General features: G+C 63.7%; 56 protein-coding genes and 2 pseudogenes (1 of these 58 running past the window's edge). 35 read left to right on the top strand and 23 right to left on the bottom strand.

Annotation, left to right across the window (positions count from 1 at the left end; genetic code table 11):
* From K288_RS0129595 to K288_RS0129520, 16 genes are all read left to right on the top strand, one after another.
* On the top strand, window positions 1-401 hold the 3' portion of the coding sequence (locus tag K288_RS0129595) for a carbon monoxide dehydrogenase subunit G (RefSeq protein WP_027582821.1). Its footprint begins 46 nt before the window's first position; the window shows 401 of its 447 coding nt (coding positions 47-447); its start codon lies beyond the left edge, outside the window; the stop codon is at window positions 399-401.
* A gap of 290 nt (window positions 402-691) precedes the next feature.
* Entirely contained in the window at window positions 692-1177 is a 486-nt protein-coding gene (locus tag K288_RS0129590) for a (2Fe-2S)-binding protein (protein ID WP_027582820.1), read from the top strand.
* A 51-nt stretch (window positions 1178-1228) separates the two neighbouring features.
* Window positions 1229-2035: a xanthine dehydrogenase family protein subunit M gene (locus tag K288_RS0129585; RefSeq protein ID WP_027582819.1), complete on the top strand. Its 807-nt coding sequence runs from the start codon at window positions 1229-1231 to the stop codon at window positions 2033-2035.
* Window positions 2036-2072: 37 nt separating this feature from the next.
* Entirely contained in the window at window positions 2073-2981 is a 909-nt protein-coding gene (locus tag K288_RS0129580; protein WP_027582818.1) for a MoxR family ATPase, read from the top strand.
* A gap of 122 nt (window positions 2982-3103) precedes the next feature.
* Window positions 3104-4306, top strand: coding sequence for a VWA domain-containing protein (locus tag K288_RS0129575; protein ID WP_027582817.1), 1203 nt, complete (start codon window positions 3104-3106; stop codon window positions 4304-4306).
* 13 nt (window positions 4307-4319) lie between these two features.
* The gene (locus K288_RS0129570) at window positions 4320-4643 is read left to right on the top strand and encodes an XdhC family protein (protein WP_027582816.1); all 324 of its coding nucleotides are present in this window, start codon (window positions 4320-4322) and stop codon (window positions 4641-4643) included.
* Between the two features lie 2 nt (window positions 4644-4645).
* Window positions 4646-5347 carry an XdhC family protein gene (locus K288_RS0129565; protein ID WP_027582815.1) on the top strand — a complete coding sequence of 234 codons (702 nt, stop codon included), beginning with the start codon at window positions 4646-4648 and terminating at the stop codon, window positions 5345-5347.
* Window positions 5344-6948, top strand: a complete 1605-nt coding sequence (locus tag K288_RS0129560) for a molybdopterin-binding/glycosyltransferase family 2 protein (RefSeq protein WP_027582814.1) — start codon at window positions 5344-5346, stop codon at window positions 6946-6948. The genes K288_RS0129565 and K288_RS0129560 overlap by 4 nt, the downstream gene beginning before the upstream one ends.
* Before the next feature lie 199 nt (window positions 6949-7147).
* Window positions 7148-7540, top strand: a complete 393-nt coding sequence (locus K288_RS0129555; RefSeq protein WP_027582813.1) for a DUF4189 domain-containing protein — start codon at window positions 7148-7150, stop codon at window positions 7538-7540.
* A gap of 227 nt (window positions 7541-7767) precedes the next feature.
* Window positions 7768-8793, top strand: a complete 1026-nt coding sequence (gene adhP, locus K288_RS0129550) for an alcohol dehydrogenase AdhP (RefSeq protein ID WP_027582812.1) — start codon at window positions 7768-7770, stop codon at window positions 8791-8793.
* A 137-nt stretch (window positions 8794-8930) separates the two neighbouring features.
* Window positions 8931-9644: a TetR/AcrR family transcriptional regulator gene (locus K288_RS0129545; protein WP_043161068.1), complete on the top strand. Its 714-nt coding sequence runs from the start codon at window positions 8931-8933 to the stop codon at window positions 9642-9644.
* The gene (locus K288_RS0129540; protein ID WP_027582810.1) at window positions 9641-10426 is read left to right on the top strand and encodes an efflux RND transporter periplasmic adaptor subunit; all 786 of its coding nucleotides are present in this window, start codon (window positions 9641-9643) and stop codon (window positions 10424-10426) included. Before K288_RS0129545 ends, K288_RS0129540 begins: the two co-directional genes overlap by 4 nt.
* A complete protein-coding gene (locus K288_RS0129535) occupies window positions 10423-11367 on the top strand; it encodes an ABC transporter ATP-binding protein (RefSeq protein WP_027582809.1) in 945 nt (314 codons plus the stop codon). Before K288_RS0129540 ends, K288_RS0129535 begins: the two co-directional genes overlap by 4 nt.
* A gap of 12 nt (window positions 11368-11379) precedes the next feature.
* On the top strand, window positions 11380-12546 hold the full coding sequence (locus K288_RS0129530; protein ID WP_027582808.1) for an ABC transporter permease: 1167 nt from the start codon (window positions 11380-11382) through the stop codon (window positions 12544-12546).
* Window positions 12547-12582: 36 nt separating this feature from the next.
* Complete coding sequence (locus K288_RS0129525) at window positions 12583-13884, top strand: adenylate/guanylate cyclase domain-containing protein (protein WP_027582807.1); 1302 nt, start codon at window positions 12583-12585, stop codon at window positions 13882-13884.
* A 9-nt stretch (window positions 13885-13893) separates the two neighbouring features.
* Window positions 13894-14811, top strand: a complete 918-nt coding sequence (locus K288_RS0129520) for a PhzF family phenazine biosynthesis protein (RefSeq protein ID WP_027582806.1) — start codon at window positions 13894-13896, stop codon at window positions 14809-14811.
* A gap of 89 nt (window positions 14812-14900) precedes the next feature.
* Here K288_RS0129520 and K288_RS0129515 read toward each other — a convergent pair whose 3' ends face one another.
* Together K288_RS0129515 and K288_RS0129510 are read right to left on the bottom strand one after the other, a co-directional pair.
* Window positions 14901-15362 (bottom strand): DUF488 domain-containing protein, encoded by a 462-nt coding sequence (locus tag K288_RS0129515; RefSeq protein ID WP_027582805.1) that lies wholly within the window; start codon window positions 15360-15362, stop codon window positions 14901-14903.
* Between the two features lie 12 nt (window positions 15363-15374).
* Window positions 15375-16190 carry a DUF72 domain-containing protein gene (locus tag K288_RS0129510; RefSeq protein ID WP_027582804.1) on the bottom strand — a complete coding sequence of 272 codons (816 nt, stop codon included), beginning with the start codon at window positions 16188-16190 and terminating at the stop codon, window positions 15375-15377.
* Between the two features lie 137 nt (window positions 16191-16327).
* On the opposite strand from K288_RS0129510, the gene K288_RS0129505 reads away from it, so the two are divergent.
* The 11 genes and pseudogenes from K288_RS0129505 to K288_RS0129455 all read left to right on the top strand — a co-directional run bounded on the left by K288_RS0129505 (window position 16328) and on the right by K288_RS0129455 (window position 26812).
* Complete coding sequence (locus K288_RS0129505; protein WP_027582803.1) at window positions 16328-16687, top strand: hypothetical protein; 360 nt, start codon at window positions 16328-16330, stop codon at window positions 16685-16687.
* A 94-nt stretch (window positions 16688-16781) separates the two neighbouring features.
* Window positions 16782-16979, top strand: coding sequence for a hypothetical protein (locus tag K288_RS0129500; RefSeq protein ID WP_027582802.1), 198 nt, complete (start codon window positions 16782-16784; stop codon window positions 16977-16979).
* A 252-nt stretch (window positions 16980-17231) separates the two neighbouring features.
* Window positions 17232-18365 (top strand): glycosyltransferase family 2 protein, encoded by a 1134-nt coding sequence (locus K288_RS0129495; protein ID WP_027582801.1) that lies wholly within the window; start codon window positions 17232-17234, stop codon window positions 18363-18365.
* 7 nt (window positions 18366-18372) lie between these two features.
* Window positions 18373-19875, top strand: coding sequence for a glycosyltransferase family 39 protein (locus K288_RS0129490; protein ID WP_027582800.1), 1503 nt, complete (start codon window positions 18373-18375; stop codon window positions 19873-19875).
* Window positions 19876-20076: 201 nt separating this feature from the next.
* Window positions 20077-20772 (top strand): DUF899 family protein, encoded by a 696-nt coding sequence (locus K288_RS0129485; RefSeq protein ID WP_027582799.1) that lies wholly within the window; start codon window positions 20077-20079, stop codon window positions 20770-20772.
* 261 nt (window positions 20773-21033) lie between these two features.
* Complete coding sequence (locus tag K288_RS0129480) at window positions 21034-22197, top strand: DUF2778 domain-containing protein (RefSeq protein ID WP_084799777.1); 1164 nt, start codon at window positions 21034-21036, stop codon at window positions 22195-22197.
* A 143-nt stretch (window positions 22198-22340) separates the two neighbouring features.
* Entirely contained in the window at window positions 22341-23084 is a 744-nt protein-coding gene (lepB, locus tag K288_RS46910) for a signal peptidase I (protein WP_084799778.1), read from the top strand.
* 1 nt (window position 23085) lies between these two features.
* Window positions 23086-23395 (top strand): annotated as a pseudogene (locus K288_RS50935) (hypothetical protein); the annotation flags it as partial.
* A gap of 508 nt (window positions 23396-23903) precedes the next feature.
* The gene (locus tag K288_RS0129465) at window positions 23904-25628 is read left to right on the top strand and encodes a PQQ-dependent dehydrogenase, methanol/ethanol family (RefSeq protein WP_051334804.1); all 1725 of its coding nucleotides are present in this window, start codon (window positions 23904-23906) and stop codon (window positions 25626-25628) included.
* Window positions 25629-25655: 27 nt separating this feature from the next.
* A complete protein-coding gene (locus tag K288_RS0129460) occupies window positions 25656-26039 on the top strand; it encodes a cytochrome c (RefSeq protein WP_051334803.1) in 384 nt (127 codons plus the stop codon).
* A gap of 8 nt (window positions 26040-26047) precedes the next feature.
* A complete protein-coding gene (locus tag K288_RS0129455; RefSeq protein ID WP_244443297.1) occupies window positions 26048-26812 on the top strand; it encodes a transporter substrate-binding domain-containing protein in 765 nt (254 codons plus the stop codon).
* A gap of 143 nt (window positions 26813-26955) precedes the next feature.
* On the opposite strand, the gene K288_RS0129450 is transcribed toward K288_RS0129455, so the two are convergent.
* The 6 genes from K288_RS0129450 to groES all read right to left on the bottom strand — a co-directional run bounded on the left by K288_RS0129450 (window position 26956) and on the right by groES (window position 32996).
* The gene (locus K288_RS0129450) at window positions 26956-28047 is read right to left on the bottom strand and encodes a TRAP transporter substrate-binding protein (protein ID WP_027582794.1); all 1092 of its coding nucleotides are present in this window, start codon (window positions 28045-28047) and stop codon (window positions 26956-26958) included.
* 28 nt (window positions 28048-28075) lie between these two features.
* Window positions 28076-28228 (bottom strand): hypothetical protein, encoded by a 153-nt coding sequence (locus K288_RS0129445; protein ID WP_244443296.1) that lies wholly within the window; start codon window positions 28226-28228, stop codon window positions 28076-28078.
* 71 nt (window positions 28229-28299) lie between these two features.
* Window positions 28300-29445, bottom strand: a complete 1146-nt coding sequence (locus tag K288_RS0129440) for a fructose 1,6-bisphosphatase (RefSeq protein WP_027582792.1) — start codon at window positions 29443-29445, stop codon at window positions 28300-28302.
* Between the two features lie 177 nt (window positions 29446-29622).
* Entirely contained in the window at window positions 29623-30810 is a 1188-nt protein-coding gene (locus tag K288_RS0129435) for a 6-phosphofructokinase (protein ID WP_027582791.1), read from the bottom strand.
* 185 nt (window positions 30811-30995) lie between these two features.
* Window positions 30996-32636, bottom strand: a complete 1641-nt coding sequence (gene groL, locus K288_RS0129430; RefSeq protein WP_027582790.1) for a chaperonin GroEL — start codon at window positions 32634-32636, stop codon at window positions 30996-30998.
* 42 nt (window positions 32637-32678) lie between these two features.
* On the bottom strand, window positions 32679-32996 hold the full coding sequence (gene groES / locus K288_RS0129425) for a co-chaperone GroES (protein ID WP_027582789.1): 318 nt from the start codon (window positions 32994-32996) through the stop codon (window positions 32679-32681).
* 386 nt (window positions 32997-33382) lie between these two features.
* Here groES and K288_RS0129420 point away from each other — a divergent pair, with 386 nt between their 5' ends.
* On the top strand, window positions 33383-33673 hold the full coding sequence (locus K288_RS0129420) for an usg protein (protein ID WP_027582788.1): 291 nt from the start codon (window positions 33383-33385) through the stop codon (window positions 33671-33673).
* Between the two features lie 102 nt (window positions 33674-33775).
* Window positions 33776-34306, top strand: a complete 531-nt coding sequence (locus K288_RS0129415; protein ID WP_027582787.1) for a cupin domain-containing protein — start codon at window positions 33776-33778, stop codon at window positions 34304-34306.
* Between the two features lie 106 nt (window positions 34307-34412).
* Here the strand turns inward: K288_RS0129415 and K288_RS0129410 are convergent, their stop codons facing one another.
* The 12 genes from K288_RS0129410 to K288_RS0129350 all read right to left on the bottom strand — a co-directional run bounded on the left by K288_RS0129410 (window position 34413) and on the right by K288_RS0129350 (window position 49171).
* Window positions 34413-35672 carry a nucleoside transporter C-terminal domain-containing protein gene (locus tag K288_RS0129410; RefSeq protein WP_027582786.1) on the bottom strand — a complete coding sequence of 420 codons (1260 nt, stop codon included), beginning with the start codon at window positions 35670-35672 and terminating at the stop codon, window positions 34413-34415.
* A 249-nt stretch (window positions 35673-35921) separates the two neighbouring features.
* Window positions 35922-36680: an SDR family oxidoreductase gene (locus K288_RS0129405; RefSeq protein ID WP_027582785.1), complete on the bottom strand. Its 759-nt coding sequence runs from the start codon at window positions 36678-36680 to the stop codon at window positions 35922-35924.
* 11 nt (window positions 36681-36691) lie between these two features.
* The gene (locus tag K288_RS0129400) at window positions 36692-37453 is read right to left on the bottom strand and encodes a proteasome-type protease (RefSeq protein ID WP_027582784.1); all 762 of its coding nucleotides are present in this window, start codon (window positions 37451-37453) and stop codon (window positions 36692-36694) included.
* A 174-nt stretch (window positions 37454-37627) separates the two neighbouring features.
* Window positions 37628-38053, bottom strand: a complete 426-nt coding sequence (locus K288_RS0129395) for a carboxymuconolactone decarboxylase family protein (RefSeq protein ID WP_027582783.1) — start codon at window positions 38051-38053, stop codon at window positions 37628-37630.
* 190 nt (window positions 38054-38243) lie between these two features.
* Window positions 38244-39092 carry an alpha/beta hydrolase gene (locus K288_RS0129390; protein ID WP_084799776.1) on the bottom strand — a complete coding sequence of 283 codons (849 nt, stop codon included), beginning with the start codon at window positions 39090-39092 and terminating at the stop codon, window positions 38244-38246.
* Between the two features lie 73 nt (window positions 39093-39165).
* Entirely contained in the window at window positions 39166-40380 is a 1215-nt protein-coding gene (locus K288_RS0129385; protein ID WP_027582781.1) for an acyl-CoA dehydrogenase family protein, read from the bottom strand.
* Between the two features lie 178 nt (window positions 40381-40558).
* Entirely contained in the window at window positions 40559-41767 is a 1209-nt protein-coding gene (locus K288_RS0129380) for an acyl-CoA dehydrogenase family protein (RefSeq protein ID WP_043161063.1), read from the bottom strand.
* 165 nt (window positions 41768-41932) lie between these two features.
* Entirely contained in the window at window positions 41933-43096 is a 1164-nt protein-coding gene (locus tag K288_RS46905; RefSeq protein ID WP_043161058.1) for a PepSY-associated TM helix domain-containing protein, read from the bottom strand.
* A 4-nt stretch (window positions 43097-43100) separates the two neighbouring features.
* Complete coding sequence (locus tag K288_RS0129370) at window positions 43101-45404, bottom strand: TonB-dependent siderophore receptor (protein WP_160169018.1); 2304 nt, start codon at window positions 45402-45404, stop codon at window positions 43101-43103.
* Between the two features lie 516 nt (window positions 45405-45920).
* Window positions 45921-46760 (bottom strand): transglutaminase family protein, encoded by an 840-nt coding sequence (locus tag K288_RS0129360; RefSeq protein ID WP_027582778.1) that lies wholly within the window; start codon window positions 46758-46760, stop codon window positions 45921-45923.
* 30 nt (window positions 46761-46790) lie between these two features.
* A complete protein-coding gene (locus tag K288_RS0129355; protein WP_027582777.1) occupies window positions 46791-47735 on the bottom strand; it encodes an alpha-E domain-containing protein in 945 nt (314 codons plus the stop codon).
* Between the two features lie 14 nt (window positions 47736-47749).
* Complete coding sequence (locus K288_RS0129350) at window positions 47750-49171, bottom strand: circularly permuted type 2 ATP-grasp protein (RefSeq protein ID WP_027582776.1); 1422 nt, start codon at window positions 49169-49171, stop codon at window positions 47750-47752.
* Window positions 49172-49397: 226 nt separating this feature from the next.
* Between K288_RS0129350 and K288_RS0129345 the strand changes: the two genes are divergently transcribed.
* The 3 genes from K288_RS0129345 (at window position 49398) to K288_RS0129335 (ending at window position 51422) form a co-directional block, all read left to right on the top strand.
* The gene (locus K288_RS0129345; protein WP_027582775.1) at window positions 49398-50135 is read left to right on the top strand and encodes a molybdopterin-binding protein; all 738 of its coding nucleotides are present in this window, start codon (window positions 49398-49400) and stop codon (window positions 50133-50135) included.
* Between the two features lie 42 nt (window positions 50136-50177).
* Window positions 50178-50699, top strand: a complete 522-nt coding sequence (gene gpt, locus K288_RS0129340) for a xanthine phosphoribosyltransferase (RefSeq protein ID WP_027582774.1) — start codon at window positions 50178-50180, stop codon at window positions 50697-50699.
* Window positions 50700-50804: 105 nt separating this feature from the next.
* Window positions 50805-51422 carry a hypothetical protein gene (locus K288_RS0129335; protein ID WP_027582773.1) on the top strand — a complete coding sequence of 206 codons (618 nt, stop codon included), beginning with the start codon at window positions 50805-50807 and terminating at the stop codon, window positions 51420-51422.
* Between the two features lie 2 nt (window positions 51423-51424).
* On the opposite strand, the gene K288_RS0129330 is transcribed toward K288_RS0129335, so the two are convergent.
* Together K288_RS0129330 and K288_RS0129325 are read right to left on the bottom strand one after the other, a co-directional pair.
* Window positions 51425-51664, bottom strand: coding sequence for a hypothetical protein (locus K288_RS0129330; RefSeq protein ID WP_043161056.1), 240 nt, complete (start codon window positions 51662-51664; stop codon window positions 51425-51427).
* Window positions 51664-52686 (bottom strand): methionine synthase, encoded by a 1023-nt coding sequence (locus K288_RS0129325; protein ID WP_027582771.1) that lies wholly within the window; start codon window positions 52684-52686, stop codon window positions 51664-51666. Before K288_RS0129325 ends, K288_RS0129330 begins: the two co-directional genes overlap by 1 nt.
* A 100-nt stretch (window positions 52687-52786) precedes the next feature.
* Here K288_RS0129325 and K288_RS0129320 point away from each other — a divergent pair, with 100 nt between their 5' ends.
* From K288_RS0129320 to K288_RS0129310, 3 genes are all read left to right on the top strand, one after another.
* Window positions 52787-53488, top strand: a complete 702-nt coding sequence (locus K288_RS0129320) for a glutathione S-transferase N-terminal domain-containing protein (protein WP_027582770.1) — start codon at window positions 52787-52789, stop codon at window positions 53486-53488.
* A 147-nt stretch (window positions 53489-53635) separates the two neighbouring features.
* Complete coding sequence (locus K288_RS0129315) at window positions 53636-54247, top strand: 2-hydroxychromene-2-carboxylate isomerase (RefSeq protein ID WP_027582769.1); 612 nt, start codon at window positions 53636-53638, stop codon at window positions 54245-54247.
* A complete protein-coding gene (locus K288_RS0129310; RefSeq protein ID WP_027582768.1) occupies window positions 54247-55221 on the top strand; it encodes an NADPH:quinone oxidoreductase family protein in 975 nt (324 codons plus the stop codon). The genes K288_RS0129315 and K288_RS0129310 overlap by 1 nt, the downstream gene beginning before the upstream one ends.
* 152 nt (window positions 55222-55373) lie before the next feature.
* On the opposite strand, the pseudogene K288_RS50930 reads toward K288_RS0129310, so the two are convergent.
* A pseudogene (locus K288_RS50930) lies at window positions 55374-55565 on the bottom strand (IS701 family transposase); the annotation flags it as partial.

Below are 55565 nucleotides of genomic sequence, written 5' to 3'. Positions count from 1 at the left end.
AGGCCGTGTGGGCCAAGCTCAACGATCCCGAGGTGCTGAAGGTCTGCATCCCCGGCTGCGAGGAATTGGAGAAGACCGAGGACAACGGCTTTCGCGCCGTTGCCAAGATGAAGGTCGGCCCCGTCTCGGCGCGCTTCAAGGGCAAGGTGATGCTATCGGATCTCGATCCGCCCAACGGCTACAAGATCTCGGGCGAAGGCGAGGGCGGAGTTGCCGGTTTTGCCAAGGGCGGTGCGACGGTCGCACTTGCCGACAAGGATGGCGGCACACTCCTGAGTTATAATGTCGAAGCGCAGATCGGCGGCAAGCTCGCCCAGCTCGGTCAGCGCCTGATCAACGGCACGGCCAAGAAGCTGGCCGATGAATTCTTCGCGAATTTCGCCAAGGCCGTACAAGGCTGACACTAAGAGCATATTCGGTTCTGACCGAATCAGAACCGAAGCTCTAGATTCTTGTTTTGACGCGTTTTCTTCACGCGAACCGGTATCCACTTCGCTCGAAAACGCTTCAAGAATGCTCACTGCAGAATAAAGACTAGTGGCGCTGCACAACGGCGTCAGAACGGTGCGACGTCATCCGGCCATGCGAGGGGCGAGGTTGCCCATTGCGGTGATGGCCCATATTATGGCTTTGGAATGGTTTTAAACGCCTGTTCTGTCGATATGCGGCAGAGCAGATCAAGAGAGTGCTGATGGCCAAGATTTCCCTGATCGTGAACGGCAATCCCGTCACCGGTAACGTCGACCCCCGTACCCTTCTCGTCCAATTCCTGCGTGAAAACCTGCGGTTGACTGGGACCCATGTCGGTTGCGACACCTCGCAATGCGGCGCCTGCGTCGTGCATCTCGACGGCAAGGCCGTGAAGTCGTGCACCACGCTCGCGGTGATGGCCGATGGCCATGAGGTCAAGACTATCGAAGGACTGGCGCCGGATGGCGGGCCGCTGCATCCGATGCAGGAAGCATTCCGCGAGAATCATGGCCTGCAGTGCGGCTTCTGTACGCCCGGCATGATCATGACCGCGCTCGACCTGGTGCATCGCAAGGGCAACGACCTCTCCGACGAGGTCATCCGCGAAGAGCTCGAAGGCAATCTGTGCCGCTGCACCGGCTATCAGAACATCGTCGCCTCGATCGCTGCCGGCGCCAAGGCGATGGCGAAGTCCGATCTCGCTTGAACCTGAGCGCATTGCATCGCTATCGCGGTTTGAAAATTCCGGGACATTCCAATGTATGAATTCAAGTATCATCGTCCGGCGACTGTGCGACAGGCCGCCAATCTGCTCGTGAAGAACGAGGATGCCAAGCTGATCGCCGGCGGTCACACGCTGGTGCCAGTGATGAAGCAGCGGCTCGCGAGCCCGCCGCATCTGGTCGACCTCTCCCATATCGAAGGTCTCGACACCATCGAGATGAAGGGCCGCGCGCTCGTGATCGGCGCGACTGCCAAGCATGCCGACGTCGCCAATTCCGCCATCGTCGGCGAGGCGATCCCGGCGCTCGCCGATCTCGCCAGCCAGATCGGTGATCCGGCCGTGCGCCACCGCGGCACCATCGGCGGCTCGCTTGCGAACAACGACCCGACCGCCGACTATCCGGCCGCCGTGCTGGCGATGGGTGCGACCATCGTCACCAACAAGCGGCGGCTCAAGGCGGAGGAGTTCTTCCAGGGCCTGTTCTCGACCGCGCTCGAGGGTGACGAGATCATCACCAAGGTGCAGTTTCCGGTTCCGAAGAAGGCGGCTTACGTCAAGTTCCGCAACCAGGCCTCGCGCTATGCGCTGGTCGGCGTGTTCGTGGCACGGCGGCCGTCGGACGTCCGCGTCGCCGTCACCGGCGCCGGCTCGGACGGCGTGTTCCGCGTCACCGCTTTCGAGGAGGCCCTGCAGAAGCGCTTCTCGCCGAAGGTGCTGGAGGGAATCAACGTGCCGTCGGAAGGGTTGAATAGCGACCTGCATGGCAGCGCCGAATATCGCGCGCATTTGATCGGGGTGCTGGCGCGCCGGGCGGTCGAAGCTGCTAACGCTAAAGCGTGATAGTGCAGGCTCCTTTGGCTCCAACACCGGCTTTCCCATGACGGCATCGGCGCTACCGAAATCCGTCGATGCGCTGCTCGAGCTCCTGACCTCGCGCGGCTATCTCGCAGAGCGGTCGCTAGCGACCGTGACCTATCTTGCGCTGCGCATGGGCCGGCCGTTGTTCCTGGAAGGCGAGGCCGGCGTCGGCAAGACCGAGATCGCCAAGGTGCTGTCGGCCGCGCTCGGGCGGAAGCTGATCCGCCTGCAATGCTATGAGGGCCTCGACGTCGCCTCCGCGGTCTACGAGTGGAATAGCGCCTCGCAGATGATCGCGATCCGCCTGGCTGAAGCGTCCGGTGACACCGACCGCGACCAGCTCGGAAGCGACATTTTCGCCGAGCGTTTCCTGATCAAGCGGCCGCTGCTGCAGGCGCTGGAGCCTGACGTCGCAGGCCCGCCGGTGCTCCTGATCGACGAGCTGGACCGCGCGGACGAGGCGTTCGAGGCCTATCTTCTGGAGATCCTGTCGGACTTCCAAGTGACGATCCCCGAGCTCGGCACCGTGAAGGCGCCGGCGCCGCCGATCGTGATCATCACCTCCAACCGCACCCGCGAGATCCACGACGCGCTGAAGCGGCGCTGTCTCTATCACTGGGTCGACTATCCCACGGCCGAGCGCGAGCTCGCGATCGTCAAGTCGCGTGTGCCGAACATTTCGGCCAAGCTGTCGCAGCAGGTGGTGCGCTTCGTGCAGGCGTTGCGCAACCAGGATTTCTACAAGTCGCCCGGCGTCGCCGAGACCATCGACTGGGCCACCGCGCTAAGCGAGCTCGACGCCCGCTCGCTGACCCCGCAAGTGGTCGGCGACACCCTCGGTGCGCTCCTGAAGTACCAGGATGACATCGCGCGCATGCAGGGCGATACGCTGCAAAAGGTTTTGAAGGAAGCGACGAGCGAGACCTGATCGCTTGCGCGTCCGCTCCCGTCGTTCCGGGGCGCGCAAAGAGCGAACCCGGAACCTCGCGCCGCAATTTCCAGATTCCGGGTTCACGCTTCGCGTGCCCCGGAATGACGAGGCGAGGATAGATGCCCATCAACCACCTTGCGCCGCCGACCGGGCACATGGCCGACAATGTCGTCGGCTTTGCCCGCGCGTTGCGGGCGGCGGGGCTGCCGGTCGGTCCGGGCTCGGTGATCGATGCGCTCAATGCGCTGCAACTGATCGAAGTCGGCAACCGCGCCGATTTCTACGCCACGCTGGAAGCGATCTTCGTCAAGCGCCATGAGCATGCGCTGATCTTTGCCCAGGCCTTCGACCTGTTCTTCCGCGCCGCCGAGGAGTGGAAGAGCATGCTGGACTCGGTGCCGCTGCCCGACCACGCCAAGAAGAAGCCGCCGCCGGCCTCGCGGCGCGTGCAGGAGGCGCTGTCGCAGCCTGCAAGCCGGGAGGATCGGCCGCAGGAGCAGGCGCAGGAACTCAAGCTCTCGGTCTCCGACCGCGAGATCTTGCAGAAGAAGGACTTTGCCCAGATGAGCGCGGCCGAGATCGCCGAGGTCACCCGCGCCATCGCTAAAATGAGGCTGCCGCAGGCCGAACTGGAGACGCGCCGCTACCGGCCGGACGCCCGTGGCCTCCGGCTCGACATGCGGCGCACCGTGCGCAATTCCTTGCGTACCGGGGGAGAAATCGTCGACATCCGCAAGCTCGGCCGCATCGACAAGCCGGCGCCGATCGTGGCGTTGCTCGATATCTCCGGTTCGATGAGCGAATACACCCGCCTGTTCCTGCACTTCCTCCATGCCATCACCGACGCCCGCAAGCGCGTCTCGGTGTTCCTGTTCGGCACCCGCCTGACCAATGTGACGCGGGCGCTGCGGCAGCGCGATCCCGACGAGGCGCTGGCAAGCTGTTCCTCGAGCGTCGAGGACTGGGCCGGCGGCACCCGGATCGCCACCTCGCTGCATACCTTCAACAAGCTGTGGGCCCGGCGCGTGCTGGGGCAGGGCGCGATCGTGCTGTTGATCTCCGACGGGCTGGAGCGCGAGGCGGACGCCAAGCTTGCCTTCGAGATGGACCGGCTGCATCGTTCCTGTCGCCGCCTGATCTGGCTCAACCCACTACTGCGCTACAGCGCCTTCGAGCCCAAGGCGCAGGGCATCAAAATGATGCTGCCGCACGTTGACGAATTCCGCCCGGTGCATAACTTGAGTTCCATCCAGGGGCTGATCGAGGCGCTTTCGGCCCCGCCACCGCCTCATCATCGCAGCCTGATCCGCTCCGTAGCTTGAAGAGGGTTTTCAAATGCTCAATCGCGACGAAGACATCCTGAAGGCGGCTGAGGACTGGCAGAAGGCCGGCCACGGGGTGGCGCTGGCCACCGTGGTGGAAACCTGGGGCTCGGCGCCGCGTCCGGCCGGTTCGAGCCTCGTCATCAACGACGAGGGCACGTTCCTGGGCTCGGTCTCCGGCGGCTGCGTCGAGGGCGCGGTGGTGACCGAGGCGCTCGACGTGATCTCGAGCGGTCAGCCCAGGATGCTCGAATTCGGTGTGGCTGACGAGACCGCCTGGAATGTCGGCCTCTCCTGCGGCGGCACCATTCGCGTCTTCGTCGAGAAGGTTGGCTAGCCGTGAAGCTCGAAACGCTGAAAGAGCTGAATGCCGAGCGCGCCGCGCGGCGCCCGGTGATCGTCGTCACCGACACCGCCCATGGTGAGCAGCGCCTGGTGAAGGCAAAGGACTTTGCCGCCGATCCGCTCAATGCCGAGCTTTCCAGGGCATTGCGCATGGGCAAGAGCACCAACGTCGAGGTCGGCGGCAACAAGCTGTTCCTCAACGTCTATGCGCCGACCGCAAAGCTCGTGATCATCGGCGCCGTCCATATCAGCCAGGCGCTGGCGCCGCTGGCGCGGTCGCTGGACTATGACGTCACCGTCGTCGATCCGCGCACGGCATTTGCGAGCGCCGAACGCTTTCCAGACGTGCCGCTGGTCGCGGAATGGCCTGACGTCGCGCTGCCGCCGCTCAACGTCGATCACTACACCGCCTTCGTCGCGGTGACCCACGATCCCAAGATCGACGATCCCGCGTTGCTGCACGCTTTCGAGCGCGACTGCTTCTATATCGGGGCGCTCGGCTCGCGGAAGACACATGCCAAGCGCGGCGAACGGTTGCGCGCGCAAGGGGCGAAGGAGAGCGACATCGCGCGCATCCATGCGCCGATCGGGCTCGACATCGGTGCGGTATCGCCGTCGGAGATCGCGGTCGCCATCATGGCGGAGATCACCGCGACGCTGCGGCTACCGCCCAAAGAGAAAGAAGTTGCAGCATGAAGTTCGGGCCTGCCAGTCCGCGTGACGCGATTGGCGGCGTCACCGTTCACACGCTGCGGCAGGGATCGCTGGTGCTGAAAAAGGGCACCACGATCGGCCCTGCCGAAGTGGAAGCCTTGAACAAGGCCGGGGTGAAGGAAGTCGTCGTCGTGCGGCTGGAGGAGGGCGACGTCTCCGAGGACGCCGCCGCGGCCAGCATCGCGCAGGCCATTGCCGGCGATGGTGTCAATGTCGAGCGCGCCTTTACCGGACGCGCCAATCTGTTCGCGGGACGCGCCGGCGTGCTGGTGGTCGATCGCGCCGCGGTCGATCGCATCAACGGTGTCGATGAGGCGATCACGCTCGCCACGCTGACCGCGTTCAAGCCGGTGGTCGAAGGCGAGATGATCGCCACCGTCAAGCTCATTCCTTTTGGCGTCGAATCGCGCTTGCGCGATGCGGCACTCGCGGTGGCGGCCCGCGAGACGCTGCGGGTTGCGCCTTATGTCGTCAAGAAGGTCGGCGTGGTCTCCACGATGCTGCCCGGCCTGTCCCCGAAAGTGATCGAGAAGACGTTGCGCGTGACCGCCGAGCGGCTTGCGCCCGCCGGCGCCGGCATCATCGCCGAGCGCCGCGTGCCTCACGAAGAGAAGGTGCTCGCCGCCTCGATCAAGGAATTGCTCGAGCTTGGCGCCGAGCTCGTGATCGTGTTCGGCGCCTCCGCGATCGCCGACCGGCGCGACGTGATCCCTGCGGCGATCACCGGGATCGGCGGCGCGGTCGAGCATTTCGGCATGCCGGTCGATCCAGGCAACCTGCTCCTGATCGGCAGTGCGGGGAAGGTGCCGGTGCTGGGTGCGCCCGGCTGCGCGCGCTCGCCGGTCGAGAACGGATTTGACTGGGTGCTGATGCGCCTGCTTGCAGGAATCAAGGTCACGCGGGCCGAGCTCACCGGCATGGGTGTCGGCGGTCTCTTGATGGAAATCGTGACGCGGCCGCAGCCACGCACGGGCTCCGACACCGAAGGCAATCGCAAGGTCGCAGCCATCGTGCTCGCCGCCGGCCGCTCGACGCGGATGGGCGGCCCCAACAAGCTGCTCGCCGAGATCAGCGGCAAGAAGCTGGTCAGGATCGCGACCGAGCAAGCGCTGGCGTCGAAGGCCTCGGAGGTGATCGTCGTCACCGGCCATCAGGCCGAGCTGGTCGAGCAGGCGCTGCAGGGGCTGAAGGTGAAATTCGTGCGCAATCCGGATTTCGCCGGGGGGCTCGCAAGTTCGGTGAAGGCCGGTATCTCCGCAGTGTCCGACAATGTCGACGGCGCGGTGGTCTGTCTCGGCGACATGCCGCTGATCGACGCGTCCTTGATCGACCGGCTCATTGACACCTTTGCACCCGATCGCGGCCACCTCATCGCGGTGCCCGTCAGCGAGGGGCGGCGCGGCAATCCCGTGCTGTGGTCGCGGCGCTTCTTCAAGGAATTGATGACGCTCGATGGCGACATCGGCGCCCGCCATTTGATCGCCAAGCACGCCGAAGCCGTGGCCGAAGTCCCCGTCGACGGCGAGAGCGCCTTCCTCGACATCGACACCCCGCAAGCGCTCGAAGCCGCGCGCGGAGGATAAGCGCCGCATCGTAGCTGCGTAGGGTGGGCAAAGGCGCGCTAGCGCCGTGCCCACCACCGCACACTGTGCTCTTGATGGTGGGCACGCTTCGCTTTGCCCACCCTACGCATCTGCGAGCATCTTATTTTCATCAACCTCCCGTTCACCAAGTGGAAACGTCCGGCGGCTAGAGTTCCGCCGACTTTTGGGGGTGGGGAAAGTGATCGGCTCGACGAGGCGCGCGCAACGCCGCGCGTTGTTCATTCTTGCGTTGACGTTGCTGTTGGCAGCTACGCGATTCATCACCGAGAGCTGGGCGGCAGGTGCCTTCGCAGTCGGCAAATGCGGCGCCTATGGCCAGGCCTATGACTATCCCGCCGAAGCAGAAGCCCGCGCCGCAGCGCTGAAGCAGTGCAAGGGCGAATGCACTACCGTCACGATGAAGCGTGCCTGCGCGGCGCTGTCCATCGACATGATGAATCCCTGCGGCGCCCACGGCTATGCGGTGGAGCCGAAGATCTCGCGCTCGCTGAACGCCGCCACGCGCAAGTGCTATGAGTATGGCGGCAAGGAATGCGTGATCCGCGCCTGGGCCTGCGACGCCAGGGGATGATGCGGCGGTTGTAGCGTCGTAGCCCGGGTGGAGCGAAGCGTAACCCGGGGACGCTCGCGAAACTCGCACAGAACCCGGGTTACGCTTCGCTCCACCCGGGCTACGGACTACGAGTGGTGATTGTCGTCGGATCGTCACAGACGCACATTCGGTCCGCCCTTTGACACTGATCAAAAGGCGAGAGGTTGTGATCGCTAGTCTGCGCTCCAAAGCGAGGGAGTAGACCGATGCCGACCATGAAAGCCGCCGTCGTGCGAAATTTCGGCAAGCCGCTCGAGATCGAGAATGTGCCGGTGCCGAAACCGGGGCCGGGCGAAGTTCTGGTCAAGGTGAAAGCCTGCGGCGTGTGTCACACCGATCTGCACGCCGCGTCCGGCGACTGGCCGGTGAAGCCGGTTCCGCCCTTCATTCCCGGCCATGAGGCCGCGGGCGTTGTCGCTGCGCTCGGTCCGGGCGTGACCAATCTCAGGGTTGGTGACGCCGTGGGCGTCGCCTGGCTGCACGACGCTTGCATGCGTTGCGAATATTGCGAGACCGGCTGGGAAACCCTGTGCGAGCACCAGCACAACACCGGCTACAGCGTGAACGGCGGCTTCGCCGAATATCTCATCGCGTCGGCCGCCTTTGTCGCGCGATTGCCCGCCAATATTGATTTCGCAAAGGTGGCGCCGATCCTTTGCGCGGGCGTCACGACCTACAAGGGACTGAAGGAGACCGAGGCGCGGCCCGGCGAGTGGGTCGTCATCTCCGGCGTTGGCGGCCTCGGCCATGTCGCCATCCAATATGCGAAGGCGATGGGGCTCAAGGTTGCCGCGGTTGATATCGCCGAGGACAAGCTCGAGCTTGCGCGGACCACCGGCGCCGATCTCGCCGTCAACGCGCTGTCCGACAGGGCGGTGGAGAAAGTGCTGGCATCGACCGGGGGCGGCGCGCACGGCGTGCTGGTGACGGCCGTGTCGACGGCCGCGTTCGCCCAGGCGCTGAAGATGGTCCGCCGCAAGGGGACCGTCAGCCTTGTCGGCCTTCCACCCGGCCAATTCCCGACGCCGATCTTCGATGTCGTATTGAAACGCATCACGGTGCGCGGCTCGATCGTCGGCACCCGCCGCGATCTCGACGAAGCCATCGCCTTCGCAGCCGATGGCAAGGTGCATGCCGAGATCACCAAGGCGCCGCTGGAGAAGATCAACGACATCTTCGACCGGATGAAGTCCGCAAAGATCGACGGCCGCATGGTGTTGGATTTCGCCTGACGCCGTAGCCCGGGTGGAGCGTCAGCGTAACCCGGGACCGGCCCCGCCGCGGTGCAGACTTCCCGGGTTACGCGTTCGCTCCACCCGGGCTACAAACACGACTTGACAATGACTGACCAGTCAGTCATGATTGAATCATGAAACAACGCACCAAACCATCCGTTCCGTCCAAGGGCCGCCGGCCCGCCAGCAGGGCGGCGCGAGCCAAGGTCTCAAAAGTGGTCTCGCCGACGAACGCAGGCAACGGGCCGAACCGCGCCGAGCGTGCCGCGGAGCGGCGGGCCGCAATCGTGGAGGCGGCGATGCAAGAGTTCGTCGCGCGCGGCTTTGCCGCGACCCGGCTCGACGACATCGCCAAGCGCGCCGGCGTCGCCAAGGGCACGATCTACCTGCATTTCAAGGACAAGGAATCGATGTTCGAGGAATTGATCCGGACCGCGCTGGTGCCGCTGATCGACCGCATGGCATCGCCGGCGCCGTTGAACGGATCGGTGCGCGAGGCGGTGGAAGGCTTTGCGCAAATGTTTATCCGGGAGGTCGCTTCGACGCCGCGCGGCGACATCGTGCGCCTGATCATGGCCGAAGGGCCGCGCTTCCCCGAGATCGCCGATTTCTATTTCCGTGAAGTGGTCTCACGCGGGGTCGCTGGCATGCGCGCCCTGATCGAGCTTGGGATCACGCGCGGTGAGATCCACAACAAGGAACTGGCGCGCTACCCGCAGATCATGGTGGCGCCGGCTCTGATTGCGGTGATCTGGCAGAGCCTGTTCAGCCGGCATTCGCCACTGGATGCGATCGAGATGTTTCGCGTTCATCTGGATCTGATCTTCGGCGAGCGGAGGACGACATGACTTCGTCGCGCCTGATAAAGATTCTGGCGATGGTGGCGCTGGCGGCGGCACTCGCCGGCTGCCAGGAGCGCCGCGATCCCGGCTTCCAGGGCTGGGTGGAGGCCGACATGATCTTTGTCAGTCCGGACGAAGCCGGCCGCGTGGTCAAGCTCAACGTGCGCGAGGGCGAGGAGGTGAAGGTCGGCGACCTCTTGTACTCCGTCGACGACGACCTGCAGCAGGCCGATCTCAACCAGAACAAGGCCACGCTTGCCAATGCACAGCAGACCTATGACCGCGCCGCTTCCTTGAGAGGGACGGGCGCAGGCACGCAGGCCAATCTTGACGCCGCCGTCTCGGCGCTGCGCGTGGCCGAGGCAAAGGTCAACACGTCGGAGACGCAGTTGGCGCGGCGCAAGGGCTTTGCCCCGGTCGCCGGCACCATCCAGCAGATCTACTTCCGCGAGGGCGAGATGGTGGCGGCGCAGCGGCCGGTGCTCTCGATCATGCCGCCCGGCAACATGAAGCTGCGCTTCTTCGTGCCCGAGGCCGAACTGCCGAAGCTTTCGATCGGCGACCAGGTGCGCGTTGTCTGCGACAATTGCGCCGCCGATCTCACCGCCAAGATCTATTTCATCGCGACCACGGCGGAATACACCCCGCCCGTGATCTACAGCCTCGATGAGCGCAACAAGCTGGTCTATCTGATCCAGGCGCGGCCGAGCCGGCCCGATGCCTTGCGCGTCGGACAGCCGATCAGCGTCTATCTCAATCCGAAGACGCCGGTGGCGGATCGGCGATGAGCGTGGTCGCCAACCATACGCCCGACATCGCCATCGATGTCCATGGCCTCTCCAAATCCTTCGGCGGCCGCGAGGTCGTGCATGATCTGTCGATGCAGGTCAGGCGCGGCACGATCTACGGCTTCCTGGGGCCGAACGGCAGCGGCAAGACCACGACCATCCGCATGCTCTGCGGCCTGCTCACGCCCGACAGCGGCGACGGCACCTGCCTCGGCTACGATATTCGCCGCGATGCCGACCGCATCAAGCGCTTGGTCGGCTACATGACCCAGCGCTTCAGCCTGTACCAGGACCTTTCAGTGCGCGAGAACCTGGAATTCGTCGCGCGGCTCTACGGCCTGCCTGACGCACGTGGTGCGGCGCGCGAGATGATAGAACGGATCGGGCTGAAGGGCCGGGAGGAGCAGCTTGCCGGCAATCTCTCCGGCGGCTGGAAGCAGCGGCTTGCGCTCGGCGCCTGCACATTGCCGAATCCGAAACTTCTGCTGCTCGACGAGCCGACAGCCGGCGTCGACCCCAAGGCGCGGCGCGATTTCTGGAACGAGATCCACGCGCTCGCCGCCGACGGCCTGACCGTGCTGGTCTCAACTCATTACATGGACGAGGCCGAGCGCTGCCATGAGATCGCTTACATCGCTTATGGCCATCTCCTGGCGCATGGGACGGTGGAAGAGGTGATCGCGGGCTCGGCGCTCTCGACCTATACGGTGACCGGCGACGATCTCAACGTCCTCACCGCCGAGCTCACCGGCAAGGGCGGTATCGACATGGTGGCGCCGTTCGGCACCAGCCTGCATGTGTCCGGCCGCGACAAGGCGGCGCTGGACGCGACCGTCGCGTCCTATCGCAACGATCCGCGCTGGCAATGGCAGGACAGCGAGCCCTCGCTCGAAGACGTCTTCATCGATCTCATGGGGCGCGCCAGGGACAATTTCCAATAAGGATGATTTCCAATGAGCGCGATCGAGGCTATCCATCCTGCTGTCGAGACCAGGGAGCCGGCCTTCGGCTTCTGGCGGCGCAGCTATGCGATGCTGGTGAAGGAGTTCATCCAGCTTCGCCGCGATCGCGTCTCTTTCGCCATGATCGTGATGATCCCGGTGATGCAGCTTTTGCTGTTCGGCTACGCTATCAACACCACGCCGCGCCATCTGCCGACGGCGGTGCTGATCCAGGAGGACAGCGATCTCGGGCGCTCGATCCTGAAGGCGATGGAGAACACCGCCTATTTCCGCTTCACCCGCGAAGTACACGATGTCGCCGAGTTCGACAACCTCCTGAAATCCGGCAAGGTGCTGTTCGGCGTCGAGATCCCGCGCGGCTTCGAGCGCGCGGTGCGCCGTGGCGACAAGCCGGCGCTGCTGGTTGCTGCCGATGCGACCGATCCGATCGCTTCGAGCGCGGCGCTCGGCGCGCTCGGCGCACTGGTGCAGACCGCGCTGGAGCACGATCTGCACGTCGGCGATCCTCCCGACATGCCGTTCGAGATCAGGACGCATGCCCGCTACAATCCGGCCGCCGAGTCGCGGCTGAACATCGTGCCGGGGCTGGTCGGCACCATCCTGACCATGACGATGCTGATCTTCACGGCGCTGTCGGTGACGCGCGAAATCGAGCGCGGCACCATGGAGAGCCTGTTGTCGATGCCGATCAAGCCGGTGGAAGTGATGTTCGGCAAGATCATCCCTTATGTCATCGTCGGTTTCGTCCAGGCGTCGCTGATCGTCGGCATCGGCGTGCTGCTGTTCGGGGTGCCGATCCTCGGCAGCGTGTTGTTGCTGGCGGCGCTGACCACGCTGTTCATCACCACCAACCTGTCGATCGGCTACACGTTCTCGACCATCGTGCAGAACCAGCTGCAGGCGATGCAGCTCTCGATGATGTTCTTCCTGCCGAGCATCCTGCTCTCCGGCTTCATGTTTCCATTCGCGGGCATGCTGCTTTGGGCGCAATATCTCGGCGAGGGCCTGCCGCTGACGCACTATGTCCGCATCGTCCGCGCCATCATGCTGAAGGGCGCCGGCCTCGCCAACCTGCAATACGACACGATTGCACTCATTGTACTGATGCTGGTGGCGATGACGATCGCCGTGACACGCTTCCGTCGCACGCTCGATTGAGGCTATAGTTGCCCGACGTCATGACGGGGCAAGAGCATGGCCGGATTCTGGGGCACGAAGAAAGACGGGCAGGTTTCGGCGGTATCCGCCGATTTCCATCACGCCCTGATGCACGAGGTGATGACGACTGAACTGCTCCGGATCAAGGCGCTGATCGGGACGGCGGTGCTGCTCGGCGTCATCGGTTTGTGTGTCGACTTGTTTGCGCCCGAGGCTGTAAGCCGCATCTGGCACGGCAATCTCAAGTTCGCATATATCTTTTACATTATCATACCGTTCATCCTGTTCGAATTGTGGGTGCATGGCGCGATCACCCGCCATATGCGGCAAGGTCGCGACCTGCCCGTGGTGCGGCGCTACATCGGCGCGCTGATCGAGACCTCGCTGCCGACAGTCGCGCTGGCGCTCCATATCGACAGCATGGGATCGGTCGCCGCGCTCGGATTCGCGGCGCCGTTCCTCTATTTCATCTTCATCATCCTCTCGACACTGCGGCTGGATTTCTGGCTCTCGACTTTCACCGGCTTCGTTGCCGCGGCGCAGCTGTTCTATCTGGCGATGTTCTTTCATCCCGATCCGGAGCCGAACCTCTATTATCATGCGACGCGCAGCTTCATCGTGCTGATCTGCGGCATGCTCGCGGGCGCGGTCGGCGTCCAGTTGCGGCGGCAGTTTGCGGCCAGCATCGCGGCGGCCACCGCGCGCGACCGCATCACCGACCTGTTCGGCCAGCACGTCTCACCCCAGGTCGTCGAACGCTTGATGGCGGAGGGCGCCTCGACCGGCAGCGACATCCGTCGCGTCGCCGTGATGTTCGTCGACTTCCGCAGCTTCACCGCGGGCGCGCGGACCCGCTCGCCGCAGGAGGTGGTCGACCGGCTCGACCGCGCCTTTGCCGTGCTGGTCGATATCCTCGACCGCCACGGCGGCATCGTGAACAAGTTCTTGGGCGACGGTTTCCTCGCGCTGTTCGGCGCGCCGCTTCAATCCGAGGACGCCGCGCATCAGGCAGTGGCGGCGGCGCGCGAGATGCTCGCCGCCAACGAGCGATTCAACGAGACCACGAGCTGGCCGCTGCGCATCGGCATCGCCATCCATATCGGCGAGGTCGTCGCCGGCAATATCGGCTCGCCCAGACGCAAGGAATACACCGTGATCGGCGACACCGTGAATTTCGCCGCGCGGCTGGAGGCGCTCAACAAGGAGCTGAACTCGCAGTTCCTGATCTCGTCGGAGGTGCGCGAGGCGCTCGGCGAGGCAGCACACGATGCTGTGCTGCGCGGTGAGGTGCCGATCCGGGGCTATGAGAAGCCGGTTTCGGTGTGGCAATTGGGATAGGAGGAATCTATGCAGCGTCGCTATGTCACCGTCGATGTCTTCACCGATCGCGCCTTCGGCGGCAATCCGCTCGCCGTGGTGCTCGATGCCGGCGGGCTCTCGACCGCGCAGATGCAGGCGATCGCGACCGAGTTCAACTATTCCGAGACGACCTTCGTGCTGCCGCCGCAGGACAGGGCGAACGACGCGCAGGTGCGCATCTTCACGGTGCGCTCGGAAATCCCCTTCGCCGGCCATCCCAATGTCGGCACCGCCTTCGTGCTGGCGACGCTTGCGGCCAAGCCGCCGGCGCGGCTGCGATTCGAGGAGAAGGCAGGGCTGGTGCCGGTCGAGATCCTGACCGAGCAGGGCAGCGTCACGGGCGCCGAGCTCACCGCGCCGCAGCCGCTGAGGCGGCTGTCGCTCGTCGATTCCGAACAGGCAGCGGCCTGCCTGTCGCTGTCGGCGAGTGACCTGAAGGTGGACCGCCATCCGCCGCAGATCACCTCGGTCGGGCTGCCGTTCCTGATGGTCGAACTCGCTTCGCGCGAGGCGCTGAAGCGGGCACGGCCCGATGCCGCCGCCTTCGCGCGGACGTTTCCGTGCGACGGTTCGGATGCGGTCTATTTCTACACGCGCGACGTGCCGGCAGCCGAGCAGCCGCTCGACCTGCAGGCGCGCATGTTCCATCCCGGCGCAAGCGGCGTCTCCGAAGACCCCGCCACCGGCAGCGCGACTGCGGCCGCTGCCGCATTCCTCGCCGATCTCGACGCGACGCGCGATGGCGAGTTGAGGCTGCGCATCGGCCAGGGCGTCGACATGGGCCGGCCGAGCCTCCTGCTTACCCGCGTCCGCAAGCAGGGTGGAGCAGTCGCGTCGGTCCACGTCGGCGGCGGTTGCGTGAAGATGATGGAGGGGACGTTGGCGCTTAAGGGGGAGATCTTGTAGCCCGGGTGGAGCAAAGCGCAACCCGGGGCCGCTCGCGCCGCGGATGCAGATTCCCGGGTTGCGCGTTCCGCTCCACCCGGGCTACGGCCCTACACCTGCGGCGCCGCCAGATTCTCCACCTTCACGCCGTCGCGCGCCTCGATGATCTCGGCGATCATCTGGCGGTGGCAATGCGTGTGGTCGCGCTCATAGCACATCAGGCAGACCGGTCCTGCCTTCTTCACCAGTGAGGACAATTCGTCGAGCTGTTCTTTCGCCTGCGACGTTTTCAGGTGCTTTGTGTAGATGTTGCGCAGCAGATCATATTGGCCGCCGCGCGCCGCAAGCCGTCCTTCTTTCGGGGTGCCGAGCGCCGCGAGGTGGACATAGGCGATGCCGCGCTCGTCGAGCCCTGCCGCAAGCTGATTCTTGGAAAAGCCTGGCCGGCGGGATGATGTCACTGCCCGGACATCGACCAGAAGCTTCACGCCCGCCTGCTCGAGCTCATCGAGCACCGCCTTGGGCGGTGTCTGCTCGTAGCCGATCGTGAACAGCTTCCTGGCTCTGGCCATCCGGTGTCCCAATCACTTCACGCGCTCGATCAACTCCATCGCGCCGGCCGGGGCGCGCACCTTGCCTTCGTGGATCACATAGGCGAACACGTCGCGCGGCGCCTTCTTCGGTTTTGTCTTCTCGACATGCGGCAGGTCATCCGGATCGCCGCCCGTGGCCCATTCCTCGAAGCGCTTGGCCCAGGCGTCAAGCTGCTTCGGCGGATAGCAGGTCTTGATCTCGTCATTGCCTTTCTGCAGCCGGGCGTAGACGAAATCGCTGGCGACGTCGGCAATCGCAGGATATTTGCCGTGCTCGGCGAACACGACCGGTGTCTCGAACTCGCGGATCAGCGCGACAAATTCGGGGACGCAGAAACTGTCGTGCCGCACCTCGACCACATGGCGCAACGCATGGCCGTCGAGCTTGCGCGGCAGCAATTCGAGGAACTTGCCGAAATCGGCTCCGTCGAATTTCTTCGTCGGCGCGAACTGCCAGAGCACCGGCCCGAGCCGGTCGCCAAGTTCCAGCACGCCGGAATCATAGAACCGCTTGATGGAATCGCCGGCTTCCGCCAGCACGCGGCGGTTGGTCGCAAAGCGCGGGCCCTTCACGGAGAAGACGAATCCGTCCGGGACTTCGCTCGCCCATTTGCGGAAACTCTCCGGCTTCTGCGAGCCGTAATAGGTGCCGTTGATCTCGATCGAGGTCAGCTTCGAGGCGGCATAGGACAGCTCCTTCGATTGCGCGAGCTTTTCCGGATAGAACACGCCGCGCCACGGCTCGAAGGTCCAGCCGCCGATGCCGATATAGATGCTGCCTGCAGTTTTCTTTGGAGCTTTGGCCACGAGAAGAACTCATCGCGAGGGGGGACCACCCAAGACTAGTCAAATAAATCGTGATTGGCCAGTTGGCCGGCGGCAAGCTGTCCACGCTTATCGGTCCAGGCTATCCGCGCTAGGATCACCCAAAAAGGAGAACAACAATGCGCATGATGATCGCGGCCCTTCTCGTTCTGACATCCTCCGCCGCGATCGCCGACGACGATCGCGATGATGCGCACAAGCTCGCCGTGATCGGCCGCGACGCCTACTGGAATTGCCTCGCCCGCGAATATCCCCGCGACAGCAACAAAACCATGTCGGACCAGGAGTTCGCTTCCCTGATGGCGAGCGCGTGTCCTTCGGAGCGGCAGAATTTCCGGGCCTCGCTGATCGGCTTCCTTGCCGAGCAATTTCCGAACGAGGACGCGAGCGCGCATCTGGCCACCGCCAACCGCGCCATCGAGCTTGCGCAAAAGGACGTCGTCACCGCTTTCGTGCGACGCAAGGCGGCGGCGAAATAGGCGGGCCTATTCCTCGACCAGCGTCTTTCATGATATCAGGGAACCGTCATGACGCGATCGGCGGATCGCGCTCCAGTGGCGGGGACAATCGGGTATGACATCTCAATCGGTCGGGGGCTTGTTGGGCGCCATCGTGGCGGTCATCGTGTTAGGGGCTGCGGTCGTCTACGGGCCGATCGGGCAGTTGGGTAAGCCACCCAAACCGGCCGCGACGCAGCAGCCGGCGGCTGCAGCGCAACCGGCGCCCGAGCCGACCCCGAGGGGACCGGTGATTCGGGAAGTCCCGAACTAGCGTCAGCGCGCCTCTCATCGCCCCCTTGCAAAAGCGGACAGGTGTTCCTATTTAGTTGGTAACGGCGCCGTCGCAGCCTGAAAGGGCTCTGGTGCTGGGACGACCACGCAATAGCAAGGCAGCGCCGGATGTACGCGCGCCTGTTGTTCGTGGTCGTTGGCATTTTTGGGCCCCTTCGGGCCCGTTTCCCCCATTCTAGCCGGCGTTTAGGGCTTCCCGCGGCTCGGTAGCGCGGATATACGCTTGGCCGCCATGAATGACGCCATCAAACCGGGCCCCGAAATCCCGTCGCAGGCCGCTGGTTTGCCACTTCTTTCGGTTGTCGTCCCCAGCTTCAACGAGCGTGACAATGTCACCGTCCTGTACCGGCGGCTGGAGACGACGCTCGCAGGCATCCCCTGGGAGGTCGTCTTCGTCGACGACAATTCCCCTGATGGAACCTGGGAGGTGGTGCGCAGCCTGGCGCGGCAGGATTCCCGCGTGCGCTGCATCCGCCGGGTCGGACGGCGCGGGCTCTCGGGCGCCTGCATCGAGGGAATCCTCGCCTCCAGCGCCCCCTATGCCGCGGTGATGGATGCCGACCTGCAGCATGATGAGACGCAACTGCCGAAGATGGTCGAGCTCTTGCGGAGCGGGCAGGCCGATCTCGTGGTCGGCAGCCGCTATATCGAGGGTTACCGGGCCGAGGGCTTCAACAAGCAGCGCGCCGGCGCCAGCGCCTTCGCCACCGAGATCGCGCGCCGCCTGCTGCGGGTCGATATCGCCGATCCCATGAGCGGCTTCTTCGCGATCCGCCGCGACCGCTTCGAGGAACTGGCCCCGGACCTCTCGACGCAAGGCTTCAAGATCCTGCTCGACGTCGTCGCCACCGCGCAAGGCAAGCTGCGCGCGGTGGAAATTCCCTACACCTTCGGCTCGCGGCAGCATGGCGAGAGCAAGCTCGATTCCATGGTCGCGCTGGATTTCCTCGGCCTGGTGCTCGCGAAGCTGACGAATGACGTCATCTCGCTGCGCTTCGTGCTGTTCGGCCTGGTCGGCTCGCTCGGCCTGCTCGTGCATCTCGCCGCATTGTTCGTTGCCCTCGAAGTCTTCGGCGCGCCGTTTCCGGAAGCGCAGGCGACCGGCGCGATTGTCGCGATGACCAGCAACTTCATCCTGAACAATTTCCTGACCTATCGCGACCAGCGCCTGAAGGGCTTTGCGATCCTGCGCGGCCTGTTGCTGTTCTACCTCGTCTGCAGCGTCGGCCTGTTCGCCAATGTCGGCGTCGCCTTTTCGGTCTATGACCAGGAGCCGATCTGGTGGCTTGCGGGTGCGGCCGGCGCGCTGATGGGCGTGGTCTGGAACTACGCGATGTCCGGGCTGTTCGTCTGGCGCAAGCGATGATCGGGACATGAATCCGAACGAGGCGAGTCTCGTCCGCACGACCGTCGTGGCCGTCGTCGGGCTCGTCCTGCTGCGGCTTCTCGCCGCCGCCTTTACGCCGATCACCTTCGACGAAGCCTATTACTGGATGTGGTCGAAGCATCTGGCCGGCGGCTATTACGACCATCCACCAATGGTTGCGCTGGTGATCCGCGCCGGCACGCTGATTGCCGGCGATACCGAACTCGGCGTTCGACTGGTCTCGATCCTGCTGGCGTTGCCGATGAGCTGGGCGGTTTATCGCGCGGCCGAAATCCTGTTCGGCGGCCCGCGCGTGGCAGCGAGCGCGACGATCCTGCTCAATGCCACCTTGCTGGCCGCGGTCGGCACCATGATCGTGACGCCGGATGCGCCGCTTCTGGTCTCGGCGAGCCTGCTGCTGTTTGCGCTCGCGAAGGTGCTCGAGACCGGGCAGGGCGCATGGTGGCTTGCTGTCGGCGCTGCCGCGGGTGCTGCGCTTCTGTCAAAATACACCGCACTGTTCTTCGGGCCGGCGATCCTGATCTGGCTCGCCGTGGTGCCGAAGCTGCGGCGCTGGTTCCTGTCGCCCTGGCTCTATCTCGGCGGCCTGATCGCGCTGTTGATGTTCGCGCCAGTCATCCTCTGGAACGCCGACCACCACTGGGTCTCCTTCATCAAACAGATGGGGCGGGCGCGCATCGAGGATTTCAGGCTTGCCTTCATCGGTGAGCTGATCCCGACCCAGATCGCGTTCGCGACGCCGCTCGTCTTCATCCTCGGCGCGATGGGGCTGCATGCGCTGGCGTTCCGCCGCACCGGCGCCTTCGCCTCGCGCCTGCTCGTCAATCTGATGTTCTGGATCATCGTGGCCTATTTTATCTGGCACTCGCTGCATGCGCGCGTCGAGGCCAACTGGTTTGCGCCGGTCTATCCGCCGTTCATGGTCGCGGCCGCCGTGGCGGCGACGATGGTGCCGTGGGAGGGACGCTGGCAGCGGCTTGCCGATTTCTGCCGGCGCTGGGCGGTGCCGACCGGGATCGTGATGTTCGCGCTGCTGATCGTGCAGGCCAATACCGGCGTGCTCACGCTCTATCGCCGCGATGCCACCGTGCGCAGCGTCGGCGTCGGCTGGCGCGATACCGCGGCGGAGATCGAAGCGGCGCGCGCGCGTGTCGGCGCGACCTGCGTGCTGGCGCCGGACTATGGCACCACGGGCTGGCTTGCCTTCTATCTGCCGAAGGGCACCTGCGTCGCGCAACAGACCCAGCGCTACCGCTGGGTCAACATATCGGAGCCGAGCGCGGCCGAGCTTGCCGGGAAATTGCTCTACGTCCACGAATTCAGGCTCGAGGATCCGCCGTTCCTGAAGGAGATGTTCTCTCGCGTGGAGAGGATCGCCGAGGTGCAGCGCAAACGCGGCCCGCTCGTGATCGAGACCTACGCGCTCTATGTCCTGGAGAGCCCGAAGGGCGACGTCTTCGACCGCTCGCCGCCGCCGGAGCTGCAGTAGCCCGCTCTCGCCGCAAGCGATGTCGTCATACCCCGCGCATGCGGGGTATCCAGTACGCAACGGCGCGGCTCCAATCACCGCTGCGGAATACTGGGTCACCCGCCTTCGCGGGTGACGACGAGCAGAATTTTTGCCAAGCATGTCGTCTCCGCGCCTCCAGGAACGTCTTCTACAGGTGTTGCCAACCAGCGAGGTTCCGTCATGACCAGTTCCATCCTGAAACCCGCCGCCGAGCTCGCCGCCACCAACATCACGCGCCACCCCAATGAGAGCGCGGAATATCGCCAGGCGCGGCAGGCCCTGCTGCTTGAGGAGATCGAGCTGCGCCGCCAGATCGAGCGTGTTGCGGAGTTGCGCCGGGCCTTGCCGCCGGGCGGCGAGGTAACGAAGGCTTATGAGTTCATCGGCGAGGGCGGCGAGGTCGGTTTTCCGGAGCTGTTCGGCGACAAGCGGACGCTCGTGATCTACAGCTACATGTTCGGGCCGCAGCGCGAGAAGCCGTGCCCGATGTGCACCTCGTTCATGGGGACCTGGGAAGCCAAGCTGCCGGATGTCGAGCAGCGCATCGCCTTCGTGTTCGTGGCGCGCTCGCCGATCGAGCGGCTGGTCGCGGCGAAGCAGGCGCGCGGCTGGACGCGGCACAGGATCTTCTCGGATGTGTCCGGCGACTACACACGCGATTACGTCAGCGCGGCTGACGCCGATGCGCCCGGCTACAATGTCTTCACGCGGTTCGATGGCACCATCCGCCATTTCTGGTCAGGCGAGATGGGACCGAAGATGTCCGATCCTGGCCAGGACCCGCGCGGCGCACCCGACATCGATCCGCTCTGGACCATCCTCGACACCACGCCTGAGGGCCGCGGCACGGACTGGTATCCGAAGTTGAGTTACTAGGCGCGACTTAGAAGCGAGCGGCCCGGGCAGTGAAATCCCGCTTTGGGACAGAGAATAGTCCTGCCTTATTTCCGCAAGATTAAGGGGTAATTAACAAGGAAATTCCCTGCCGTTTCTCCCGCCCCAGATCTGCCCGCGTTTAATCCGCATTTAACTAAAAGTCGCCTTAATGACGCTCCGCGCCTCTGCGAGATGCTCCGGCGAAACTTGTCCCGCACTCTCGCACGAGGAAGAAGTGGAACTGTTCTGGACGCAAGGCGAATGAGTACGAGTACCGGTGCGTTTGGTTTTGCGGCGCCCGCCCGCAAAAAATCTTCCCGGAAGGTCCTCCCTCACTATTTCATTAGCAGTGCCGCGGTCGCGGCGCTCGTGATCGGCTGCGCCTGGACCGTCTACACCAATATTTTCGCTGCGAACGTCTATCCTTCCATTGACGGTACTGCCTATGAGGCGCCCTCAGTGAAGCGGGAGGCCGCGGTCGCCATGCGTCCGACGCCATCCTTCAACGACGTGTTCGCGTCGTTGCCGCCACCGCAGCCGACGTTGTCGAAGCCAGAGCCGAGCTCGGCTTCAATTATGTTTAACGAAAGGTTTGCGGCCGCCTCTCCGGAGGGCGTAGCGTCGCGCGCGGCCGAGGCCGCGCCACCGGCGGAAGCGCCGAAGATCGCGGAAGCGTCGAAGCCGGCCGCTGCAGCAAAGCTCGCCGAAGCGAAGTCAGGTGCTGCGCCGAAGGGGATTGAAGCGGCCAAGAAGGAAGCGGCGGCCTCGCTGCAGGTCGCGCTCAACACGCCGGCCGCGCCCGTCGATACCAAGCCCGCGGCAAAATCGTCCGGCGCTTCCGTGCGCGACATGGCGGCGCGCGCCAAGGCGGCGGTGATGTCAATCGCCTCAGGCGAGAAGCAGTCGATCGTCGAGAAGCTCTGGGGCAAGCGCGAGTCCTCGGGCTCGCTGCTGTCGTTCGCCTCTGCTGATGCCAACGTCACTGCCAGCATTCCCTCGACGCTGAGCCAGAACCCGATGAACGGCGGCTCGCCGCCCTATGACCGCCAGACCGCGGTCTACGATATCAGCGCGCACACGGTCTATCTGCCGGACGGCACCAGGTTGGAGGCGCATTCCGGGCTTGGCTCCAAGATCGACGACGTCCGCTACGCGCATGTCCGCATGCAGGGCGTGACGCCGCCGCACATCTACGAGCTCAAGCCGCGCGAAGCGCTGTTTCACGGCGTGCCTGCGCTGCGCCTGACGCCGATCGGCGGCGAGGACAAAATCTACGGCCGCGCCGGCCTGCTCGCGCACACCTACATGCTCGGGCCCAACGGCGATTCCAACGGCTGCGTCTCGTTCAAGAACTACTACGCGTTCCTGGATGCGTACCGGAATAAGGGCATCCGCCGGCTCGCGGTGCTCGCGAGGGTGCAGTGACGCGGACGCGCGTCAAGCGCGATTCAATCCGTCGGTATTTCAGGCGCGGACCATGAAGCCATAGCCACGCCCCGTGCATAGCAATTGCGCGGAAGGTCGCCCTGTGTATGTTCGAAAACGTACATGGCGGAATGGGGCGGGGCATGACGTTGGTGCAGGAAACGGGCCGAAGAAGTCGGCGGTGGGGTAAGATATTGCTGATCGTCGCGGCAGTCGTGCTCGCGATTCCGATCCTCTCCCCGGTGGTGTTCAGAAGTTTGCTGTTTCAACCCTTCAGCATTCCCGCGCGCTCGATGGCCCCGACGCTGCTGGAAGGCGACTACCTGTTCACCTCGAAGTTCGCCTACGGCTACACGCACTATTCCTTTCCGTTTTCTCCCCGGTTGTTTTCAGGGCGCATCCTCGGATCGGAGCCTGCGCGCGGCGATGTCGTTGTCTTCCGCATGCCGAAAGACGACCGCGTCGATTACATCAAACGTGTCGTGGGTTTGCCGGGGGACCGCATCCAGATGAAGGCGGGGCAACTCTATATCAATGATGTGGCCATGGTGCGGGAACGCCTGCCGGATTTCGCCGGCGAAGATCCTTGCGGAAATGACAAGCCGACGACGCGGCGTTGGCGTGAAACGCTGCCGAGCGGCGTGAGTTACGAAACGCTCGACTGTATCGACAACGGCTTCTACGACAATACCAACGTCTACACGGTGCCGGCCGGCCATTTCTTCATGCTCGGCGACAATCGCGATAATTCGACCGACAGCCGCGTGATGTCGGCCGTCGGCTATATCCCGCTCGAAAACATCATCGGTCGCGCCGGGCTGATCTTCTACTCCCGCTCGCCCACGGGCACTGTCCGCACGGAGCGCATAGGTTCGCGCGTGCATTGAGCGCCGCGGTATCGACCCCGAGCGGGTCGTGGCGACGGTGCCTGACCTGGATGCGTGGCTGTACCGCCCGGTGCAGTCGCGATCCCCGAGGCGGCCGCCGGCCGCAGGAGGAGACCGCGGCGAGGCGTTCGCTCCTGAACACTGCCCGGCTGATGGAGGAGAACCCTCTGCTGCTCCGGCTCAAGGAGCTGGTGTCGCTGGAGCGACTGGTCGAGAAGGTCGGCCGCATCGACCTGCATGTGGGCGACGGGCGGGGCCTTGATGCCCTGCTCACCAGGCTGGTTCGCCTGAAGCCCGCGGAGAGTGCGTGAGAAGAAGGGCCGCCCACGGGCGGCCCTTCATCATTGCGCGGAGCACAAAAGGCCGCGCCTCGCAGGCCGTGTTTGAAGCTTGACAGTTCGGGAGAGAAATCTAGGCTATTTTCCATCCATGGGTGCACTTCGACATCGTCTTTCGAAAGCGGTCTGATCAACCAGGGATAGAGAGGAGGAAAAAAAGCCGCCTCCGCAGGACGTCGCGAAGATTACGGCGAAGAGTGCCTTCGCGCGAGTCACTTGCTCAGAACGGATACGTCGCGACCGTAGCCGGAATCGCAAGGATCGAGAGGGGCATCGGCGTGTGGCCTGCTCCTGAGCGTGCCGTTACGCACGCGCAAAAGATTAGCTGAAGAGATCGCGTATCGAGCGTCGAATTGTCCACGGCGCATCCGTGGCAGCTATGTGATCGCTCAGAATATGCAGTCGGACCGCACCGAAGCCGACTGCATGCTGGATGTAATTCTGGTGACATGAAAATGAAAAATCAAAGGGGAGGAATCCAATGGCAATCGGTATCAAGTACCTTACGTGCGGTGCGGCACTCGCGCTGGCCGCTGTGGCTGTTGCGTCGCCCGCATCGGCGATTGATCCCGCGCGTCTACAGGCGGCCGAGCAAACGCCAAACGATTGGCTGACCTACCACGGCGGCTACAAGTCGTATCACTACAGCGCGCTCGATCAGATCAACGCCGACAACGTCAAGAACCTCGAGGTCGCGTGGATCCATATGCCCGGGCGCTCGACGCGCGGCCTGCAGTCGATGCCGCTCGCGGCTGACGGCGTGCTGTACTACTCGGGCTCCTACAGTCGCGTCTATGCGCTCGACGGCGCGACCGGCAAGCTCATCTGGTCGTATTTCCCCGAGCTCGACGAAGAGCTGGTGGCGATGCAAACGCACTCGCCGTATAATCGCGGCGTCGCGCTCGGCGACGGCAAGGTGTTCGTCGGCACCGTCGACGGACGTCTCATTGCGCTCGACATGAAGACCGGCAAGGTGGCGTGGGACACGAGGCTGGTCGATTCCAAGAAGCTCACCGTCGGCTTCACGGGCGCGCCGCTGGTGGTGAAGGACACCGTCATCATCGGCAGCCAGGGCGGCGAGTGGACCTCGCGCGGGCCGCTGTTCGGCGTCGATGTCAAGACCGGCCAGAAGAAATGGGAATTCTTCACCGTCGCCGGCACCGAGGATGCCAAGGCGACCTGGGGCAATGAATCCTGGCGCACCGGCGGCGGCGGCGCCTGGATGCCGGGCGGCTACGATCAGGAGACCAACACCATCTGGTGGGGCACGGCAAATCCGGCACCGCTGTATGACTGGTCCGGCGCCGATTGGCAAAAGAGCGGGCCGCGGCCGGGCACCAACCTCTACACCACCTCGGTGATCGCACTCGACCCCGATACCGGAAAGCTGAAGTTCTATCACCAGGAGCTGCCGCACGACGCCTGGGACTTCGACTCGGCGGTCGGTGAATTCCTGATGATCGACCGCGACGGCCGCAAGCTCGTCGTGCATCCGAACAAGGGCGGTTTCGTCTTCGTCTACGATCGCACGAACGGGAAGGTGCAGAACGTCTGGCGGCTCGCGAAGAACATCAACTTCGTGAAGGATATCGACCCGAAGACCGGCGAACTGATCGGTCGGCGCGATCTGTCGCTTGGCCAGACGAGCACGCCGCTCTGCCCGGCGATCGCCGGCGGCATCAGTTGGAACGCGGGCTCCTACAACCCGAAGACTGGCCTCTGGTACAAGCTCGGACAGGAATGGTGCATGGACGTGGACGTGGTGAAGACCACGCCAATCACCGAGCCGATGGCGCAGCTCAATATCGGCGCTAACTTCAAGCTCGTCCCGCCGCCGGACGGGCCGGCGCGCGGACATCTCAGTGCCCGCGACCCGGTGACCGGCGACAAGAAGTGGGAGGTCACCTTCAGCGAGCCGCCGCTCGCGAGCTTGCTCGCAACTGCCGGCAATCTGGTGTTCGTGCCCGACTCGCGCGGCGTGCTGCACGCCTACAATGCCGAGACCGGGTCGGAATTGTGGTCGCACTACAATGGCGTCGGCCATAATGGCGGCATCATCAGCTACACCGCCGGCGGCAAGCAGTACATCGCGGTGCCGGCCGGATGGGGCGGCATGGTGGCCGATGAATTTCCGGCCCTGTTCGGCGAGCCCTACAAGAGCATGCCGAAGGATGCCGGCGCGCTCGTCGTCTTTGCGCTGAAGTAACAACAAGAAGGACGGGGAGGCGGTGGGATGCTGTTGCGTCCCACCGCTGCAATCCTGATGCGAATGTTGAAATCAATCCTTCTCGCCACTGGCATTGCGCTGTTAATGCAGTCCTCGTGGCCCGTGGGCGTCCGCGCGCAGCAAAGCCAGGCTCCCAATCAAGATCAGTCGGCCAGGGAGAGCGACATCGAGGGCGGAGTAATGTTCGCGACGTCATGCGGCTTCTGCCACCAGAACGGAGGCCGCTCCGCCGGCAGGGGACCGAAGCTCGCCGGTACGGCTCGCGACGATGATTTTCTCGCGGAACGGATCAGGAAGGGCAAGCCCGGCGCCATGCCGGCCTTCGGGGGCGCTTTTTCGGAGAGTCAGATCATGGCGATCGTGGCCTATATCCGGGCGCTCGAGGAATGACGCCGGCGATGCGATTGGTCGTTCTCGCGAGCCTGCTCGCCTCGTGCGGCGTCGCCGATGTCGCGGCGCGTTCGCTCGACGCGATCCGCCAGCGCGGTGCGCTCACGCTCTGCGCGCACCCCAACGCGTTGCCGTTTGCCAGCCGACGCGGTGACGTTCCGGGCTTCCAGGTCGAAATCGCCAGGGAGTTGGCGAAACGGCTCGGAGTTTCGCTGGAACAGCACTGGGTGATCAACAGCTTTCAGTACCGCCGCGCCGATTGCGACGTCATCCTCGATGCGATCGCCGATCGCGCGGTGCTGGCCGAGGTGGGGCTGCGCATGTCGCGGCCCTATCACCGCAGCGGCGTCGCGCTGGCGGTTGGACCCAACTCCAGCGTCGCGTCGCTGGCGGAACTGGGATCAGCGCAGCGCGTCGGCGTGCCGGTCGGCTCGATCGTGTCGATGATGCTCGGCAAGCAAGGCGTCAAGACTTCGCCATTCGCGTTCGAGGACGACATCATGGAGGCGCTGGCCAAAGGCGAGATCGATGCCGCGGCGGTCACGCCCGCCGCAATCGGCTGGTTCAACCAGACCCATCCCGATGCGCGCGTCCGCCGTATCCCAGCCTTCGAGGACTTGCCGGACCTGAACTGGAATGTCGCTGTCGGGATGGTCAGTCCGGACGAGAAGCTGCGACAGGGCATCGACGCCGCCCTCGATGCATTGCTGGCCGACGGCACGCTCGCCCGCATCTACGCGCGCTACGATGTCGAGTTACAGCCGCCGAAATGAGATCGGCCGACGACGGGAGCCATATTCGCGATCGGGCCGGATGGGTATTTCGGGGTCGTGCAAATCGCGATCCCTGCCCCGTTGATATGCCTGCGCGAGCGGCGAAATGGATTCCGGGCTCTGCTCTAAACAACAGCCGCTGCTCAGCCCTTCGGACGCGTGCGGATCATGAACGTTTCATAGGAATATTCCGCGACCTGCCACCAGATGTTCTCGTCGTTTCGGAACTCCATTTGCGAATCGTAGATCTTCTTGAAGTCAGGATTGGATGCGGAGGTTTCGGCGTTGACCTCGTTGGAGGCCTTCAGGCAGGCGTCCATGATGGTCTGGCTGAACGGACGCAGGAGTGCCCCGTTGGCCACGAGTCGCTTTAGCGCCGCCGGATTGCGCGCATCATACCGCGCCTGAACATCCATGTTGGCGTAGCCGCAGGCTACCACGAGCAGCGAACTGTAAGCCTTCGGCAGGGCATTCCACCTGTCCAAATTGATGAAGAAGTGCAGCGCCGTGCCACCCTCCCACCAGCCAGGAAAATAGTAATACTTGGCGACCTTGTAGAAGCCGAGCTTTTCGTCGTCGTAGGGGCCGACCCATTCGGTCGCGTCGATCGTCCCTTTCTCCAATGCGGGATAGATGTCGCCGCCCGGGATCTGCTGCGGGACGGCGCCAAGCTTGGAAAACGTTTTGCCCGCCCATCCGCCGATCCGCATTTTGAGCCCGTTGAGGTCTTGTACGCTGTTGATCTCCTTGCGGAACCATCCGCCCATCTGAGTGCCGGTGTTGCCGCCCGCAATGCCGTATAAATTGTACTTCTTGCCGAACTCGTTGAGCATGTCCTGGCCGCCGTGATCCTGGAACCAGGCATTCTGCTGGCGCGAATTCAGCCCGAACGGAACGGAGCAATAGAGCGCGAAGGTCGGGTCTTTGCCGATGAAGTAATAGGCGGCAGTGTGACACATCTCGACCGTTGCGTTGCTCACCGCATCGACCGCTTGCAGGGGAGGGACGATCTCGCCGCCGGCGAAAGGCTGGATTTGAAACTTGTTGTCGGTGGCTTCCGCGACATATTTCGAGACCGTTTCGGATGCACTGAAGGGAACGTCAAGCGACTTCGGCCAGCTCGTCGTGCAACGCCATTTCAGTTCAGGCATGGACTGCGCGATGGCCGGCGCAGCAACGGCAGTTGATGCAGCGAGGCCGGTGCCTGCCGTTCTCAGAAATTCGCGGCGTTTCATGACGTTTCCCCTCCGGATTTTGGGCCTCCTAGTTGGGTCCAATTCTGGTCGATACCGGATGCCCCGGCACCTGGAAGCACTTGCCGATGGCGGCGACGCTGGTCCCGTTCACCTTCAGGATTGAGAAGTCCTGAGTAATGTAGTTCCCGACCAGGAGGTATTTTCCGTCAGGCGTGAACATGGTCGCCTCCGGTATGGCTCCGCGCGCGACGGCAACCATCGCAAGGAGCCGCAAGACACCTACAGTGTTCTCTACTCGGCCGCTTCCGGCTTGCGCTCCTTGCGCAGCTGGAAACGCTTGAGCAGCGCGGACACGGTATCGCGGAAGCCGCCATACTCAAGCTCGGAGTAGGGCAGCATCGCGGCGCCCGACCAGCCTTGGCTGCGCATGTCGATAGCCTTGCGCTGGGCGCGCCGGCGGACCTCGTCCCACGCCGGATTGTCGAAGAAATCGGTATAGGACTCGGAAAATCGACCTGCCTTGTCGATCGAAAAGCCGGCACAAGAAACAATCGGCAGGCAGTACATACCCGTCACCGCAGTGTTAAGCGGCACGGGCATCAGCGGCATCACGTGCGAGCCACGTGCATCGCCGCCTACGAAGTGTGCCTTGGCGAACGGCGAGACGATTTCTTCCGGAGCTGGGAAAATCCCCTGATTCCTGATGATCGCGACCGGATCATCCTTGCCGGTGTACTTCCCTGCGATCGAGTGTAGACGCTGCGCCGAAACAGCCACCGCGACCTCGCCATATGTTCGAGAAATGATGCGATCAATGCCAAAGCGCTCGTTGTCGCGGAGCAGCGCGGCAATATGATAGCCGTCCGCGGGCGCGTCGAGTTCAATGATGCTATCGCCAGCCGTGTGGTCCATGTCGATGACATGGAAACGGAATCCCTTGATCATCGGGGGCAGCATCAGCCCGGCGCAATACATGGGATCGGCAAAGGCGAGGTAGAGCGGCAGGTTGTAGGCGCCGGGGCCACATTTGTCGGCGGCGAACACCATGAAGGACTCCGCGGGTCTCGCGCCCGAGAGGCTGTGGTCGAAGCTGAGCTCGGCGACGGCCGGGCCGGCGCCGCGAACGTTTCCGGAAGGTGCGTCGACGAGAAGATCCTGGCCGGCGCCATAGAGCCCGGACGTCTTCGCGACCGCAGTGGCGGCGAGAAACGTCTTCCAGGCGAATTGATGTACCTCGGGGCTTCCTTCACCCCGCATATGCGTCATGATGATCGCAATGTCGTCGCCGGTGTGGCGGACGAAACCATCTGTCAAGAGACCTTTGTCGATCGCCTTCGCGACCTCGTCCTCGACTGTCGCCATCATGCGTGCAGACGGTTTGGTATGCCCGCCGACGGAGCCAATGTCAGCCTTGATGACCGAAACAGTGAGTCTCATGAGCATTTCTCCCTGCGCAACGCAGCGCCTCGGCCTCGGCGCTCGCCGCGCCGGGGCGACGGCGCTGCTCATTGGCGGACAAAACGTCCGATGTTGCGTTAGGTTCCAAGGAAGGCCATTGCCGCTTGCGACGCACCGCAGCAGGCAGCCATTCCGGCGATTGGGTTACCACGCCACCTATGACGCGCGGTTGAGAAAGATCGGCAGCCCGCGCTTGTTCGCGTACATGGGACGGTATCGCTCCGTGTTGTACGTGCTGGCGACATCCAGCTTGCGTGGCCCGAGCTTGGCATCAGGCAGGGGTACGAGGTCGTAACGGCCCTCCACCAGCGCGGACATGAGGCCGGTCTTGCCTTCCAGGATGGCATCGTAAGCCATGTTGCCGAAAGTCAGGGCCACAAGCTTGTCCATGAAGTCCGGATCGCCCGATCGCAGGTCGTAGGTGAGGTCGGAGGTGATGGTTTCCTCGCCGACGTGGCGCTTGATCTCGTCAGCAAGAGATTCCGCCACGCTCGCCTTCTTGCGATGCCCGTAGGCGTCAGGCTCGCCATATTCCTGCACCGTATAGCCCTCCCACGCGGCGCCCTCGCTGAGCACGACCAACGCGTAGTTGCTCGGGTTGGTGCGCTTCTCCTCGACGAGCAAACGGATCAGCTTGTCGAGATTGACCTTGTACTCCGGTATGACGCACCGTATCGAGGTGGCGTATGCGGTGAAGAGTGCCGTGAATCCGGCATCGCGGCCAAAGACGCGGAAAATGCCGATGCGCTCGTGCGAGCCGACTGTTGTGCGCTGCCGCTGGATGGCGTCGCTGGCGCGGGTGATGGCAGTCGAGAAGCCGATACAGTACTCAGTGTTGCGAACGTCGTTGTCCATCGTCTTCGGGATGGCGATGACCTTGACGCCGAGCTCGTTGAGCTTGGCCGCGTAACTGAGCGTATCGTCGCCGCCGATGGCGATCAGGTGTTCGATGCCGAGCCCCGAGAGGTTCGCCAGCACCTGGCCGGTGAGGTCCCACGTCCTGGTTGCGATGCCGCCCTTGGTGCTCTGGGAGACTGGAAAGTCGCCGCCGACGAGATGATCGGGCAGCTTTTTCATTTTGGACGGATTGGTGCGGCTCGAATGCAGCACGGTGCCGCCGTGTCGGTCGATGATGCGGGTGTTCTCACGGCTCAGCGGGATGATGTAGTGGGACCTGCTCGCCGGGTCGTCGAGATTCAGGTGCGTGAGGGCCTCCCAACCACGGCGGAGACCGACAACCTCGATGTCGTCCTCACTGCCGCGATACGTCACGCTCTTGATCACGGCGTTGAGACCGGGGACGTCGCCGCCGCCCGTGAGAATGCCGATGCGTTTTTTTACCATGCCCACCTCCCAGCATTGGCGTGTCGTAACAACGCCTGCGCCACGTCTTAAGTTTCCACAAGGCGGTGGATTCCGGGCTCGTGCCAGCAGGCGCGCCCCGGAATGACGATGAGAGATATGCCCAACAAAAACCCCGGCATTGCTGCCGGGGTTTTGCATTTTTCGAATAGTGCCTGAGGGCCGGATCAGAAATCCATGCCGCCCATGCCGCCGCCCGGAGGCATCGCGGGGCCGGCGCCGCCCTTCTTGGGCAGCTCGGCGACCATCGCCTCGGTGGTGATCAAGAGCGCCGCAACAGACGCCGCGTTCTGGATCGCGGTGCGCACGACCTTGGTCGGGTCGATGATGCCCTTCTTGACGAGGTCGGCATATTCGCCGGTCTGCGAGTCGAAGCCGTAAGCGTAGGACTTGTTCTCGAGGATCTTGCCGACGATGACCGAACCGTCTTCACCGGCGTTGATCGCGATCTGGCGGGCCGGAGACGACAGTGCCTTGCGCACGATCTCGACGCCGGTCTTCTGGTCGTCGTTCTTGGTGCGCAGGCCCTTGAGCTGCTCGGAGGCACGGAGCAGGGCGACGCCGCCGCCTGGAACGATGCCTTCCTCGACCGCCGCGCGGGTCGCGTGCATCGCGTCATCAACGCGATCCTTGCGCTCCTTCACCTCGATCTCGGTCGCGCCGCCGACGCGGATCACCGCGACGCCGCCCGCGAGCTTGGCCAGACGCTCCTGCAGCTTCTCACGGTCGTAGTCCGAGGTGGTCTCCTCGATCTGCGCCTTGATCTGCGCCACGCGCGCCTCGATGTCGGCCTTCTTGCCAGCGCCGTTGACGATCGTGGTGTTCTCCTTGTCGATCATCACCTTCTTGGCGCGACCGAGCATCTGCAGCGTGACGTTCTCGAGCTTGATGCCGAGGTCTTCCGAGATCGCCTGGCCGCCGGTCAGGATCGCGATGTCCTGCAGCATGGCCTTGCGGCGATCACCGAAGCCCGGAGCCTTGACGGCTGCGACCTTCAGGCCGCCACGGAGGCGGTTGACGACCAGGGTGGCAAGGGCTTCGCCTTCGACGTCTTCAGCGACGATGACGAGCGGCTTGCCGGTCTGCACCACGGCCTCGAGCAGCGGCAGCAGCTCGTTCAGCGAGGAGAGCTTCTTCTCGTTGATGAGGATGTAGGCGTCGTCCATCTCAACGCGCATCTTGTCGGCGTTGGTGACGAAGTAGGGCGAGATATAGCCGCGGTCGAACTGCATGCCCTCGACGACGTCGAGCTCGGTCTCCAGCGACTTGGCTTCCTCGACCGTGATCACGCCCTCGTTGCCGACCTTCTTCATGGCGTCGGAGAGGAACTTGCCGATCTCGGCGTCGCCGTTGGCGGAGATGGTGCCGACCTGGGCGATCTCGTCGTTGGAGGTCACCTTCTTGGAGTTCTTCTGCAGGTCCGCAACCACAGCCTCGACCGCGAGGTCGATGCCGCGCTTCAGGTCCATCGGGTTCATGCCGGCGGCGACCGACTTGGCGCCTTCCTTCACGATCGCCTGGGCCAGCACGGTTGCGGTGGTGGTGCCGTCGCCGGCCGCGTCAGCGGACTTGGAGGCGACTTCGCGTACCATCTGGGCGCCCATGTTCTCGAACTTGTCGTCGAGCTCGATCTCCTTGGCGACGGTGACGCCGTCCTTGGTGATGCGCGGAGCGCCGAACGACTTGTCGAGCACGACGTTGCGGCCCTTCGGGCCGAGGGTGACCTTCACCGCATTGGCGAGGATGTCGACGCCGCGCAGCATCTTGTCGCGCGCCTCGACGGAGAATTTGACTTCTTTAGCTGCCATGTGAGTTTTTTCCTTGAGGGATTTATCCTGGGAGGGAGGGCCTTAGGCCGCCTTCTTCTTGGAAGACGTGGGGATGTCGAGGACGCCCATGATGTCGCTTTCCTTCATGATCAGCAGCTCCTGGCCGTCGATCTTGACCTCGGTGCCGGACCACTTGCCGAACAGGACGCGATCGCCAACCTTGAGGTCGATCGGGATCAGCTTGCCGGCCTCGTCGCGGCCGCCGGGGCCGACAGCGACGACTTCGCCCTGGGAGGGCTTTTCCTTGGCAGTGTCTGGAATGATGATGCCGCCTGCAGTCTTCTCTTCGGCGTCGATGCGCTTGACCACGACGCGGTCGTGAAGCGGACGGAAACTCATGCAGTCCTCCTAAGCTATTCTGGATGCTGTAGAATTTTGGAGTGTTAGCAGTCTACCCTGGCGAGTGCCAAGCTAGCTGGGATGGAAATAGGCCAGACTTTGTATGGGGGCAAGGGCTTGTAGCAGAAAAATTGGCGCTCGAAATCGCCGCCTGCCAGTATCGTTTATCACCATTAACCCGCCGTGGGGCGATCGGCGAGGCCCGTATTAGCAGGCAGGCTAAGTTGCTGCTAACGCACGATTTTTCAACATCGTATTAAACATTTAGGCTTGTGATGAGTTGGTCGCATGCGTCACATTTCTCTCATGTGAGCGCATCTCCGCCGGGGTGGCTCCGGCAGGAAAGCCATCCCGTCAATGCGCTCCTTGGCAAAGGAGGTTGGCATATGGTCTCGCGGGTTGGTGGGGTTGTTTCCGACGATTTCCGGAAGCAGCTTCTGGGTTACGGGCTGACGACGGCACAGATCCTCTACCGGATGCCGGACCACCCTTCGCTGCTGCAGACCTACGTCTGGCAGAACTACGACCTCTTCCCGAAATTCCCGGCGCTGCAGGATTTCCTCGCCTTCTGGCAGGAGAAGCTCGAGGGGCCGCTCCACTCGGTAACCGTCGCGCATTCCAAGCTGATCAAGCCGGCGGAGTTGCGCGCCGTCGACGGCGTCTTCCGCCTGCACTGAGACGCCAAGTGAGGCGCTAAGACCGATTGCCGCCGGGCGGAACGGTGGTAACGTTCCCTGGACGCGTCCGCGTCGCGGACGCCTGCAACAGGGAGGCAGGCCATGGCTAAGAAGGTGACATCAAGACCCGCGGCCAAGACTGCGGTCCGGAAGAAGTGGACGGGGCACAAGACCGCCGCCAAATCAACCGCCCGCAAGGCGATCAAGTCCAAGGGCCGCGTATCCAAAGCGGCGCACAAGGCGCGGCCGAAGCAGCGCATCGCGATCAGCCATCATCGTGAAGAAGACTTCAAGGCCGATGGGCTACGCGCCTACGCGAAGTATCGCGATCTCGGAATTGCTGACGCCACGCATGGGTTAGCGCAGGCGCATGTGATCCGGCTAGCCGGTCCGTGCAATCCGGAAGAGGTCTCGAAACTGCATTATCACGACGTGCAATTCCAGATGGTTTATGTGCTCAAGGGCTGGGTCAAGACCTACATGGAAGGGCAGGGTGAGACGCTGATGCAGCAGGGCAGCTCCTGGACCCAGCCGCCGAAGATCAAGCACATGATCCTCGATTATTCCGACGACGTCGAACTGCTCGAGATCATCCTGCCGGCTGAGTTCAAGACGGTGGAGTTGACGGCGTAACTGCTGCTTAACTGTAGCCCGGATGGAGCGCAGCGCAATCCGGGAAGACTGCTGATGGCTGAGAGGCTGTCCCGGATTGCGCTGCGCTCCATCTGGGCTACTGCTTCTACGTCAACATCCCCACGATCGCGCCCATCAGGCAGGTCGTCAGCGTGCCCGAGACGATCGATTTCAACCCCAACTCATTGATCTCCTCGCGCCGCGTCGGCGCCATCGTGTTGAGGCCGCCGATCATGATGCCGAGGCTGGCGAAATTGGCGAAGCCGCACATCGCATAGAGCATGATCAGGCGCGAGCGCGGATCGAGCGCCTCGGTGGGAAGCTTCGACAGGTCGACATAGGCGATCAATTCGTTCAGCACCGTCTTGGTGCCCATCAGGCTGCCGGCGGTGATGGCCTGCGACCACGGCAGCCCCATCAGCCAGCACACCGGCGCCATGATGTAGCCGAGCAGGCGCTGCAAAGAAATCTTCGCGCCGCCGATTTCCGGCAGGATCCCGAGGATGGCGTTGACGAGATAGACCAGCGCCACCAGCACGAGCAGCATCGCGACGATGTTGAGCAACAGCTCGAGCCCGGCTGCGGTGCCCTTGACGATGGCATCCATCGTCGAGGATGCGTGCATCTCGGGATCGCTGCGATCGTCGAGCGATCCGCCGGTGCGTTGATCCGATGTCTCCGGCACCATGATCAGGCTCACCAGGATCGCCGCCGGCGCCCCTAACACGGAGGCGATGACGAAATGCGCCGCGGCGTCCGGGATCAGCGGCGCCAGCAGGGTGGCGTAGAGCACCAGCACGGTGCCGGCGATCCCGGCCATGCCGCCCGTCATCACCAGGAACAATTCGGCGCGGCTGAGCTGCGCAAGATAGGGCCGGATGAACAGCGGCGCTTCCACCATGCCGAGGAAGATGTTGGCGGCGGTGGAGAGCCCGACCGCGCCGCCGACGCCGAGCGTCCGTTCCAACAGCCAGGCCAGGCCGCGCACGATCGGCGGCAGCACGCGCCAATAGAACAGGAGCGTGGTCAGCACGCTCATGACCAGCACGATCGGCAGCGCCTGGAAGGCGAGGATGAAGTCCGCACCCGGCGCCTTGAGATCGAACGGCAGCGGCGCGCCGCCGAGATAGCCGAACACGAAGGAGGTGCCGGCGCGCGAAGCGGCCGCGATGACGCCGACGGCCTCGTTGATTGCGCCGAAAGCGGATGCCACCGGCGGCACCTTGATCAGCACCAGCGCAGTGACCAGCGTCACCAGCAGTCCGACGATCGCCTGCCGGATCGACACCGCGCGGCGTTTTTCGCTGAACGCCCAGGCGATCAGAAGCAGCGCCACCACGCCGAACGCCGATTGCAGCTGTAACATTCACAAATCTCCCGAACGATTATGGCAGCACGATCTGCAAGCACAATGCCGCTCCGTTCGGTCTAGTGAACGTCCTCCGTCGTGGATGCTGTTGCGATGCTGTTTCCGCCACCGTCATTGCGAGGAGCAAAGCGACGAAGCAATCCACTGTTTCGGCAAGCGGTGCCATGGATTGCTTCGCGGAGCCTGTCATCGGGCGGCGCATTCGCGCGGACCCGGTGGCTCGCAATGACGGTGAGAGCAGGGCGCCTACCCCCGTCCGACGAACGGCATCTTGCTTGCCATTACCGTCATGAACAGCACGTTGGCGTCGAGCGGCAGGTTGGCCATGTAGGCGATGGCGTCGCCGACAGCCTTCGCGTCCATTCGTGGCTCCGGCATCTTGCGGCCGTCGGGCTGCAGCACGCCGTCGACCATGCGGTCGGTCATTGGGGTTGCGGCATTGCCGATGTCGACCTGGCCGACCGCGATGTCGTACATGCGGCCGTCGAGATTGGACGCTTTGGTCAGGCCGGTGATCGCGTGCTTGGTCGCGGTGTAGGCGGCGGAGAACGGCCGCGGCGCGTGCGCCGAGATCGAGCCGTTGTTGATGATACGCCCGCCGCGCGGGGTCTGGTCCTTCATGATGCGGAAGGCGTGCTGGGTGCACAGGAAGGGACCGGTCAGATTGGTGTTCACCACTGCCTGCCATTGCGCCAGCGGCAAGTCCTCGAAATTCACCGGCGGCGCGCCCATGCCGGCATTGTTGAAGAGCACGTCGAGGCGGCCATAGCTGTCCGTCACCTTGGCGAACAGGGCCGCGATCGAGGCGGGATCGGTCATGTCGGCCGGCACGCACAGGCTCTTGCTGGCATCGCCGCCGAGCTTCTGCGTCTCCTGCAGCATGTCCAGCCGGCGGCCGGCCAGCACCACGGTGAAGCCGGCATTGATCAGCGCCAGCGATGCGGCGCGTCCAACGCCGGTGCCGGCGCCGGTGACTACAGCTATTCTCTTTCGTGCCTCGGCCATCGTTTCCTTCCTTATTGCTTCTTGGATTCGGTTTCGGTCTTGTACGGCGGTCTCGGGATATTCTGATGCGCCGCGCGGAGCGCCGCCGACCAGCGCGAGCGGAGATCGTGGAAATAGGGTTCGCCCGCCTCGATCCGGTGATTGAGGTCGGCCTCGCAGGCGTCGTTGCGCACCACCAGCACGTCGATCGGCAGACCGACGCCGAGGTTGGAACGCATCGTCGAATCCATCGAGATCAGCCCGGTCTTCAGCGCTTCATAGAGCTCGACGTCGTAATGCATGGCGCGGTCGAGCACCGGCTTGCCGTATTTGTGCTCGCCGATCTGCAAATAGGGCGTGTCGGTGGTGCATTCGATGAAGTTGCCGGCGGTGTAGATCATGAATAGCCGCATCCGCGAGCCCTTGATCTGGCCGCCGAACAGGAACGAGACATCGAAAGAGACGTCTTCCGACCTCAGCGCCTCGCCTTCGGTCGAGTGCACTGCGCGGATGGCGCGGCCGATGCGCTGTGCGGCCTGGAACATGGTCGGCGCGTTCAGGAGCGTCTCGACCTCTCCGGTTTCAGGGTCTTCCATGCCTTCCGTCAGCGTCGACAGCACCGACTGGCTGATCGCGAGATTGCCGGCGCTGGCGACTGCCATGATCCGCTCGCCGGGCTGGGAGAAGATGTGCAATTTGCGGAAGGTCGAGACGTTGTCGAGCCCTGCATTGGTGCGGGTGTCGGCGATCATGACGAGGCCGTCCCGCACCAGGATTCCGCAGCAATAGGTCATTTCCGTCCCCGAAAGTCCGAACGTCTCGGCGCCAAACTAGTAGCCAATTTCGCCGTCGCATCCAACCCTAATTCCCCGGGAACGGCGTGCGTTCAGACAAGGGGGGCGCGGCAGGGCAGGGGAAGCGCGATCGCCGCGCTTCCAGCGAGATACGGCATGGCCCCAGGGCCGCGGTCACGTTTCCGGAGTGCGTCCCGCCGGCGCATCGACGAGGAACGCCTCGTCCACGGGCACGCCCAAGGCGGTCACCAGACGATTCGTCTCGGCGGCCATGCCGACGATCGCCAGCATTTCCTGATATTCGGCCTCGGTCATGCCTTTAGCGCGGGCGCTCGCGGTGTGCGAATGAATGCAGTAGCTGCAGCCATGGGCGATCGAAACCGCGACGTAGAGCATCTCCTTGACTTTTGGATCGAGCGCCCCCGGAGCCATCACTTCCTTGATGCTCTCCCAGGTTCGACGCAGGGTTTTCGGATCATGCGCGAGCGCGCGCCAGAAATTGTTGACGAAGTCCGACTTCCGCGTCGTGCGGATATCCTCGAAGACGGCGCGCGCTTCCGCCGAGAGTTCCTCGTCCGAAAGCAGTTTTACGGTTGCCATGGTTTCTCTCGCTGGTCCGGTTTGAAGCAACCCCGATGATAGCACGACCTCGAGCATGATCCGGAAAAGTGGGCACCGGTTTTCCTCGCGACAAACGCGAAGCGTTTGCGCGGAGATCATGCTCAAACAAAGAGCTAAAGCGGGATGACGATTCGAAGAAAAGTCATCACGCCTTAGCCGGCCGTTCTGATCAGGAGTCCAGGAAATCGAGCAGCGCAGCGTTGAACAGCGCAGGATCCTGCAGGAACGCGAAGTGGCTGACATTGGGAAGGATCAGCAGGCCGGCGCCCGGAATGGTCGCCGCCATGTATTCGGTGTGCTCGCGCTTGATGCCCTCGTCGTATTGGCCGTCTGCGACCAGCACGGGGGTGCGGATCGAGCGCAACTGCTCGTCGGTCCAGTTCGGCTGGGTCTCCCACATCTTCTCGATCTGATGCAGGAACTGGTCGAATTCCTTCGGCGTCGGCGAGAGCCGCTCATACTCGGTCTTTGCGCGCGCGATGAACTGCGCAAAGGTCGGATCTTTGTCGACATCCGGCTTCAGGCCTGACGTCTGAGTATTGGCGCCGAACGCAAACACGCGGCTGACCCGATCGGGATGGCGGATCGCCATGTCCAGTCCGATGATGGCGCCGTCGCTCCAGCCGACGATCGCCGCACGCGGAATCTGCAGATGATCGAGCAGCGCGACGACATCATCCGTCATCAGATCGTAGCCGAACGGCTGGGCGTTGCGCGTGCTGCGGCCATGGCCGCGGCTGTCGACGAGAATGACGTGATGCTTGCGCGCGACATCAGGCACCTGCAGGCCGAAGTAATCGGAGTTGGAAAGCCCGCCGTGGAGAAAGACCACAGGGCTTCCTTCGCCGAGTGCGACGTGAAACAGGCTGATGCCGTTCACCTGCGCTCGCGCGCCGCCACCTGCAACCGGCGCCGGCGTCGCGGGCAGGCTTTTCCACCGCTCGACTGCGGCGGCGCGGTCGAGCGACGCCAGACTCGCGAGAGCGGCGACGACGAAGTGACGTCGATTCAAATTCATGGTCAGTATGCGCTCCTGGCGCCCCTCAGCCAGATGGTGACGGTAAATATGTGTTAGGCGTAGCCTATCACCATCAGGCTTGTCCGGCATCCTGCGCGGAGCGTGCCAAAAGCAGTTTGCCGCCGGCGACATATTGTCGTTGCTGCACAGCGGCGTGCTGGGCGGCGACGTGCATGTCGCGCAGGCGTCGCTGCAGCGGCGAAGTCTCATAGACTGCGCTGCTTCCGGCCAGCGTGAAACATGCATCGACTATCCGAACGCAGGCGGCAGCGATCCAGGTCGCGGCCTGCGTGCTCTCGACAGCAAGGTCTTCGTTGTTCAGCGTGCCCGCCAAGGCGTGGTGCCAAAGGCTTGCGGTCTGCGCCTCGCAAAAGGCCTGCGTTGCCCTGAGGTCGGCGGAAATGCGGCCAAGCTCCAACTGGAATATCTCGGAGTCGCGCATCGGCGTGGTGGCCCGGAACTGCTGCCGTCCCGTATGGGCCAGCGCCACCAATTCGTCGACGGCGCCTTCGGCTATGCCGACGGCGACCGCACTGTGAAACATCGGCACCAATTGCTTCACTGCCGGATAGAGCGGGCCCGGCACACAGGGCACGCCGCTTTCGACATCGAAGAAGTTGGCCTCCGGAACCAGTACGTCGCGCAGCACAATGTGATGGCTGCCGGTTCCCTTGAGACCGGCCGCATGCCAAGTATCCTCGATTTCCCAATTCTGCGCCGGCAACGCAAAGCCGCGAACGACTGGCTGCCCGTGCGGACCGGCGGCAGGTTTGCCGTTGTCGTCGGTGATGAGGCAGAACCCCGCCATCCACTCGGCATGCTTGCAGCCACTCGCGAATGGCCATCGGCCGCTCACCCGGAAGCCACCCTCCGTAGGCTTGGCCATTCCGGTCGGCTGCGCGGATCCGCAGACGGGGACGTCAGGTCCGTTCCGATAGATGCGCTCGTAGGTTTCACGTGCTTCCCAGGTCGCGAAAAGACTGCCCCCGCCGGCCACCATCGCGATCCACCCGACCGAACCATCAAGCCGGGCCAGAGCCCTGATGACCTCCAACCCCTCCGGCAGGGCAAGTTCCAATCCGCCAAAGCTTCTCGGCACGAACAACCGAAAGATACCGGCCGATTTCAGCCGATCGATTAGGTCGGGCGGGATGCAGTTTGTGGCTTCGATCTCGGCGGCGCGAGCCGCGATCTCGGGAGCCAATTTCCGGATGCCGGAGAGCACGGTCTTGTTGCTGTCCGGCGCCGTCAGGGTACGAAGGTCACGAAATTGGTCTTGATGGAGCATCTGTCTCGACCTCTCTTGCCGCGAAAGGAATCTGACAAGAGGATGGAGGCGTGACGCTACTGCATGGTTTCAGCCGAGTTGCTCTCGGGTTACGTCTGTAATGATACACATCATTATTTTCGATTTTCTTCACGCGAACCGTGTCAACGCGCTCGAAGACACTTTGAGCCTATCACCATCATGCTCGTCCGGCATCCTGTGCCGATCGCGTCAGGAACTCCTTGCCGACGGTGGCATATTGCCTTTGCTGGGCAGCAGCGTGCTGAGCGGCGACTCGGATGTCGCGCAGGCGTCGCGGCAGCGGCGACGTCTCGTAGACGACACTGCTTCCGCCAAGTTCGAAACATGCGTCAACGATCCGAACACAGGTCGCGGTGATCCAGATCGTCGCCTGCGTGCTCTCGACAACCACCCGTTCGTCGTTCAGCGTTCCGGCCAGGGCGTGATGCCAAAGGCTTGCGGTCGCCGCTTCGTAGTAGGCCTGGGCTGCCTTCATGTCAGCGGCAATACGTCCGAGTTCGAACTGGAATGTCTCGGAGTCCCGCATCGGCGTGGCGGCTCGGAACTGCTGCCGCCCCGAATTGGCCACCGTCGCCAGATCGTCCATGGCGCCTTCGGCGATCCCGACGGCGAGCGCACCGTGAAACATCGGCAGCAACTGCCTCACCGCCGGATAGAGCGGACCCGTCACGCAGGCCGCGCCCGCTAAATCGAAGAATTCGGTCTCAGAAACCAGCGCATCCCGCAGCACGATGTGATGGCTGCCGGTCCCCTTGAGGCCCGCCGCATGCCAGGTGTCCTCGATTTCCCAGTTCTGCGCGGGCAACGCAACGCCGCGAACCCGCGGCTGTCCCTGCGCATCAGTGGCCGGTTTGCCATTCTCGTCAGTGATGACGCAGAACCCCATCATCCACTCGGCCTGCTTGCAGCCACTCGCGAACGGCCATCGGCCGTTGACACGGAAGCCGTTCGCCGTGGGCTTGGCCGTTCCGGCCGGCTGCGCCGAACCGCACAGCGGCACATCAGGTCCGTTTTGATAGATGCGCTGGTGGGTCTCGGGCCGTGTCAGGGTTGCAAAAATGCCTCCGCCGCCGGCCACCATCGCGAGCCAGCCAAGCGAACCGTCAAGCCGGGAGAGAGACCTGACGACTTCCAGCCCTGCCGGCAAGGAAAGTTCCAATCCACCATGACTCCTCGGCACAAAAATCCGATAGAGGCCGATCGATTTCAACCGATCAACGAGGTCGGTCGGAACGTTGCGTGCGGCTTCCATCTCTGCCGCTCGAGCCGCGATCTCCGGAGCCAACTTCCGGATGCCGCCGAGCAGGGCCCCGTTGCTTTCCCGCGCGGTTGGCACACGATGGTCACGAAGTTTGTCTTGGAGCATCTGTCTCGATCTCTCTTGCGGTAAAGGTATTGCACGAGAGGGTGGAGACGTGGCGCTACGGCATGGTTTCAGTCGGGTTACGCCTGTAGCGCGGCGCTAACCTTTCCGCGTCAGCGTCGCGCTGCGATCCCGATCGGCGCGGTCGGTGGTCCGGCGGAGACGATTTCACGAACTGGCCAGCGAGGTCGCTGCTGCAGGCGATGGAGACGGGGCCTGCCTTGCCGCACCAGCCGGCCTGCGCTTGCCGAGCCAGAGATAGATGCCGCTTGCGAGCACGATGATGGTGGCGAGATCGAGCAGCGCCCAGATAATCTTGAGCGGCAGGCCGCCGTAATCGCCGAAATGCAGCGGGCGCGACACCTGCAGCGTCCGCAAGTACCACGGCAGTCCCTTCGCGGTGGTCAGTTGCGCCGTCTCGGCATCGACCAGCACCGGCGTAAATAGCCGCGAGGTGATCGGCGTTGTTCCCTTGGTCCAGACGATGAAGTGGCGCGGCGTGCCGAACGGCGCTTCGGTTGGCAGCACGAGGCTGACGGGCGTGTTGTCGCCGAGCGCCTGGCGTGCAGTGGCAACGACGTCGTCGATGGACGCGAATTTCAAGAGCGGCGGCTTGCCGCGATGCGGCGCGATCAATTCCGGCATCACCTGCGCACGCCAGGCGTTGAACAGCGGCAGCGATATCGTGTTGATGACGCCGGTGAGGCCGACGGCGAACGCCCACACCAGGGTCACAGCGCCGATCAGATTGTGCAGGTCGAGCCATTTGATCCGCCGCGCGCGAGCGCGTCGCACCTCGCCGAAATCGAGCCGCCGCATGAATGGCGCGTAGAGCATGACGCCGGAGACGACGGCGACCACGAACAATAAGCCCATGACGCCGAGGAACAACTCGCCCGGCAGTCCCATCAGCATGTCGCGGTGGAAGATGCGGATGGTCCGCATCGGCCCGCCTTGCTGCGCGTCTTCCCCGAGGAGCTCGGCGGTCCGCGAATCGAAGGACAGCTTTAGGAAGCGCTGTCCCGGCGGCGGCAGCGGCGTCTCCGACATGAAGACGTTGACGACATTGGCATGGTCGTCGTCCCAGTTCAGGATTTGGACGTAGCGTTCCGGATGGCGCGCCTTTGCCGCGTCAATCAGCCTGATCAGCGAGGCTTCCGGGGTATCGGGCGGAAGTTCGCGCGCGGCGATCTCCGGCTTGAAGAGATCGTCGATCTCGTCGTGAAAGATCAGCGGCAGACCCGTGATGCACAGCATCAGCATGAACAGCGTGCAGATAAGGCTGGTCCATTTATGGACCAGCGACCACCATTTCACGGATCGTGCGGTCATCCCATCACCATCGGTAGGTCATCGTTGCCAATACCGTGCGGCCGACCGCCCAGCGACAGCCGCCCGCCGTGCAGACCGAGACGTAGCTGTTGTCGAACACGTTATTGACGTTCACGGCTGCGCTCAATCCCTTCCATTCCTTGACCCGCATTCCGAAATCGTAAGAAAGGGCTGCATCAAAGGTCGTACTGGCGGGAATGATGTTGGCCAGCACGGCGCTGTTTGCGACGATGGTCGGCACGGTGAGATTATTGGCGTTGGTCGTGTACATGTCGCTGATGTAGCGGACGCCGGCGCCGAAGCCGAAGCCGATCGCCGGCCCGCTCTGCACCACGTAATTGGCCCACAGCGAGGCCGTGTTCATCGGCGTGTTGGCGAGCACCTTGCCGTAGTTGACGTCCAGTGGCGAGGTGATGCGGTTGTCGAGGTAGGAGTATTGCCCGCGCAGGCTCAAGCCGGGCAGCGGGCTTCCGACCACCGATCCCTCGAAGCCGCGCGAAGTGACCTCGCCGACCTGGGCGGTCGAATTGGCCGGGATGCCGGGGCCGCCAATGGCGCTCACCACGTTCTCTTGCTTCAGGTCGTAGACCGCCGCGGTGAATATCAGGTTGTAGCCCACCGGCTGGTACTTGACGCCGACCTCGACCTGTTCGCCGCTCGTCGGCTTGTACGGCTGGCCGTTGAGCAGCAAGCCGACGCTGGTCGGCTGGAACGAGGTCGAATAGCTGACGTAAGGAGCGATCCCGATATCAAAATTATAGATGGCGCCGATGCGGCCGCTCGACTTCTCGTCATTGTTGAGGACGCGCGTACCGAGATTGAGCGTATTGCCTTCGGCCCAGTCGTAGCGGATGCCGCCGAGCACGGTCAGCTTGCCGAGCTGCGCCTCGTCCTGCACATAGACCCCGCGCTGCTCCAGGTGCTGGTCCAGGTTCTGGAACACCGAGGTCGGGACCGCGATGTTCTGAGTGTAGTTCGGCACCAGGAAGTCGAGCGAGTTGGTGGGGGCGTAGCGCGCCAGGTTGTTGAAGTCGTAGCGCTGATAGTCAAAGCCGGCGAGCACGGTGTGCTGCAACGGGCCCATGTTGAACTTGGCCTGGAGCTGATTGTCCGCGGCGAAAGTATTGAGGTTTTCGTTGGTCGAGAAGTAGCTGCGCGTGATGGTGCGGCCGTCAGCCAGCCGAAGGGTGGGACCGGCGCCCGTTGTCGTGAACGCGCCGGGCTGCACCTCGATATAGTTGAGCTCGTTGTGCAGATAGCGCACGTTCTGGCGCACCGTGAAGGTGTCGTCGAAGCGGTGTTCGAATTCGTAGCCGAAGGTAGCCTGCTTGTATTTCAGGCTCTCATAGTTGAAATCGCCTGCGAAGAAGTTCCTTGGAATCTGCCCGTAGGTGCCCGGCACCAGCGTGCCCTGGAGCGGCAGCAGCGCAAAGGCGCCGCCCTGCGGGTCCTGCCGGTAGCTCGTGAGGAAGGTGATCGTGGTGTCGAGGTCCGGCCGCCAGGTCCAGGCCGGCGCGATCGCGTATTTTTCCTCGCCGATATGGTCGACCTGGGTGTTGGCGTTAAGGCCGATGCCGGTGATGCGGTAGAGCAGGGTCTTGTCCTTGTCGACGGGGCCGCCGATGTCGAACGCGCCCTGGATGCGATCGAAGGTGCCGGTCTGCAGCTGGACCTCGCCGAAGGGAGTTTCGGTCGGACGCTTGCTGACAAGGTTGAGGATGCCGCCGGGCGAGGCCGCACCATAAAGGATCGACGCCGGGCCGGTGATGAGTTCGGCGCGATCGAGCAGATAGGGATCGATGCGCGGCGCGCCGAACGGTCCACCCTGCAGGCGCAGGCCGTCCAGATATTGCTCGACGGCGAATCCGCGCGCATTGACCGGCTGGAAGCGGAAGTCGGTATCGTTGCTGAAATAGATGCCGGGTGCGTAGCGCAGGAGATCGCGAAGGCTCTGCGCCTGGCGAACGTCCATCTCGCTGCGGGTGATGACGGTGACCGACGCCGGCGTCGACATGATCGGCGCGTCGGTCTTGGTGGCGCCGGAGGCGCGGCTGGCGACAAAGCCGTTGGTACCTGCGTTGACGCGCTGCGCCGTCGAGACCAGCGCCGGCGTCGCCTGCTGCTGCGCCGAGCGACCAGCCTGCTGATTTGGCCGCTGGTTTGGATCGCGCCGCGACGCGGTGTTGCGCCGGACTTGGGTTGGACGCTGCGCGCGCTGCGCAGGTGCGTCGATGTTGACGGGCGGCAATGTCGATGCCCCTGATTGCCCCGCGTTCTGCGCCTCCGCCGGCGAACCGGCGATCAGCATCCCGCTCAACGCCAGTATGCTTGCAGTACCCTTGAAAGTGTTGAGTTGCGAAAAAAAGAAAGTACGACGCGCGACGCCGTGCGCATTCCAATTCATATGTCAGTGCCCCCATCCGACGAACGCCGTGGCGGCGGAGTTGATGCTTGACCTCACGCGACGTTCGCTACCGTAGGCGTCTTATGGTTTCACACTGTGCGCGTCGAGTTGCCGCATTTTTGAATCACTCGAAGTTTCCGGCAGAACAGATTTTTCGAAGACTTCTAATAAGTCGACGAACTGATCGATGACGCTATTGAATCCGTCGCATGCGCGCTCGTGTGCGAGAAGATGAGCTGTGATGCAACCGCTCTATTGGCGCTCGCTGTTGCGCATCGAACACGGCGGCGCCGTGCGCGCAGGTATCACGATGCTCGCGTCCTCGATCTCGTCGGGAATGACCAGCAAAGTTTGCGGGAATTCTTGGTCGCGCGAGAGCAGTTCAACGAAGCGCGAATCGATCAGGTCGCGCTTGCAGTCTTACTGCGACTGCGATTGCCACTGGCCGGGGCGGCCGGCCTGTTCGACCTTGACTGCAACGGTGAGCGTCTCGGTGCCGCCGCCATAGCGAGTGCCGCGCACCGGAGCGGCGCCGAGATAGTCGAGGCCGACGGCGACGCGGGCGTGGGCATCGGTGGTGCAGATGCCGTTGGCGACATCGAAACCAATCCAGCCGAGATCTGGCACATAGGCTTCCGCCCAGGCGTGGCCGGCGGCCTGGTTGACCGTGCCGTCGGAACGGAAGAAGTGGCCGGAGACGAAGCGGGCCGGCACGCCGCCGGAGCGCGCGCAGGTGATGAAGATGTGCGCGTAGTCCTGGCACACGCCGCGCTTCAGCGCGAAGGCCTCCGCCGCCGTGGTGCCGCTGTTGGTCGGGTCCTCGTCGAACGCCATGCCCTCGCAGATCTGCATCATCAGCGCATGCAGGAAGCCGAGCACCTCGCCGTCGGCCTCCGAGCGCAATTCGCGGGTCAAGGTCGCCATCGCAGGGTTGACCTGGGTCAGCGCGGTCGAGCGCAGGAACAGGCTCGGCGGAAAGCGCTCATCGGTGCCGCGCAACACGCCGCCGGTATCCTGGGTCTCGATCTGCCCCTCGCAATGAATGGTGAGGTCGGCGAGCGGGCCGTGGGTCAGGACATGCGTGACATTGCCGAACGCATCCTCATGCGTGTCGAGCCTAGAGTCGGTCGAGACATCAATCTGCCAGTCCGCGACATACTGCCCGTCATGGCTTGTCGGCGTCATCCGGAGGATCTGGATCACGCCGGAAGCCTGGGGCTCGTAGCGATAGGTCGTGGTGTGGGCAATTCGCAGGCGCATGGCCTAGGTCCTGACTTGAGGGCAGTAGCCCTATATCAGATATTGCTTCGTCACGATCTCACCCAGGCGCGAATTGTCTGCGATGAACTCCTGGATGAATTCGTGCACGCCATGCTGGAAGATATCATCCATATTGCTGTGCTCAAGCCTGTTGCGGATGCCGCGGGCGTGGCGCTGGGCGGCGCCCTGGCGGCCATAGGCGACGCCGATCTGGTCGAGATTGCGTACCAGATTGCCGTAGCAGCTTGCGAGTGACCGCGGCAGCGTGTCGTTGAGGATCAGGAGATCGGCGATCAGCCAGGGTTTGAGCGTCTCGCGATAGACCCAATGATAGGCCGTCAGCGCCGACACCGAGCGCAGGATCGAGGTCCACTGGTAATAGTCGAGCGGACCGCCGACGTGCTCTTCTTCCGGCAGCAGCACGTGGTACTTCACGTCGAGAATGCGCGCGGTGTTGTCGGCGCGCTCCAGATGCACGCCCAGCCGCGAGAACCAATAGGCGTCGTTGCGCAGCATGGTCCGGTAGGCGGAGCCGTCGAAACGCAGCGATGTCTCCTGCACGAAGCGCAGGAATTTCGCGAGGTCTTCGCGGCTCGCGGTGCCCTTCGACCAGACCGCCTGCAGTTCGATCCAGGCCGCGTTGATGGTGTCCCACATCTCGCTGGTCAGCGCGGTGCGCACCGAGCGCGCATTGAGTCGGGCCGCCTCGATGCAGTTCTTGATCGAGGAAGGATTGTCTGATGCGAACGACAGATATTCGACGACGCTCGCCTCGTTGGCTTCCTGATAGTGGTCGTAAAAACTCTGGCCGACGCCGGCGGTCATCAACGCCGAGTCCCATTCATTGGTCTTGCCGATATAGGCCGCCGGCAGTGCCGTGACGCGCAAGGTGGCGTCGATGGTGCGCGCCAGATATTCCGCGCGCTCGACATAGCGGGCGAGCCAGTACAGGTTTTCGGCGGTGCGCGACAGCATGCAAACAATAACCTTTAGTCGGCGAGTATCCAGGTGTCCTTGGTGCCGCCGCCCTGGCTGGAATTGACCACGAGCGAGCCTTCCTTCAGCGCCACCCGCGTCAGCCCGCCCGGCACGATGGTGACGCGTTCGCTGCCGGTCAGCACGAAGGGGCGCAAATCGACATGGCGCGGCGCCAGCCCCTTGGCCGTGCAGGTCGGGCAGGTCGATAGCGCCAGTGTCGGCTGGGCGATGAAGCCTTCGGGCTCGCGCTTGAGCTTGTCGCGGAACGCCTCGATGGTCGCCTTCGTCGCGGCCGGCCCGATCAGCATGCCGTAGCCGCCGGAGCCGTGCACTTCCTTGACGACGAGATCGTCGAGATGGTCGAGCACATACGCGAGATCCTGCGGGTCGCGGCAGCGCCAAGTCTGAACGTTCTTCAGGATCGGCTCTTCGGAGAGATAGAATTTCACGATGTCGGGCATGTAGGAATAGATCGCCTTGTCGTCGGCGATCCCGGTCCCGACCGCGTTGGCGAGCGTGATATTGCCTGCGGCGTAGGCCGACATCAGCCCGGGCACGCCGAGTGCGGAGTCCGGGCGGAAGGTGAGGGGATCGAGGAAGTCGTCGTCGACGCGGCGGTAGATCACATCGACGCGCTTCAGCCCCTCGGTCGTGCGCATGAACACTTCATCGTTCTTGACGATGAGGTCGCGCCCCTCGACGAGCTCGATGCCGAGCTTGTCGGCGAGGAACGAGTGTTCGTAATAGGCGGAATTGTAGATGCCCGGCGTCATCAGCGCGACGGTCGGCTCGGCCGCGGCACCGCGCGGCGCGACCGAGCGGAGCGCGGCCAACAGCTCGTCCGGGTAACGTTCGACAGGCGCGACGCGGTGGCGGGCGAACAGGTCCGGAAACAGCCGCATCATGATCTCGCGGTTTTCCAGCATGTAGGACACGCCCGAGGGCGTGCGCGCATTGTCCTCGAGCACGATGAAATTTTCCGGATCGGTCCGGATGATGTCGATGCCGGCGATATGCACGTAGATGTCGTGCGGCACGTCCTGGCCGTTCATCTCCGGGCGGAAGACCGGGTTCTGGAAGATCAGGTCTTCCGGGATGATGTTGGCGCGCAGGATGTCGCGGCCGTGATAGATGTCGCGCAGGAACAGGTTGAGGGCAAGCACGCGCTGCTTGAGCCCCTTTTCCAGCAGCGCCCATTCCCTGGCCGACAGGATGCGGGGGATCACGTCGAAGGGGATCAGCCGCTCCTGGGCTTCGGCATCGCCATAGACCGCAAAGGTGATGCCGATCCGGCGGAACAGCAGCTCCGCCTCCTGGCGGCGATATTCAAGCGCATCCGGCGGCGTCTCCGTCAGCCAGCGGGACAGCTCCTGGTAGGCCTGGCGGATTTCGGTGCCGCCCTGGCCGTTCATCTCATCGAACGCAACTGCCATAAATCCCGAAGGTCCTCCCACGCCATACGCCACAGTGCATGACTTGACGGGATGGTAGCAAGGGCCGGGCCAGCGGGATATGCATTGGCTGGCGACATTTGGTATGGGTGTCTCAAGGGGCTGCTCGAAAAACCGGCTGCCGCCTGCTTATTTCGGCAGCAAAGACCCGCGACTTCAAGGCGCTGCGTCGGCAGGGCCGGAGCGGAAAAGGGTGAGGAAAGAGACCATGAGCGAGATCGTCACGGCGGGCCTTCTGGTGATCGGCGACGAGATCCTGTCCGGCCGGACCAAGGACAAGAATATCGGCTTCATCGCCGAATATCTGACCAATATCGGCATCGACCTGAAGGAAGTGCGTGTCGTCGCCGACGACGAGGATGACATCGTCGCAGCCCTGAATGCGCTGCGCCATCGTTATGGCTATGTCTTCACCACCGGCGGCATCGGCCCGACCCATGACGACATCACCGCCGACAGCGTGGCAAGGGCGTTCGGCGTCGGCATCGACCACCATCCGGAAGTGGTGGCGCGCTTCCGCGAGCGCTGGAGCGACCAGGACCTCAACGAGGCGCGGCTGCGTATGGCGCGGATCCCCGACGGGGCCGAACTGATCCAGAGCGCGACCATCCTCGCGCCGGGCTTCAAGCTCGGCAACGTCATCGTGATGGCGGGCATACCGACCATCATGCAGGCGATGATGGACATCGTCGCGCCGCGCCTGAAGTCGGGCGTGCGGATGCTTTCCGATTCGGTTCGCGCCAATGCGAGGGAAGGCGACATCGGCGGACCCTTAAGGGAGATCGCCAATGCCCATCCCGACACCATCATCGGCAGCTATCCGTTCCTGGACGAAGAGCAGCGTCCGAACACCAATCTGGTCGTCCGCTCCCGCGATCCGAACAAGCTCGCAGCCGCAATGGGCGCGGTGAAGGAGATGCTGGCGAACCTGCAGGCGAGCCGCTAAAGCGGCGCGGGAGGACAGTAGAAAGACTTCTTGGAGAGAAAGATGGCGGATTCGACCCTCAGCGCGCAGGAGCGGGCAGGCAAGGCCTTCCCGGTGTCGTGGGACCAGTTCCACCGGGACTGCCGGGCGCTGACCTGGCGGCTCAACGAGGTCGGGCCATTCCATGCGGTGATCGCGATCACCCGCGGCGGTCTGGTGCCGGCGGCAATCGTGGCGCGCGAACTCGGCGTGCGTGTGATCGACACCGTCTGCATCGCAAGCTACGACCACACCAAGCAGGGTGACCTTCAGGTCCTCAAGAGCATTTCGGAAGCAACCGCCAGGCTCGGCGGGGGCACCGGCAAGGGGCTCCTGATCGTCGACGACCTCGTCGACACCGGCAAGACCGGCAAGATGGTGCGCGAGATGATGCCCGACGCCCATTTCGCCACCGTCTACGCCAAGCCGAAGGGCCGGCCGCTGGTGGATACCTTCATCACCGAGGTATCGCAGGACACCTGGATCTTCTTCCCCTGGGACACCGCGCTCTCGTTCCAACCCCCGATCCGCGACGGCGCGGCGTGATGGAAGGCGAATAGCGAATGGGGAATGGCGAATAGAGGGACTATTCGCCATTCGCTACTCGCCATTCGCTGCCAGGAATCATTGCGGTCTATCGTGAACGCTCCAATGCCGCTGCAGAACCGCGTCATGCCAACCGGCGATATCGTCGCCACGCCGCACCGCGGGCTGTTCACCGGCAACCGCGGCATCATCCATGATCCCGCCACCAGGACGCTCCTGAAAAAGCGCTGGTCGAGCCCGGCGTGGCTGACATGCGTGTGCGAATTCCGCGGCCGGCGCCGCAAAGTGATGGGCGGCCGGAGCTGGACCGAATTGTTCTTTCTCGATGAAGCCACGGCGTTCGCTGCCGGCCATCGCCCGTGTTTCTTCTGCCGTCGCGACGACGCCAACCGCTTTCGCGCCGCCTGGGAGCAGGGCAATGGCGCGAAAAACCTCCATGCGTTCGAGATCGATGCCGTGCTGCACCGCGAGCGGCTCGACCGCGGCAGGAAGCGGCTGCATCCGCTGCCGATGCCGCTCGCGAACCTGCCGGACGGAGCGATGGTGCAGGCGGATGAGGAGAGTTTTCTCATCGTGAGCGGCAAGCCGCTGCGCTGGTCGTTCAACGGCTATTCTCGCGGCGACGTCGACGCCGATGCCGCAATGCTGCTGACGCCGCCCTCGACGGTTCGCGCGTTCGCTGCCGGTTATCGGCCCGTGCTGCATCCAAGCGCAACGCCTTGACGTCAGCGCAACGGCCGGCCCTGCTGATCGACGCTCATGCGGGAATCCCGGAGCGTCCATTCCTTGATGATCTGGCGGCAGCGCGCGATTTCCGGCGTGTCGGGCTCTGGCTTCTGCGGTTGCGCTGTTCGTTCAACCAAAGCCTGACAGGCGTTGAGCTGGTCGCGCTCGCCGGCCTGCGCCGGCAAGGTTGCGACCAGCAGCGCAACAGCCATCAACGCGGGAAACGAAGCAACCGGCATCAGCCGAGCCGCTGCCGCGCCAGCCTGGCGCCGGCGCCGAGCGCCATCAACTTGGCTTCCGCGATGTCGCGCCGCATCGGCGCCATGCCGCAATTGGTCGTGGCGATGATGTTGCTCTTCGGCACGAATTTCGCGACCGCCTCGATCACGCTGACCACGTCTTCCGCGGTCTCGACCGTGTCGCTTACGACATCGATCACGCCGGCCTGGACGATCTTGCCCGGCAGCAGCGCGAGCAGCTCGATCGGCACTTTCGAGTTGCGGCATTCGATCGCGACCTGCTGGATCGTGCTCTTGTCGATCACAGGAAAGGTCTCCTCATATTGCCGCCACTCGCCGCCTAGCGTCTTCTTCCAGTCGGTATTGGCCTTGATGCCGTAGCCGTAGCAGATGTGCACGGCGGTCTCGCAGGTCAGCCCCTCTGCGGCGCGCTCCAGCGCCTTGATGCCCCAGTCGCGGACCTCGTCCATGTAGACATTGAAGGCGGGCTCGTCGAACTGGATCACGTCGACGCCGTCGGCTTGCAGCGCCTTGGCTTCCGCGTTCAGCAGTTCGGCAAAGGCAAACGCCATCTTGATCCGGTCGCCGTAATATTGGTCGGCGATGGTGTCGATGATGGTCATCGGACCGGGCAGGGTGAACTTGAGTTTGCGCGTGGTGTGGGTGCGGGCGACGCGGGCCTCGGTGGCATGGACGCGGCCCTTGAGCTGCAGCGGCGCCACCACCTGCGGCACCATGGCTTTATAGCGGTCCTTGCGGATGCCCATCTCGACCTTGTGGGCGAAATCGATGCCCTCGACCCTCTCCAGGAAGCCGTGGACGAAGTGCTGCCGCGCCTGCTCGCCCTCGGTGACGAGATCGATCCCGGCATCCTCCTGCAGCTTCAGCGCCAGCAGGGTGGCGTCGCGCTTGGCGCGCGCAAGCTCGTCGCCTTGCGACTTCCAGGGCGCCCAGAGCGTGTTGGGTTCGGCCAGCCATTCCGGCTTCGGCAAGGAGCCTGCGATCGTGGTCGGAAACAGCATGGATGGCCTCCCTCGGTTCGGATTGAGCGCCTGTCTGCCATGTCTTATGATCGAGGTACAGAACAACAAGTGTCTTTGTGACGCGACCTTTGGGGAAACCATGATCGACCTGCACTACGCGCCGACGCCGAATGGCTGGAAGATCTCGATCATGCTGGAGGAACTCGGGCTGCCCTATCAGGTCATCCCGGTCAATATCCGCGCCGGCGAGCAGTTTCGCCCGGAATTCCTGGCGATCAGCCCGAACAACCGGATTCCGGCGATCGTCGACCATGCGCCCGCCGATGGCGGCAAGCCGTTCTCGGTGTTCGAGACTGGCGCGATCCTGATCTACCTGGCGGAGAAGACCGGCCGCTTCCTGCCCACGGATATGCGCGGCCGCTTGGGAGTCATCCAGTGGGTGATGTGGCAGGTGGGCGGGCTCGGGCCGATGCTCGGCCAGCACGGCCATTTCGCGCTCTATGCCGCCGAAAAGATCCCCTATGCGATCGAGCGCTACCGCGACGAGGCGGCGCGGCTCTACGGCGTGCTGGACCGCCAGCTCGGCAAGACCGGGACATATATCGCCGGCGACTATTCGATCGCCGACATCGCCTGCTTCCCCTGGACCATGACCCACAAGGCGCAGGGCTTCACGCTCGACGACTACCCGAACGTCAAGCGCTGGTACGCCGAAGTGCGCGCCCGGCCGCAGGTGCAGGCCGGGCTCGCGATCGGCAAGTTCGTCAAGGAAGCCTTCGACGAGGAGGCGCGCAAGAACATGTTCGGCCAGCGCGCCAAGGAGATGCTGGGGAGGCCGTAGCCTCCTCATCACCGTCATTACCGTCATTGCGAGGAGCGGAGCGACGAAGCAATCCATGCTTCCACGCGCGGAGAGATGGATTGCTTCGCTCCGCTCGCAATGACAGTGTGGCCGACAATAAACGCCTCTATTCAAGGGAACGCCACCATGATCGAGTTCTTCTTCGACTGCTCCAGCCCCTGGACTTATCTCGCCTTCCACAACATCCAGCCGTTGGCGAAGGAGTTCGGCGCCGAGATTTCCTGGCGGCCGATCCTGGTCGGCGGCATCTTCAACACCGTCAATCCGAGCGTCTATTCCTCGCGCGAAAAGCCGGTGCCGCTGAAGGCGCGCTACATGAAGAAGGACCTCTCCGACTGGGCGCGCTCGGCAGGCCTTGCGATCAAGATGCCGCCGACGGTGTTTCCCGTGAACAGCGTCAAGGCGATGCGCGGCTGCATCTGGCTCGGCAACGACAGGATGGTGCCGTTCGCACGCGCGGTGTTCGAGGCCTATTGGGGCGATGACAAGGATATTTCGCAGGATGCGGTGCTGACCGGGATCTGCAACAAGGTCGGCGTCGATCCGGCAAAATTCTTCGCCGGTATCGGTGAGCAGGCGATCAAGGACCAGCTCAAGGCCAACACCGATGAAGTGATGGCGCGCGGTGGATTCGGCTCGCCGACCATCTTCATCGACAAGACCGACATGTATTTCGGCAACGACCGCTTGCCGCTGATCCGCGAGGCGCTGGAGCGCAAGAAGGAGCGGGCAGCCTGATGCCGAAAGCCGTCGTCTGCCGCGATCTCGGCCCGCCCGAGCGCCTGCGGCTGGAAACATTTTCGTCCGCGCCATTGAAGGCAGGCGAGGTGCGTGTCGCGATCCGCGCCGCGGGGATCAACTTTCCCGACGTGCTGATGGTGGCGGGCGAGTATCAGCTCAAGCCGCCATTGCCGTTCACGCCAGGCATGGAAGCCGCCGGCGACGTGGTCGAGGTGAATGACGCAGGTCACGTCAGGGTCGGTGACAAGGTCATCGTGAAGATGCGCCACGGCGCGTTCAGCGACGAGGCGGTGGCCGCACCGTCGCAGCTCACGCCGCTGCCGTCGACCTTCGACTACGCTGAAGGCGCGACCTTCCTCGCCGCGCATGGCACGGCCTATCATGCGCTGATCGACCGCGGTCAGCTTCGACCCGGCGAGGTGCTGCTGGTGCATGGCGCCGGTGGCGGCGTCGGCCTCGCTGCCGTCGAGATCGGCAAGCTGCTCGGCGCCGTCGTGATCGCGGCTGCGTCCAGCGAGGAGAAGCTTGCGATCGCGAAGGCGAGGGGAGCGGACCATCTCGTGCTCTACGCGCGCGAGCCGTTCCGTGACGCGGTGAAGCGCATCACGAACGGAAATGGCGCCGACGTCGTGTTCGATCCGGTCGGCGGCGAGGTGTTCGAAAACTCGATGCGCTGCATCAACTGGGGCGCGCGGCTGCTCGTCATCGGCTTCACCGGCGGCATTGGCCTTGCCCGCACCAATCTCTTGCTGATTAAGGGCGCCAGCGTGCTCGGCGTCCGTGCCGGTGAGGCCGTGCGGCGGAATCCGGCGCTGGGCGCGGTGCGCATCAAGGCGCTGACCGAGTGGGCAGAAGCCGGCAAGGTGCGCCCGAACATCTCGCATCGTCTGCCGCTGGAGGATGTAGCGAAGGCGATGCGCCTGTTGCTGGAACGCAAGGCGATCGGCCGCGTGGCGCTGATGATGGGATAGTTCGTAGGGTGGGTTAGTCTTACTGCGTCATGGGTTTTCTTCGTCCCTTTGATGCAGCGACGCCGCCGCAACAAGGACATCGCGGTAAGGTTTTGATGAGCGCCTGGATCAGGCGCATGCGCATGGTTGCGATCGAGTTTGGGATGTGGCGCTCAGGCCGCGCGGGCGGAGCCTCTGGGTCGATAATTGTCGGGTAAGGGAGGTACCTGGACCGGCGCGGCGGAACGAGGTCGTGAGGGGGGAATCGTCGCCCGTTCGGCGATCAGAAAGCCGTAAGCTGCGATGCACAGGGTTGCGTGATGATGGAAGCCACGCCAACCGCGTCCTTCGTAGTGACCGAGCCC

It is taken from the genome of Bradyrhizobium sp. Ai1a-2, assembly GCF_000426245.1.
In the GTDB taxonomy this organism is placed as follows: domain Bacteria; phylum Pseudomonadota; class Alphaproteobacteria; order Rhizobiales; family Xanthobacteraceae; genus Bradyrhizobium.
Note: the sequence above shows the minus strand (reverse complement) of the source record. Positions and strands in the feature narration are given on the sequence as shown.

Excerpts from the sequence above, each read along its gene's own strand:
- lepB (WP_084799778.1), top strand. The coding sequence starts at position 22,341 with ATGACGTTGGTGCAGGAAACGGGCCGAAGAAGTCGGCGGTGGGGTAAG.
- K288_RS0129405 (WP_027582785.1), bottom strand. The coding sequence starts at position 36,680 with ATGGCCGAGGCACGAAAGAGAATAGCTGTAGTCACCGGCGCCGGCACC.
- K288_RS0129525 (WP_027582807.1), top strand. The coding sequence starts at position 12,583 with ATGGCCGGATTCTGGGGCACGAAGAAAGACGGGCAGGTTTCGGCGGTA.
- K288_RS0129420 (WP_027582788.1), top strand. The coding sequence starts at position 33,383 with ATGGTCTCGCGGGTTGGTGGGGTTGTTTCCGACGATTTCCGGAAGCAG.
- K288_RS0129350 (WP_027582776.1), bottom strand. The coding sequence starts at position 49,171 with ATGGCAGTTGCGTTCGATGAGATGAACGGCCAGGGCGGCACCGAAATC.
- K288_RS0129520 (WP_027582806.1), top strand. The coding sequence starts at position 13,894 with ATGCAGCGTCGCTATGTCACCGTCGATGTCTTCACCGATCGCGCCTTC.
- K288_RS0129390 (WP_084799776.1), bottom strand. The coding sequence starts at position 39,092 with ATGAATTTGAATCGACGTCACTTCGTCGTCGCCGCTCTCGCGAGTCTG.
- K288_RS0129455 (WP_244443297.1), top strand. The coding sequence starts at position 26,048 with ATGCGATTGGTCGTTCTCGCGAGCCTGCTCGCCTCGTGCGGCGTCGCC.
- K288_RS0129320 (WP_027582770.1), top strand. The coding sequence starts at position 52,787 with ATGATCGACCTGCACTACGCGCCGACGCCGAATGGCTGGAAGATCTCG.
- K288_RS0129380 (WP_043161063.1), bottom strand. The coding sequence starts at position 41,767 with ATGCTCCAAGACAAACTTCGTGACCATCGTGTGCCAACCGCGCGGGAA.
- K288_RS0129590 (WP_027582820.1), top strand. The coding sequence starts at position 692 with ATGGCCAAGATTTCCCTGATCGTGAACGGCAATCCCGTCACCGGTAAC.
- groES (WP_027582789.1), bottom strand. The coding sequence starts at position 32,996 with ATGAGTTTCCGTCCGCTTCACGACCGCGTCGTGGTCAAGCGCATCGAC.
- K288_RS0129530 (WP_027582808.1), top strand. The coding sequence starts at position 11,380 with ATGAGCGCGATCGAGGCTATCCATCCTGCTGTCGAGACCAGGGAGCCG.
- K288_RS0129540 (WP_027582810.1), top strand. The coding sequence starts at position 9,641 with ATGACTTCGTCGCGCCTGATAAAGATTCTGGCGATGGTGGCGCTGGCG.
- K288_RS0129485 (WP_027582799.1), top strand. The coding sequence starts at position 20,077 with ATGACCAGTTCCATCCTGAAACCCGCCGCCGAGCTCGCCGCCACCAAC.
- K288_RS0129345 (WP_027582775.1), top strand. The coding sequence starts at position 49,398 with ATGAGCGAGATCGTCACGGCGGGCCTTCTGGTGATCGGCGACGAGATC.
- gpt (WP_027582774.1), top strand. The coding sequence starts at position 50,178 with ATGGCGGATTCGACCCTCAGCGCGCAGGAGCGGGCAGGCAAGGCCTTC.
- K288_RS0129410 (WP_027582786.1), bottom strand. The coding sequence starts at position 35,672 with ATGTTACAGCTGCAATCGGCGTTCGGCGTGGTGGCGCTGCTTCTGATC.
- K288_RS0129400 (WP_027582784.1), bottom strand. The coding sequence starts at position 37,453 with ATGACCTATTGCTGCGGAATCCTGGTGCGGGACGGCCTCGTCATGATC.
- K288_RS0129450 (WP_027582794.1), bottom strand. The coding sequence starts at position 28,047 with ATGAAACGCCGCGAATTTCTGAGAACGGCAGGCACCGGCCTCGCTGCA.
- K288_RS0129505 (WP_027582803.1), top strand. The coding sequence starts at position 16,328 with ATGCGCATGATGATCGCGGCCCTTCTCGTTCTGACATCCTCCGCCGCG.
- K288_RS0129535 (WP_027582809.1), top strand. The coding sequence starts at position 10,423 with ATGAGCGTGGTCGCCAACCATACGCCCGACATCGCCATCGATGTCCAT.
- K288_RS0129465 (WP_051334804.1), top strand. The coding sequence starts at position 23,904 with ATGGCAATCGGTATCAAGTACCTTACGTGCGGTGCGGCACTCGCGCTG.
- groL (WP_027582790.1), bottom strand. The coding sequence starts at position 32,636 with ATGGCAGCTAAAGAAGTCAAATTCTCCGTCGAGGCGCGCGACAAGATG.
- K288_RS0129395 (WP_027582783.1), bottom strand. The coding sequence starts at position 38,053 with ATGGCAACCGTAAAACTGCTTTCGGACGAGGAACTCTCGGCGGAAGCG.
- K288_RS0129355 (WP_027582777.1), bottom strand. The coding sequence starts at position 47,735 with ATGCTGTCGCGCACCGCCGAAAACCTGTACTGGCTCGCCCGCTATGTC.
- K288_RS0129515 (WP_027582805.1), bottom strand. The coding sequence starts at position 15,362 with ATGGCCAGAGCCAGGAAGCTGTTCACGATCGGCTACGAGCAGACACCG.
- K288_RS0129575 (WP_027582817.1), top strand. The coding sequence starts at position 3,104 with ATGCCCATCAACCACCTTGCGCCGCCGACCGGGCACATGGCCGACAAT.
- K288_RS0129460 (WP_051334803.1), top strand. The coding sequence starts at position 25,656 with ATGCTGTTGCGTCCCACCGCTGCAATCCTGATGCGAATGTTGAAATCA.
- K288_RS46905 (WP_043161058.1), bottom strand. The coding sequence starts at position 43,096 with ATGACCGCACGATCCGTGAAATGGTGGTCGCTGGTCCATAAATGGACC.
- K288_RS0129495 (WP_027582801.1), top strand. The coding sequence starts at position 17,232 with ATGAATGACGCCATCAAACCGGGCCCCGAAATCCCGTCGCAGGCCGCT.
- K288_RS0129415 (WP_027582787.1), top strand. The coding sequence starts at position 33,776 with ATGGCTAAGAAGGTGACATCAAGACCCGCGGCCAAGACTGCGGTCCGG.
- K288_RS0129330 (WP_043161056.1), bottom strand. The coding sequence starts at position 51,664 with ATGCCGGTTGCTTCGTTTCCCGCGTTGATGGCTGTTGCGCTGCTGGTC.
- adhP (WP_027582812.1), top strand. The coding sequence starts at position 7,768 with ATGCCGACCATGAAAGCCGCCGTCGTGCGAAATTTCGGCAAGCCGCTC.
- K288_RS0129435 (WP_027582791.1), bottom strand. The coding sequence starts at position 30,810 with ATGGTAAAAAAACGCATCGGCATTCTCACGGGCGGCGGCGACGTCCCC.
- K288_RS0129545 (WP_043161068.1), top strand. The coding sequence starts at position 8,931 with ATGAAACAACGCACCAAACCATCCGTTCCGTCCAAGGGCCGCCGGCCC.
- K288_RS0129360 (WP_027582778.1), bottom strand. The coding sequence starts at position 46,760 with ATGCGCCTGCGAATTGCCCACACCACGACCTATCGCTACGAGCCCCAG.
- K288_RS0129440 (WP_027582792.1), bottom strand. The coding sequence starts at position 29,445 with ATGAGACTCACTGTTTCGGTCATCAAGGCTGACATTGGCTCCGTCGGC.
- K288_RS0129585 (WP_027582819.1), top strand. The coding sequence starts at position 1,229 with ATGTATGAATTCAAGTATCATCGTCCGGCGACTGTGCGACAGGCCGCC.
- K288_RS0129325 (WP_027582771.1), bottom strand. The coding sequence starts at position 52,686 with ATGCTGTTTCCGACCACGATCGCAGGCTCCTTGCCGAAGCCGGAATGG.
- K288_RS0129335 (WP_027582773.1), top strand. The coding sequence starts at position 50,805 with ATGCCGCTGCAGAACCGCGTCATGCCAACCGGCGATATCGTCGCCACG.
- K288_RS0129570 (WP_027582816.1), top strand. The coding sequence starts at position 4,320 with ATGCTCAATCGCGACGAAGACATCCTGAAGGCGGCTGAGGACTGGCAG.
- K288_RS0129580 (WP_027582818.1), top strand. The coding sequence starts at position 2,073 with ATGACGGCATCGGCGCTACCGAAATCCGTCGATGCGCTGCTCGAGCTC.
- K288_RS0129445 (WP_244443296.1), bottom strand. The coding sequence starts at position 28,228 with ATGTTCACGCCTGACGGAAAATACCTCCTGGTCGGGAACTACATTACT.
- K288_RS0129310 (WP_027582768.1), top strand. The coding sequence starts at position 54,247 with ATGCCGAAAGCCGTCGTCTGCCGCGATCTCGGCCCGCCCGAGCGCCTG.
- K288_RS0129385 (WP_027582781.1), bottom strand. The coding sequence starts at position 40,380 with ATGCTCCATCAAGACCAATTTCGTGACCTTCGTACCCTGACGGCGCCG.
- K288_RS0129480 (WP_084799777.1), top strand. The coding sequence starts at position 21,034 with ATGAGTACGAGTACCGGTGCGTTTGGTTTTGCGGCGCCCGCCCGCAAA.
- K288_RS0129500 (WP_027582802.1), top strand. The coding sequence starts at position 16,782 with ATGACATCTCAATCGGTCGGGGGCTTGTTGGGCGCCATCGTGGCGGTC.
- K288_RS0129315 (WP_027582769.1), top strand. The coding sequence starts at position 53,636 with ATGATCGAGTTCTTCTTCGACTGCTCCAGCCCCTGGACTTATCTCGCC.
- K288_RS0129370 (WP_160169018.1), bottom strand. The coding sequence starts at position 45,404 with ATGCTGATCGCCGGTTCGCCGGCGGAGGCGCAGAACGCGGGGCAATCA.
- K288_RS0129490 (WP_027582800.1), top strand. The coding sequence starts at position 18,373 with ATGAATCCGAACGAGGCGAGTCTCGTCCGCACGACCGTCGTGGCCGTC.
- K288_RS0129560 (WP_027582814.1), top strand. The coding sequence starts at position 5,344 with ATGAAGTTCGGGCCTGCCAGTCCGCGTGACGCGATTGGCGGCGTCACC.